General features: G+C 67.8%; 49 protein-coding genes. 30 read left to right on the forward strand and 19 right to left on the reverse strand.

Translation table 11 applies throughout. The features are described from left to right. The 4 genes from A5713_RS25100 to A5713_RS25115 all read left to right on the forward strand — a co-directional run. The coding region (locus A5713_RS25100; protein WP_156752024.1) for an SCO1664 family protein at window positions 1-508 on the forward strand (508 nt) is incomplete at its 5' end. Window positions 509-680: 172 nt separating this feature from the next. Next, entirely contained in the window at window positions 681-1,481 is an 801-nt protein-coding gene (locus tag A5713_RS25105) for a 3'(2'),5'-bisphosphate nucleotidase CysQ (protein ID WP_068099003.1), read from the forward strand. Between the two features lie 24 nt (window positions 1,482-1,505). Further along, window positions 1,506-2,741, forward strand: a complete 1,236-nt coding sequence (mshC, locus tag A5713_RS25110) for a cysteine--1-D-myo-inosityl 2-amino-2-deoxy-alpha-D-glucopyranoside ligase (RefSeq protein ID WP_068099004.1) — start codon at window positions 1,506-1,508, stop codon at window positions 2,739-2,741. A 34-nt stretch (window positions 2,742-2,775) separates the two neighbouring features. Further along, a complete protein-coding gene (locus tag A5713_RS25115; RefSeq protein ID WP_068099005.1) occupies window positions 2,776-3,657 on the forward strand; it encodes an SDR family oxidoreductase in 882 nt (293 codons plus the stop codon). On the opposite strand, the gene A5713_RS25120 is transcribed toward A5713_RS25115, so the two are convergent. After that, entirely contained in the window at window positions 3,654-4,544 is an 891-nt protein-coding gene (locus A5713_RS25120) for a PAC2 family protein (RefSeq protein ID WP_197509260.1), read from the reverse strand. The two genes, A5713_RS25115 and A5713_RS25120, sit on opposite strands and share 4 nt — an antisense overlap. Window positions 4,545-4,926: 382 nt before the next feature. Here A5713_RS25120 and metH point away from each other — a divergent pair, with 382 nt between their 5' ends. Beyond that, window positions 4,927-8,736, forward strand: a complete 3,810-nt coding sequence (gene metH, locus A5713_RS25125; RefSeq protein WP_068099008.1) for a methionine synthase — start codon at window positions 4,927-4,929, stop codon at window positions 8,734-8,736. A 99-nt stretch (window positions 8,737-8,835) separates the two neighbouring features. Here the strand turns inward: metH and A5713_RS25130 are convergent, their stop codons facing one another. From A5713_RS25130 to A5713_RS25175, 10 genes are read right to left on the reverse strand one after another with little or no spacing between them, the layout of a single operon-like run. Continuing rightward, a complete protein-coding gene (locus tag A5713_RS25130; protein WP_082973152.1) occupies window positions 8,836-9,597 on the reverse strand; it encodes a mannan-binding family protein in 762 nt (253 codons plus the stop codon). After that, window positions 9,594-10,289: a tetratricopeptide repeat protein gene (locus A5713_RS25135; protein WP_068099009.1), complete on the reverse strand. Its 696-nt coding sequence runs from the start codon at window positions 10,287-10,289 to the stop codon at window positions 9,594-9,596. The genes A5713_RS25130 and A5713_RS25135 overlap by 4 nt, the downstream gene beginning before the upstream one ends. Window positions 10,290-10,320: 31 nt before the next feature. Continuing rightward, window positions 10,321-11,580 (reverse strand): MlaD family protein, encoded by a 1,260-nt coding sequence (locus A5713_RS25140; protein WP_068099010.1) that lies wholly within the window; start codon window positions 11,578-11,580, stop codon window positions 10,321-10,323. Then, on the reverse strand, window positions 11,577-12,836 hold the full coding sequence (locus A5713_RS25145) for an MlaD family protein (protein WP_068099011.1): 1,260 nt from the start codon (window positions 12,834-12,836) through the stop codon (window positions 11,577-11,579). The genes A5713_RS25140 and A5713_RS25145 overlap by 4 nt, the downstream gene beginning before the upstream one ends. Next, on the reverse strand, window positions 12,833-13,948 hold the full coding sequence (locus A5713_RS25150; protein WP_068099012.1) for an MCE family protein: 1,116 nt from the start codon (window positions 13,946-13,948) through the stop codon (window positions 12,833-12,835). The genes A5713_RS25145 and A5713_RS25150 overlap by 4 nt, the downstream gene beginning before the upstream one ends. Beyond that, window positions 13,945-15,000 carry an MlaD family protein gene (locus tag A5713_RS25155; protein WP_068099013.1) on the reverse strand — a complete coding sequence of 352 codons (1,056 nt, stop codon included), beginning with the start codon at window positions 14,998-15,000 and terminating at the stop codon, window positions 13,945-13,947. Before A5713_RS25155 ends, A5713_RS25150 begins: the two co-directional genes overlap by 4 nt. After that, window positions 14,993-16,048, reverse strand: coding sequence for an MlaD family protein (locus tag A5713_RS25160; RefSeq protein ID WP_068099014.1), 1,056 nt, complete (start codon window positions 16,046-16,048; stop codon window positions 14,993-14,995). The genes A5713_RS25155 and A5713_RS25160 overlap by 8 nt, the downstream gene beginning before the upstream one ends. After that, on the reverse strand, window positions 16,045-17,625 hold the full coding sequence (locus tag A5713_RS25165; protein WP_068099015.1) for an MlaD family protein: 1,581 nt from the start codon (window positions 17,623-17,625) through the stop codon (window positions 16,045-16,047). The genes A5713_RS25160 and A5713_RS25165 overlap by 4 nt, the downstream gene beginning before the upstream one ends. An 11-nt stretch (window positions 17,626-17,636) precedes the next feature. Further along, window positions 17,637-18,500 carry an ABC transporter permease gene (locus A5713_RS25170; RefSeq protein ID WP_068099016.1) on the reverse strand — a complete coding sequence of 288 codons (864 nt, stop codon included), beginning with the start codon at window positions 18,498-18,500 and terminating at the stop codon, window positions 17,637-17,639. 1 nt (window position 18,501) lies between these two features. Further along, entirely contained in the window at window positions 18,502-19,341 is an 840-nt protein-coding gene (locus A5713_RS25175; RefSeq protein ID WP_068099017.1) for an ABC transporter permease, read from the reverse strand. 316 nt (window positions 19,342-19,657) lie between these two features. Here A5713_RS25175 and A5713_RS25180 point away from each other — a divergent pair, with 316 nt between their 5' ends. From A5713_RS25180 to A5713_RS25200, 5 genes are all read left to right on the forward strand, one after another. Continuing rightward, window positions 19,658-20,260 (forward strand): TetR family transcriptional regulator, encoded by a 603-nt coding sequence (locus tag A5713_RS25180; RefSeq protein ID WP_067918376.1) that lies wholly within the window; start codon window positions 19,658-19,660, stop codon window positions 20,258-20,260. 56 nt (window positions 20,261-20,316) lie between these two features. Beyond that, window positions 20,317-20,598: a phosphoribosyl-ATP diphosphatase gene (locus A5713_RS25185; RefSeq protein WP_068099018.1), complete on the forward strand. Its 282-nt coding sequence runs from the start codon at window positions 20,317-20,319 to the stop codon at window positions 20,596-20,598. 2 nt (window positions 20,599-20,600) lie between these two features. Next, entirely contained in the window at window positions 20,601-21,458 is an 858-nt protein-coding gene (gene hisG / locus A5713_RS25190) for an ATP phosphoribosyltransferase (protein ID WP_068099019.1), read from the forward strand. 115 nt (window positions 21,459-21,573) lie between these two features. Continuing rightward, window positions 21,574-22,083: a DUF4126 domain-containing protein gene (locus A5713_RS25195; RefSeq protein WP_068099020.1), complete on the forward strand. Its 510-nt coding sequence runs from the start codon at window positions 21,574-21,576 to the stop codon at window positions 22,081-22,083. Between the two features lie 24 nt (window positions 22,084-22,107). Next, entirely contained in the window at window positions 22,108-23,481 is a 1,374-nt protein-coding gene (locus tag A5713_RS25200) for an FAD-containing oxidoreductase (protein ID WP_068099021.1), read from the forward strand. Between the two features lie 20 nt (window positions 23,482-23,501). On the opposite strand, the gene A5713_RS25205 is transcribed toward A5713_RS25200, so the two are convergent. Continuing rightward, window positions 23,502-24,797: a DEAD/DEAH box helicase gene (locus tag A5713_RS25205; protein ID WP_068099022.1), complete on the reverse strand. Its 1,296-nt coding sequence runs from the start codon at window positions 24,795-24,797 to the stop codon at window positions 23,502-23,504. Between the two features lie 268 nt (window positions 24,798-25,065). Next, on the reverse strand, window positions 25,066-25,938 hold the full coding sequence (locus A5713_RS25210; RefSeq protein WP_068099038.1) for a RecB family exonuclease: 873 nt from the start codon (window positions 25,936-25,938) through the stop codon (window positions 25,066-25,068). A 73-nt stretch (window positions 25,939-26,011) separates the two neighbouring features. On the opposite strand from A5713_RS25210, the gene trmI reads away from it, so the two are divergent. Next, a complete protein-coding gene (gene trmI, locus A5713_RS25215) occupies window positions 26,012-26,854 on the forward strand; it encodes a tRNA (adenine(58)-N(1))-methyltransferase TrmI (protein ID WP_068099037.1) in 843 nt (280 codons plus the stop codon). Here trmI and A5713_RS25220 read toward each other — a convergent pair. Both A5713_RS25220 and A5713_RS25225 read right to left on the reverse strand, forming a co-directional pair. Continuing rightward, window positions 26,851-27,144, reverse strand: coding sequence for a DUF503 domain-containing protein (locus tag A5713_RS25220; RefSeq protein WP_067919995.1), 294 nt, complete (start codon window positions 27,142-27,144; stop codon window positions 26,851-26,853). The two genes, trmI and A5713_RS25220, sit on opposite strands and share 4 nt — an antisense overlap. A gap of 8 nt (window positions 27,145-27,152) precedes the next feature. Then, the gene (locus tag A5713_RS25225) at window positions 27,153-27,749 is read right to left on the reverse strand and encodes a hypothetical protein (protein WP_068099023.1); all 597 of its coding nucleotides are present in this window, start codon (window positions 27,747-27,749) and stop codon (window positions 27,153-27,155) included. A 322-nt stretch (window positions 27,750-28,071) separates the two neighbouring features. Here A5713_RS25225 and arc point away from each other — a divergent pair, with 322 nt between their 5' ends. Beyond that, entirely contained in the window at window positions 28,072-29,901 is a 1,830-nt protein-coding gene (gene arc / locus A5713_RS25230) for a proteasome ATPase (RefSeq protein WP_068099039.1), read from the forward strand. A 78-nt stretch (window positions 29,902-29,979) separates the two neighbouring features. On the opposite strand, the gene A5713_RS25235 is transcribed toward arc, so the two are convergent. Further along, on the reverse strand, window positions 29,980-30,621 hold the full coding sequence (locus A5713_RS25235) for a hypothetical protein (RefSeq protein ID WP_068099024.1): 642 nt from the start codon (window positions 30,619-30,621) through the stop codon (window positions 29,980-29,982). A gap of 9 nt (window positions 30,622-30,630) precedes the next feature. After that, a complete protein-coding gene (locus A5713_RS25240; RefSeq protein WP_068099025.1) occupies window positions 30,631-31,821 on the reverse strand; it encodes a hypothetical protein in 1,191 nt (396 codons plus the stop codon). Window positions 31,822-32,054: 233 nt separating this feature from the next. On the opposite strand from A5713_RS25240, the gene dop reads away from it, so the two are divergent. The 11 genes from dop to A5713_RS25295 all read left to right on the forward strand — a co-directional run bounded on the left by dop (window position 32,055) and on the right by A5713_RS25295 (window position 44,253). Next, on the forward strand, window positions 32,055-33,563 hold the full coding sequence (gene dop, locus A5713_RS25245) for a pup deamidase/depupylase (RefSeq protein ID WP_067919988.1): 1,509 nt from the start codon (window positions 32,055-32,057) through the stop codon (window positions 33,561-33,563). 120 nt (window positions 33,564-33,683) lie between these two features. Beyond that, window positions 33,684-33,878, forward strand: a complete 195-nt coding sequence (locus A5713_RS25250) for a ubiquitin-like protein Pup (RefSeq protein WP_007170369.1) — start codon at window positions 33,684-33,686, stop codon at window positions 33,876-33,878. Beyond that, window positions 33,875-34,753: a proteasome subunit beta gene (gene prcB, locus A5713_RS25255; protein WP_068099026.1), complete on the forward strand. Its 879-nt coding sequence runs from the start codon at window positions 33,875-33,877 to the stop codon at window positions 34,751-34,753. The genes A5713_RS25250 and prcB overlap by 4 nt, the downstream gene beginning before the upstream one ends. Further along, window positions 34,750-35,523, forward strand: coding sequence for a proteasome subunit alpha (gene prcA / locus A5713_RS25260; RefSeq protein ID WP_067919984.1), 774 nt, complete (start codon window positions 34,750-34,752; stop codon window positions 35,521-35,523). The genes prcB and prcA overlap by 4 nt, the downstream gene beginning before the upstream one ends. 184 nt (window positions 35,524-35,707) lie before the next feature. Beyond that, window positions 35,708-37,066, forward strand: a complete 1,359-nt coding sequence (pafA, locus tag A5713_RS25265; RefSeq protein ID WP_102417330.1) for a Pup--protein ligase — start codon at window positions 35,708-35,710, stop codon at window positions 37,064-37,066. Window positions 37,067-37,271: 205 nt separating this feature from the next. Continuing rightward, on the forward strand, window positions 37,272-38,273 hold the full coding sequence (locus A5713_RS25270) for a YafY family protein (protein ID WP_067919980.1): 1,002 nt from the start codon (window positions 37,272-37,274) through the stop codon (window positions 38,271-38,273). Beyond that, window positions 38,270-39,241, forward strand: a complete 972-nt coding sequence (locus A5713_RS25275) for a YafY family protein (protein ID WP_068099027.1) — start codon at window positions 38,270-38,272, stop codon at window positions 39,239-39,241. The genes A5713_RS25270 and A5713_RS25275 overlap by 4 nt, the downstream gene beginning before the upstream one ends. Window positions 39,242-39,313: 72 nt before the next feature. After that, a complete protein-coding gene (gene tatA / locus A5713_RS25280; RefSeq protein ID WP_068099028.1) occupies window positions 39,314-39,592 on the forward strand; it encodes a Sec-independent protein translocase subunit TatA in 279 nt (92 codons plus the stop codon). 45 nt (window positions 39,593-39,637) lie between these two features. Further along, window positions 39,638-40,606: a twin-arginine translocase subunit TatC gene (tatC, locus tag A5713_RS25285; RefSeq protein ID WP_156752025.1), complete on the forward strand. Its 969-nt coding sequence runs from the start codon at window positions 39,638-39,640 to the stop codon at window positions 40,604-40,606. A 19-nt stretch (window positions 40,607-40,625) separates the two neighbouring features. Next, window positions 40,626-43,415, forward strand: coding sequence for an RNA helicase (locus tag A5713_RS25290; protein ID WP_068099029.1), 2,790 nt, complete (start codon window positions 40,626-40,628; stop codon window positions 43,413-43,415). Window positions 43,416-43,494: 79 nt separating this feature from the next. Next, window positions 43,495-44,253 carry a DUF4333 domain-containing protein gene (locus A5713_RS25295; protein WP_068099030.1) on the forward strand — a complete coding sequence of 253 codons (759 nt, stop codon included), beginning with the start codon at window positions 43,495-43,497 and terminating at the stop codon, window positions 44,251-44,253. 4 nt (window positions 44,254-44,257) lie between these two features. Here A5713_RS25295 and A5713_RS25300 read toward each other — a convergent pair whose 3' ends face one another. Next, window positions 44,258-45,268, reverse strand: coding sequence for a 5'-3' exonuclease (locus A5713_RS25300; RefSeq protein ID WP_197516478.1), 1,011 nt, complete (start codon window positions 45,266-45,268; stop codon window positions 44,258-44,260). Window positions 45,269-45,318: 50 nt separating this feature from the next. Here A5713_RS25300 and A5713_RS25305 point away from each other — a divergent pair, with 50 nt between their 5' ends. From A5713_RS25305 to A5713_RS27950, 4 genes are all read left to right on the forward strand, one after another. Next, window positions 45,319-46,446, forward strand: a complete 1,128-nt coding sequence (locus A5713_RS25305; RefSeq protein ID WP_068099031.1) for a Xaa-Pro peptidase family protein — start codon at window positions 45,319-45,321, stop codon at window positions 46,444-46,446. Window positions 46,447-46,480: 34 nt separating this feature from the next. Continuing rightward, window positions 46,481-48,736 (forward strand): prolyl oligopeptidase family serine peptidase, encoded by a 2,256-nt coding sequence (locus A5713_RS25310; protein WP_068099032.1) that lies wholly within the window; start codon window positions 46,481-46,483, stop codon window positions 48,734-48,736. A gap of 90 nt (window positions 48,737-48,826) precedes the next feature. Next, window positions 48,827-51,844 carry an ADP-ribosyltransferase domain-containing protein gene (locus tag A5713_RS29380; protein WP_231980679.1) on the forward strand — a complete coding sequence of 1,006 codons (3,018 nt, stop codon included), beginning with the start codon at window positions 48,827-48,829 and terminating at the stop codon, window positions 51,842-51,844. A 382-nt stretch (window positions 51,845-52,226) separates the two neighbouring features. After that, window positions 52,227-52,490, forward strand: coding sequence for a hypothetical protein (locus A5713_RS27950; RefSeq protein ID WP_082973158.1), 264 nt, complete (start codon window positions 52,227-52,229; stop codon window positions 52,488-52,490). Window positions 52,491-52,808: 318 nt separating this feature from the next. On the opposite strand, the gene A5713_RS25325 is transcribed toward A5713_RS27950, so the two are convergent. Continuing rightward, a complete protein-coding gene (locus A5713_RS25325; RefSeq protein WP_068099033.1) occupies window positions 52,809-53,222 on the reverse strand; it encodes a F420-dependent biliverdin reductase in 414 nt (137 codons plus the stop codon). Between the two features lie 35 nt (window positions 53,223-53,257). Here A5713_RS25325 and A5713_RS25330 point away from each other — a divergent pair, with 35 nt between their 5' ends. From A5713_RS25330 to A5713_RS25340, 3 genes are all read left to right on the forward strand, one after another. Continuing rightward, the gene (locus A5713_RS25330) at window positions 53,258-54,007 is read left to right on the forward strand and encodes an SDR family NAD(P)-dependent oxidoreductase (protein WP_068099034.1); all 750 of its coding nucleotides are present in this window, start codon (window positions 53,258-53,260) and stop codon (window positions 54,005-54,007) included. Further along, window positions 54,004-55,176 carry a bifunctional cobalt-precorrin-7 (C(5))-methyltransferase/cobalt-precorrin-6B (C(15))-methyltransferase gene (locus A5713_RS25335; protein WP_068099035.1) on the forward strand — a complete coding sequence of 391 codons (1,173 nt, stop codon included), beginning with the start codon at window positions 54,004-54,006 and terminating at the stop codon, window positions 55,174-55,176. Before A5713_RS25330 ends, A5713_RS25335 begins: the two co-directional genes overlap by 4 nt. After that, window positions 55,173-55,717, forward strand: a 545-nt coding sequence (locus A5713_RS25340) for a cobalt-precorrin-4/precorrin-4 C(11)-methyltransferase (protein WP_068099036.1), incomplete at its 3' end; no start/stop codon positions are given. The genes A5713_RS25335 and A5713_RS25340, both read left to right, overlap by 4 nt.

Consider the following 55,717-nt stretch of genomic DNA (forward strand, 5'->3'; position numbering starts at 1 on the left):
GGGCGACGCCACCGGCTCCGAACCGAGCCCCGGCCCCGACCTGGTCGACCTGTTTCCCGCCGACAAACCGCAGCCGGGTTACCTGCCGGTGCTGCGCGCCTACGACTACGCCGGCGACGAGGTCGTCTTGATGCACGCCGACGACATCCGGCTGCGGCGCATGGCGGTGTTCGACGTGCTGGTCAACAACGCCGACCGCAAGGGGGGCCACGTTCTGCGCGACATTGAGGGCCACGTCTACGGCGTCGACCACGGGGTGTGCCTGCACGTCGAGAACAAGCTGCGGACGGTGCTGTGGGGCTGGGCCAACAAGCCGGTCGACAAGAAGATGCTGGAGGCGGTGGCCGGTCTCGTTGACGCGCTCGACGACTCGTTTTGCGACGAGTTGTCCGAGCTGATCACGCGGGCGGAGATCGCGGCGCTGCGCAGGCGCGCGCATGCGCTGCTCAACGATCCGGTGATGCCGGGACCGAACAGGCACCGGCCCATTCCCTGGCCGGCCTTTTAGTGCCCGGCCTTTTAGTGCCCGGCGTTCTAGTGCCCGGCGTTCTAGTGCCGGGAGTTCTCGCGCCCGGCGTTCTGAGGCGATGGCAAGCGCGGCGTAGCCGGGCGCTGCCGGTAGCCACCACGTGTTCTGCCACGTGTTTAAGCCCCGCACGGGCATCGGAGATACTGAGTCGGTGAGCCAGGGCCCGGACGAGCTGACCGATGCCGCACTGGCCGCCGAACGCGCCGCCGACGCGGGGGAGTTGCTGCTCAAGGTGCGCGACGAGATCGGCTTCGGTCATCCGTGGGAGCTGGGTGACGCCGGCGACACTCTGGCCAACGAGCTGATCCTACGGCGGCTGCGCGCCGAGCGTCCCGACGATGCGGTGCTCAGCGAGGAGGCCTACGACGACCTGGTCCGGCTCAAGCACGACCGGGTCTGGATCATCGATCCCCTGGACGGCACCCGCGAGTTCTCCACGCCGGGCCGCGACGACTGGGCGGTGCATATCGCGCTGTGGCAACGTCCCACCGGCGAGCCCACCAACGGCCGGCGGGAGATCACCGACGCGGCGGTGTCGTTGCCGGCCCGCGGGAACACGGTGTACCGCACCGACACCGTGACCGCCGACGCCGCGCGCGTCGGCATACCGCACACGTTCCGGATCGCCGTCAGCGCCACCCGGCCGCCCTTCGTGCTGCACCGGATGCGGCAGTCGCTCGCCATCCAGCCCGTGGCCATCGGTTCGGCAGGCGCCAAGGCGATGGCGATCATCGACGGCGACGTCGACGCCTACCTGCATGCGGGTGGCCAGTGGGAGTGGGACTCGGCGGCGCCGGCCGGGGTGGTGATGGCCGCGGGCATGCACGCGTCGCGGCTGGACGGCTCGCCCATGCGCTACAACCAGTTCGACCCCTACCTGCCCGACTTCGTGATGTGCCGCGCCGAGGTGGCGCCGATCCTGCTCGCGGCCATCCGCGACGCGTGGCGCTAACCGCGCGCGTTTAGAGTCGATGCCATGCAGTCGTGGGAGTTTCCACCGGTTCCGGTGTTACCGGGGCGTGGCCCCGAGCTTCGGCTGTATGACACCTCCGACCGGCAGGTGCGCCCGGTGGCGGCCGGATCGACCGCGACCATGTACGTCTGCGGCATCACGCCGTACGACTCCACCCACCTCGGCCACGCGGCCACCTACCTGACCTTCGACCTGGTCTACCGGCAGTGGCTGGACCTCGGCCACGACGTCCACTATGTGCAGAACGTCACCGACGTCGACGATCCGCTGTTCGAGCGCGCCGAGCGCGACGGCGTCGACTGGCGCGAACTCGGCGATCGCGAGGTTGCCCGCTTTCGCGCGGACATGGCGGCGCTGCGGGTCCTGCCGCCACGCGACTATGTCGCGGCCACCCAAGCGATCCCCGAGGTGATCGAGCTCGTCGAGAAGATGCTGGCCTCGGGCGCGGCGTACGTCGTCGACGGCGAGTACCCGGACGTGTACTACCGCGCGGACGCCACGCCTCAGTTCGGCTACGAGTCCGGCTACGACCGCGAAACCATGCTGCGACTGTTCGAGCAGCGCGGCGGCGATCCGCACCGGCCCGGCAAGACCGACGAGCTGGACGCGTTGCTGTGGCGGGCGGCGCGGCCGGGGGAGCCGAGCTGGCCGTCGCCGTTCGGGGCCGGGCGGCCCGGCTGGCACGTCGAGTGCGCCGCGATCGCGCTCAGCCGCATCGGCAGCGGACTGGACATCCAGGGTGGCGGCAGCGACCTGATCTTCCCGCATCACGAGTTCACCGCCGCCCACGCCGAATGCGTCCGGGGCGAGCGACGATTCGCCCGGCACTACGTGCACGCGGGCATGATCGGCTGGGACGGGCACAAGATGTCCAAGAGCCGGGGGAACCTGGTGCTGGTGTCGACGTTGCGGGCGCAGGGCGCCGAGCCGGCGGCGATCCGGCTGGGCCTCCTATCGGGGCACTACCGCGCGGACCGGTTCTGGAGCTCCGACGTGCTCGACGAGGCAAACTCCCGGCTGCGGCGTTGGCGCACGGCCACCGAGCTGCCCGCGGGCCCGGACGCCGCCGACGTCATCGCCCGCGTCCGCCAGTACCTGGCCGACGACCTGAACACTCCCAAAGCCCTTGCTGCGCTTGATGGTTGGGCCACCGATGCGCTTGAATACGGCGGTCATGACACCGAGGCGCCGAAGCTGGTGGCCACCGCGATCGATGCGCTGCTCGGGGTGGAGCTGTGAACACGCCAGCTGTGAAGGCGGTACGTTGACGGCCATGACGTCGCTGCAGGACAAAGTTGTTTTCATCACCGGCGGTGCCCGGGGAATCGGCGCCGAGGTCGCCCGTCGGCTGCGCAACAAGGGTGCCAAGCTCGTGCTGACCGACCTCAACGACGCCGAGCTGAGCGCGCTGGCCGCCGAACTCGGCGAGGAGCACGTGCTGACCGCCGTCGCCGACGTGCGCGACCTGCCGGCCATGGAGGCCGCCGCCGCTCGGGCCGTCGAACGCTTCGGCGGCATCGACGTGGTGGTGGCCAACGCCGGCATCGCCAGTTACGGGTCGGTGCTGCGAGTCGACCCGGAGGCGTTCAAGCGGGTGATGGACATCAACGTGCTCGGCGTCTTCCATACCGTGCGCGCCACGCTGCCCGCTGTGATCGAGAGCCGCGGCTACGTGCTGGTCGTCTCGTCGCTCGCCGCCTACGCCGCTTGTCCGGGCCTCGCGCCCTACAACGCGTCGAAGGCCGGCGTCGAGATCTTCGCTAACGCGTTGCGCCTGGAGGTCGCCCATCGCGGCGTCGACGTCGGCTCGTCGCACATGTCCTGGATCGACACCGCGCTGGTCCGCGACAGCGAGGCCGACCTTCCCGCCTTCGGCAAGCTGCTGGCCAGCTTCCCGTGGCCGTTGAACAAGACCACCACCGTCGCGAAATGCGCGGACGCGTTCGTCAAGGGCATCGAGGGCCGCCGGAAACGCGTTTACTGCCCGGGCTGGGTCGCCTTCTTCCGCTGGATCAAGCCGGTGCTGTCCACCCCGGCCGGGGAGCTACCGCTGCACAAACCCACGGCGAAGCTGCTGCCCCAACTGGACGCCCAAGTGGCTGCGCTCGGCCGGTCCACCAGCGCCTACAACCAGGGCTTGGGCAAGAAGGTTTAGCGCCCGAAGCCGGGCCGCCGGCGGCGCAGGTAGCGCTCGAATTCCGCCGCCAGCGCGTCGCCGTCGATCTTGCCCAGGGCATCGTTCATGTCGACCTCGGCGTCGCCGCGCTGTTCCAGCGACGACACGTATTCGGCCAGGTCCTCGTCCTCGGCGGCCATCTCGGTGATCGCCTGCTCCCACTCCTCGGCATCCGTCGGCAGGTCGCCCAGCGGAACCTCGATGTCGAGCACATCCTCGACGCGGCGCAGCAGCGCCACGGTCGCCTTCGGGTTCGGCGGCTGCGACACGTAGTGGGGCACCGCCGCCCAGAACGTCACCGCCGGGATCCCGGCGGCCACGCAGGCGTCCTGGAAGACCCCGGCGATGCCGGTCGGGCCCTCGTAGCGGCTTTCCTCGAGGCCGAAGCGTTTCGCCGACTCGGGGCTGTAGGCGGCACCGGAGACGGGAACCGGCCGGGTATGGGGCGTGTCGGCGAGCAGGGCGCCCAGGATGACCACGGTGTCCACATTGAGTTTGTCGGCGATGGCGACCAGCTCGGCGCAGAAGGTGCGCCAGCGCATGTTGGGTTCCACGCCGTGCATCAGCACCACGTCACGGTCGCTGCCCGGTGGCCGGCAGTGCGAGATCCGCATGGCCGGCCACACCAGCTCCCGGGTGACACCGTCGACCTGCCGGATGACCGGGCGATTCACCTGGTAGTCGTAGTACGCCTCGTCGTCGATCTCCAGGATCGGATCGGCTTCCCAGATGGCCTCGAGGTGCTCGAGCGCGTCGCTGGCCGCGTCGCCGGCGTCGTTCCAACCCTCGAACGCCGCCACGACGATGGTGTTGTGCAGTTCGGGCAGTGCGCCTTTTCCAAAGGGTGGGCCATCGGGCGGGGTCACAGAAATCAGCGTACGGCCTCAGACGCCGGAGTTCGGCCTTGCCTGGCGAGGACCTGTCAACCAGTGGGCGCATTCCATAGGACGACTATCCTTGTGGGGGACCGCCGACCTGACCCCGGACGACGTCGACAACCGGAACGGGCGCGGTCGGAACGAAATACTTCGGTTTCACACTGGTTAACCTTGGTAACTACCACGTCGCCGAGATGGTCGCCGAGATGATCGCGCCACCGATCGCGGCGATGAGTTGGGCGTCCAGACGTCGCTCGGGTGACGACGTAGACTTTTCTGGTCGAGAGGCGTTGCAACGGATACGGGTCCCCGCCGGTATCCGCCACGCTCGGCAGAGTCAAGGACGCCTTCCGTAACGGAAGGAACGTATGTGAACGCCCCCGTAAATGCCCCGGCGCCGAACACCTCTCAGTCAGAGACCTTCGCGCCGAACATCCGCCCGGACTGCACCGATGAGCTGAAGGCCGCTCTGCGCCGGCGGATCATGGTGATCGACGGCGCGATGGGCACGGCGATCCAGCGTGACCGGCCTGACGAGGCCGGCTACCGCGGGGATCGGTTCACGGAGTGGCCGACCGCTCTCCAGGGCAACAACGACCTGCTCAACCTGACTCAGCCGCAGATCATCGAGGGGATCCACCGCGAGTATCTCGAGGCGGGTGCCGACATCCTGGAGACCAACACGTTCAACGCGAACGCGATCTCGCTCGCCGATTACGAGATGCAGGAGCTGGCCTACGAGCTGAACTACGCCGGCGCCGCCCTGGCCCGCAAGGCCGCCGACGGGTACAGCACCCCGGACAAGCCCCGCTACGTCGCCGGCGCGATCGGGCCGACCACGCGGACCGCATCGATCTCGCCGGACGTCAACGATCCCGGGGCCCGCAACGTCTCCTACGACCAGTTGGTGGCCGCCTACCTCGAAGCCGCCAACGGCCTGGTCGACGGCGGGGTCGACCTCCTCATCATCGAGACCATCTTCGACTCGCTGAACGCCAAGGCGGCGGTGTTCGCCGTCGAGACGCTGTTCGAGGAGCGTGGACGGCGTTGGCCGTTGATCATCTCGGGCACCATCACCGACGCCTCCGGGCGGACGCTGTCCGGGCAGGTCACCGAGGCGTTCTGGAACTCGGTCAGGCACGCCAGGCCGATCGCGGTCGGCCTCAACTGCGCCCTGGGCGCGCCGGAGATGAGGCCCTACATCGCCGAGGTGTCGCGGATCGCGGACACCTTCGTCTCCTGCTACCCCAACGCCGGGCTGCCCAACGCCTTCGGCGAGTACGACGAGACCCCGGAGCGTCAGGCCGGCTACATCGCCGACTTCGCCGAGGCCGGCCTGGTCAACCTGGTCGGCGGGTGCTGCGGAACCGCGCCGCCGCACATCGCCGAGATCGCCAAGGTGGTCGAGGGCAAGCCGCCGCGTGAGGTGCCGGAGATCCCGGTGGCGACCCGGCTGTCGGGGCTCGAGCCGCTCAACATCACCGAGGACTCGCTGTTCGTCAACATCGGCGAGCGCACGAACATCACCGGCTCGGCCCGGTTCCGCAACCTGATCAAGGCCGAGGACTACGACAGCGCGCTGTCGGTGGCCCTGCAGCAGGTCGAGGTCGGCGCGCAGGTCATCGACATCAACATGGACGAGGGCATGATTGACGGCGTCGCCGCGATGGACCGGTTCACCAAGCTGATCGCGGCCGAGCCGGACATCAGCCGCGTGCCGGTGATGATCGACTCCTCCAAGTTCGAGGTCATCGAGGCGGGCCTGAAGAACACCCAGGGCAAGCCGATCGTCAACTCGATCTCCCTGAAGGAGGGCGAGGAGAAGTTCGTCCGCGAGGCACGGCTGTGCCGCAAGTACGGCGCCGCCGTCGTCGTGATGGCCTTCGACGAGCAGGGTCAGGCCGACAACCTGGAGCGCCGCAAACAGATCTGCGGTCGCGCCTACCGGATCCTGACCGAGGAGGTCGGCTTCCCGGCCGAGGACATCATCTTCGACCCCAACTGCTTCGCGCTGGCCACCGGCATCGAGGAGCACGCGACCTACGGGATCGACTTCATCGAGGCTTGCGCCTGGATCAAGGAGAACCTCCCAGGGGTGCACATCTCCGGTGGCATCTCGAACGTGTCATTCTCGTTCCGGGGCAACAATCCCGTCCGCGAGGCGATCCACGCGGTGTTCCTGTACCACGCCATCAAGGCCGGCCTGGACATGGGCATCGTCAACGCCGGCGCGCTGGTGCCCTACGACTCGATCGACCCCGAGCTGCGCGACCGCATCGAGGACGTCGTCCTGAACCGTCGCGAGGACGCGGCCGAACGCCTCCTGGAGATCGCCGAAAGGTTCAACAGCAAGGAAGACGCCGGCGACACGGCGGTGGCCGAGTGGCGGAGCCTCCCGGTCCGGGAGCGGATCACGCACGCCTTGGTCAAGGGGATCGACGCCCACGTCGACGCCGACACCGAGGAGTTGCGGGCCGAGATCGCCGCCGCGGGCGGCCGCCCGATCGAGGTGATCGAGGGCCCGCTGATGGACGGCATGAACGTCGTCGGTGACCTTTTCGGCTCGGGCAAGATGTTCCTGCCCCAGGTCGTGAAGTCGGCCCGGGTGATGAAGAAGGCCGTCGCATACCTGCTGCCGTTCATCGAGGAGGAGAAGGAGCAGAACGGCACCTCCCAAACTGGGGCAGCGGCGAAGGACACCAACGGCACGATCATCATGGCGACCGTCAAGGGCGACGTCCACGACATCGGCAAGAACATCGTCGGAGTTGTCCTGCAGTGCAACAACTTCGAAGTGATCGACCTCGGGGTGATGGTGCCCGCCCAGAAGATCCTGGACGCTGCCAGGGAGCACGACGCCGACATCATCGGCCTGTCCGGACTGATCACCCCGTCCCTGGACGAGATGGCCAACTTCGCCGTCGAGATGGAACGCGAGGGGCTTCAGATCCCGCTGCTGATCGGCGGCGCCACCACCTCGCGCGCCCACACGGCCGTGAAGATCTCGCCGCGCCGTAGCGGCCCGGTCGTGTGGGTCAAGGACGCCTCCCGCTCAGTGCCGGTCGCCGCCGCGCTGCTCGACGACAAGCAGCGTGGTCCCCTGCTGGAGGCCACCGAGGCCGACTACGCCTCCCTGCGCGAACGGCACGCCCAGAAGAACGAGCGGCCGATGCTGACGCTGGAGAAGGCCCGCGCGAACCGGACGCCGATCGAGTGGAACGGCTACACGCCGCCGGCGCCGGCCCAGGGCGTTGGTGTTGGGGAAGGCGTGCGGGAGTTCCTGGACTACGACCTCGCCGAGCTGCGCGAGTACATCGACTGGCAGCCGTTCTTCAACGCCTGGGAGATGAAGGGTCGCTTCCCGGACATCCTCAACAACCCCGCGTCGGGCGAGGCCGCGCGCAAGCTGTACGACGACGCGCAGCAGATGCTCGACACCCTGATCAAGGAGAAGTGGCTGACCGCCAACGGGGTGATCGGCTTCTTCCCGGCGAACGCGGTCGGCTCGGGGATTGAAGACATCGAGCTCTACACCGACGACACCCGTACCGAGGTGCTGACCACGTTGCACAACCTGCGCCAGCAGGGCGAGCACCGTGACGGCATCCCGAACCGGTCGTTGGGCGATTACATCGCGCCCAAGGCCACCGGTCTGGCCGACTACGTCGGCGCCTTCGCGGTCACCGCGGGGCTCGGCAGCCAGGAGAAGATCGCGGAGTTCAAGGCGGCCCTGGACGACTACAGCGCGATCCTGCTGGAGTCGATCGCCGACCGGCTGGCAGAGGCCTTCGCCGAACGGATGCACCAACGGGTCCGCAAGGAGTTCTGGGGATTCCAGCCCGACGAGCAGTTGGACAACGAGGCGCTCATCGATGAGAAGTACGTGGGAGTCCGCCCGGCCCCCGGCTACCCCGCCTGCCCGGATCACACCGAGAAGGTGACGCTCTGGAAGTTGATGGACGTCAAGGAGCGGACCGGCATCGAGTTGACCGAGTCGATGGCGATGTGGCCCGGCGCTGCCGTCAGCGGCTGGTATTTTTCGCACCCGCAGTCGCAGTACTTCGTGATCGGCCGGATGGCCCAGGACCAGGTCGCCGACTACGCGAGGCGCAAGGGCTGGACTCTGCAGGAAGCCGAGCGCTGGCTCGCCCCGAACCTCGGCTACAACCCCGAGGATTGATTGCCCACCCAGTGACCGCGAGCGACCGTGTTTGCACGACGACACGCCGTCCCGCGTGGCAGTTTGCGGTCGCTCGCGCGCCTGGTGCGGGGCTAGAGGCTAGATCCGCAGCACGGGCGCCAGGGCGGACAGCGGGATGTGCGCTTGCACCGTGCCGCCGTCCATGAACCATTGCATGACACCCGGCGTGAAGTTGAGCGGCTCGTCGTGGCCCACCGGGTAGTCGGGCATGTACAGGATCAGCTCGTCGGGCGTCACCGCCCACGCCTTGTACGCCCCGGAGTAGACCTTGTCCGGAGTCCAGCGGTCGACCGTGAAGGGGTAGGTCCCCGGGTCGTGTGGCGGTGGCGCTTGGTTGAGCGCCGTTTCGATGAACGGTTGCGCCAGTGGGGGAATGGCGGTCAGCGGGTTTGACGTCGTCAGGTCCGCCAGCTGCACCCGCCGGCCGCTGGCCATGTCGAAGGTGAAGGTCCGGTAGGCGTTGTTGGGCTTCGGTCCGTCGGCGTGGTAGTCCTCGTGGAACACCGCGCTGAGCAGGTTGCCGTGGCGGAACACCTCGAAGTTCTCCTCGCCGTAGCTGTCGGCGGCCATGGCGCCGTTGGCCGTTTTCCAATTGTTGACCAGGGTGCGCAGGTAGTCCCGGATCACCGGGCCCGTGGTCGGATTGTCGACCAGGTCGTCGGGCACGGCGACCTTGATGTCCCGGACGGCCTTGCGCTCCGACGTCACGGAGGTGTGGCAGTACTGGCCGTCCCAGTCGCCGCCGAGCTCGCCACAGAAGGACGGCGCGGACGCGTGCGCGGTGCCGGGAAGCGTTGCAGCGGCAATCATTACCGATGCCGCGAGCATTCGTCGCATCACAGTAGCTGGACCTTGCTTGCCCGCCAGCGACCGTCGACCTTCTCCATCGTCATCTTGATCCTGCTGCGGTCGATGCGCGGGTCGGGAGCGGCCGTGTTGGTGACGGTCTGGTCGATGAAGACCAGCACGACGACCTTGTTCGTGGATTCGGACTGGATCGCCGAGTCCACCACCACGCCGTGCGCGGTCGCCTTGTTGTCGATCAGCAGCTGGCGAAGCTTGACGCTGGACTGGGTGTACATGTCCTTGAACTCGCCCGTCGCGCCGTCGAGCACCTGCCTGAAGTTGTCGTCGACCTTGTTGGAGTCGATGCTCGTCAGCACCTGCGCATAGGCGATCGCCGCCTGTTGGGCCTGATCGCCGGCCAATCTGACCTGATGCTCCTGCCAGAGCCGCCAGCCGAGGAATCCCGAGACGGCAAGTGCTGCAACGAGAAGCGCCGGCAGCACGCTGCGGCGCAGATAGTGCTTCCAAGGTTGCCTGCGGCGCTCGGCCACAGGGGGCTTGCGTTTGAGCAGCGCACCCTCGTCTTCGTCGGTTGATTCGTCGGCGCGCACCTCGTCCACGTCTTCGATTGCGACGTCTTCGATTGCGACGTCTTCGATTGCGTTGTCCGGTGTTTCGGCGTCCGGCGCGGCTTCGGCATGCGCCTTGGCCTTCGGGTTCTTCTCGGTGGTCACGATCACGGTCATCTCCTAGGGTTCGGGTCGGCTGGTCTACGGCTCAGTGCGGCGGCTCGATCGGCAGTGCCGGGCCGCCGTAGGGGGTGGGAATGGTGTAGCGGCCCCGCGGGGTCGGATCGGTGCGCTGGCCCAGGTCCGCCCCCGGTGGCGGGCCGGCGGTGTCGTCGCCGCCCGGCCGCGGCGCGTTCTTGGCGCCGCGGATCGAGACGGCGGGGTCGTCGTCGCGGCAGTACGTGTACATGAACGGCTCGTAATAGTCGGCGGCGGACGAGGCGTGCGCGGGTGTCCCGTAGTCGCACACGTAGCGGGGGTAGAGGTCGGCCGTCGCCCAGACACCGCCGTCGTGAAAGGCGCTCGTCACCGCGTCCAGTACCGACCCGCGGTAGTCGGGGAACAGCGCGTTGAGCGCGGGGACCCGTAGATAGAGCAGCTGCGACATGGTGGCCATGCTGCCCAGCAACTGCACCATCGTGTCCGAATTGTCGGCGAACAGATTGTCGACTGCCGATAGTGTGCGCGGCGTCTGCCCGGTCAGACGGCGATAGCCGGCCTGCATCCTGGCCACACCGGTCAGCGTCTTGTTGAGTTCGGTTGCCGCAGAGCCCAACCCGGCGTTCTTGTCGCTTGCCAAGGTGAGCACCACCCGGCTGGTCTTGATGATGCTGGTGGTCTGCGGCAGCACCGAATCCAGCGTCGAGAGCAGGAACGTGCCGCCGTCGACGATCGCGGTCAGCTTCGCGGGCCCCTCCTTGCTCAGGCTCAATTCCTTCTTGATCAACTCGATCTTGTGGGGATCGACCTGCGCCAGCAGCCCGTCGGCGTCGCCGAGCAACTGCGCCAGGCTGACCGGGGCGGTCGTGCGGTCCGAGGTGATGAGGCTGCCGTCGTGCAGGTACGGCCCGGCGTCGGAGGCGGCCTCGAAATTGATGTACTGCTCACCCGCGGGCGACAGCGCCGACACGTGCACGACGCTGCTCGCCGGGATCCGCACCTTCGACGTGATGCTGGCGACGGCGTTCACCCCGGTGTCGGTGATCTGCAGCGACTCCACCCGGCCTATGCGCACTCCGCGCAGGGCGACATCCTGATTGGGCAGCAGGCCACCGGAATCCGGCAATTGCACGGTGACCCGGTAGGACGAGGCGAACGGCTTCACCCGCAACGCACCGACAAGCAAGTAGGCGGTTGCAACGACCAGGATGAGCGCCAGTCCGGCCACCGACAGCCAGACCTGTTGCCGGTGGCCGGTGCGGACCACGCGGACAACGAAATTCGCGACGTTGTCGATGACGCGGATCACGGTTGTGGCCCCGGTTGTGGTCCCGGTTGTGGCCCCGGTTGCGGTCCCGGCGCGGGCTCCGGCGGCGGACCCGGCGCGACATCGATCTGGCCCGGGATAGTCGGGTCCGGGATGACGGGAACCTGCGGTGAGTTCGGGCCCCGCCCGACCACGCGTTCCTGCAGCCGCCACAGCGTGTACTTGAGGGTGCCGACGAGCAGGTTGACGTTGTAGTGGTGGGGTCCGTGCAGCCCGATGTCGCCGGGGAACCCGATGTCGGGCAGCGATCCGAGCATGATCTTGTCCACACCCACGTTCACCGAGATCGAGTTCCCCGCAGTCGATTTGACCAACGCGGGGATCAGCCGGTTTATCGACAGCCAGCTGGTGTCCGGGCTCATCGCGACGTCGTTGGCGGCCCCGGCGACGGTGTTCAGATCGCGGATGATGCTGCGGCCGCTGGTGTCGGTCCCGCCGATCGACGGGAACCTGGCCAGCAACCTGGAGGTGTCGCCCACCTGCACCGCCAGGTCGGAGAGCTGGGTGGTGTTGTCGGCCAGGGCCGAGGTGGCGGGGCCGGCCGCGACCATCAGGTCGGTGATGGTCTGGTTCTTGGCGTCGAGTTGGTCGGCCAGCTGCGACAATTGGGTCAATGCGGCCGAGATCTGATCGGACCGGGAATCCAGCCTGCCGAGCAGCTCGTTGGACTTGCGGATCATGTCGCCGAACGCCTGGCCCTGGTCGCCGGTGGCCTTGCCGAAGCCGTTGATGATGTTGGTGAAATTGCGTACCGCCCCGCCGTTCACCAGAATCGCCGCCGAACTCAGCACCGACTCGACGGTTGCGGCGGCGGCCGTGGAATCCAGGCCGATGGTGTCGCCGTCCTTCAACAGGGGGCCGTCCGCTTCGCCTGGGGGTTCGCCTGGGGCCGGCGGCTTCAGCGCGACGAACACGTCGCCCAGCGGTGTCGCGGTGCGCAATTCGGCCGTGCTGCCCCGGGGCAGTTGCACCCCGTCCCGGATACGCAGCCGCGTCACCGCGGTGTAGTTGCGCGCGACCATCGATTCGAGCTGCCCGACGTCGGCGCCGCCGAGCTTCACCTTGGCGTTCATCGGCAGGTTGAGCGCGTTGGAGAAAACCGCGTTCAGCGAATAGCCTCCCGAACCCAGCCCCGGCGCCGGAAGGGGCAGGCTGGCAAGCCCGTTCGTGGCGCATCCCGCGGTCACCATCGCCGCGGCCATGGCCGCCAGCACGCCGCGCGCGCCCGCGCTCCTCATTTCTGCCCCATCGCGGCCATGCCGTCGAGCACATAGGTCAACCCGAAGTCGGGGCCGAAGTCCTGGATGGTCCCCGTGCTGCAGCCCAGCTGACGAAGCCCCATCAGGTTGCAGATCTCTTTGGTGTACTGGCTGTCGAAGAGCAACCGATCGGTGAGGAAGCGAGCCCGCACGCTGCCGTTCGCCCGATCGATCATGTTGTAGGCGTTGTCGGCCACCAGCGGCGCCAGGTCCAGGAGCTCGGCGAGGTCGCGCCGCTGGTCGGTCACCATCTTCAGGGTGGTGTTGCCGCTCAGCGCGGCCTGCTTGATGTTGTCGCGGTTGGCGTCGAGCAGGTCACCCGCCCGTTGGATCAGCTGGTCGAGTCTGCGTCCGGTGCTGCCGTTGCCGATGTCCTCGTCGGCCATTATCTGGCTGACCTGGTGGATGGTCGAGGCGAATTCGCGCAACTTGGCGTCATTGGCGGTGACGGCGTCGAACAGGGTGCTGATGTTTCTGACGATCGTGGTGATCTGCTCGCGGGTCGTCGCGCCGCGGTCACTGGACAGGCGCAGCGCCTTGGACAGCTCGCCCAGCGCCGCCTTGATCTTTTCGCCGTTACCGTTGACCACTTCGGCGCCGCCATTCAGCACGTCGGCGATCGGGCCGCCGCCGTGGCCGTCCCCCTCGAGCGACTTGGTCACCTTGTCCAAAACGTTGAGGACACTGCTGAATTCGACGGGCGTCTTGGTCCGCGGCAAGCCGATGGTGTCGTGGTTCTGCAGAGTCGGCCCACCGCGGTAGGGCGGCGTGAGTTCGATCTGCCGGTCGGTGAGGATGGAGGTCGACACCGTGACGGCCTGCACCGTGGCGGGAACCTTGACGTGGCGGTCGACGGTGAACTCGACTTCGACATAGCCGCCCTTGGCGTTGATCTTGGTGACCTTGCCGACCGGCATGCCCAGCACCGCCACCGCGTTGCCCTCGTAAAGGCCGGAGGCACTGTCGAATTGGGCGGTCACGGCGATCGTATCCTCATCGGAACTCAGGTACCACCAACCGATTCCGACCGCCGCGGCGAGAACCGCGACCGCGGCGACGAGGGCCAGCGCCTTGGCGCCGAGCCCCCTCACTTGCAGTCCTTGAAGTACTCGATCATGCCGAACTGCTTGGCACGGCCACTGATCGCGCACATCCACGAGTCGATCAACGGAACGTTGGGGGCGTTGAAGTTGATCGCGTTGCCGTCACCCGTGAGGTTGGCGGCCTCGCGGAAGAAGATCGGGCTGGTTTGCAGCATGCTGTGCAGCAGGTCGTCGTGTTGAGCCATCAAATTGGTGAAGTCGCGCATGTCCTTGATCAATGCGTCCAGCCCCGACCGGTCGTTGACCACGACCTGGCTCATCGTGTCGATCAGGCTCGAGAGCGATTGCATCATCGCGTGGAAAACGGCGCGCCGCGCGACGAATTGGCCCAGCAGGTCCTGGCCCTGGTCGACCAGGTTGCCGATGCCGGCCTGCTGGCGCCGCAGCGTGTTGGTCACCTGCTCGGTGCTGCGCAGCAGCTGTCCCAGTTGGTCGCGCCGCACGGCGATGATCGACGAGAGGGTGTTGATATTCGAAATGGCCTGGGGCACAACGGCGGGCAGGCCCTCGAGTTGCTTGCCGAGCACCGCGAGCGACTGGGCGAACCGGTCGGAGTCGACCTGCTCGAACGTGGTGGTGGCGTCCTGCAACGCGGCTTGCAGGTCGTAGGGCACCTCGGTGTGCGCCAGGTCGAAGGTGTTGTCGGGCAGGTGCGCAGGGCCGCTGGGTTCCAGCGCCAGGTAGCGCGAACCCAGGATGGTGGTGACCTTGATCTGGGCCCGGGAATCCTTGCCCAGCGCGATGTTGTCCCGGATCTTCAGGCCCGCCTCGACGTGGTCTCCGACGAGTTTCATGCTGGTGACGTTGCCCACCGGGATGCCCGCGACCACGATCGGGTTGCCCGCCCGCAGCGAGGCCGCCTGCAGGAATTCCGCGGTGTAGTGCCGGTATCCGGCGCCGAGCGCGTGCACGAGCAGCATGACCCCGATGAGGACCGCGACCACCGCGACGGCGATGAACCCGAGCCACGTCTTGTTGTAGCTCTCCAGCGGACGCTTTCTCATCCCCGAAAGTCGAAGCCGGACGGACGTTTCAGCCATCGGCCGTGCTCCTGCACCTCGGGGTGTGCCAGGCCTTGTTGCCCGGTGTGGCGGCGTTGACGATGATCGGTACGACGTCGTTGAGCCCGGGGAAGAACCCCATGAAGTTCACGTCGCACACGTAGGCGTTGCCGTAGGCGCCCTGGTTGCCGACCCGGGTCAGCCCTTTGAGCAGCAGCGGAATGTTGTCGCCGAAGAATGCCACCTGCGGTTCGACGTCCATGATGTGCTTGGTGACACCGGGCTGGCGGTCGATGAATTCGCGCAGTGCCGGGTACACGTCCGCCGCCGACGTCGAGAGCCGGCCGGTCACCCGCGCGAGCGAACCCACCGAGGCGACCAGGTCCGGGCGCCGCGCGTCGAGCTCGCCGACGATGCTGCGGGTCTGGGTGATGACTCCGTCGAGATCGTCGTTCTGCCGGGCCAGGTTGCCCATCACCTTGTCGAGGTTGGTGATCACATTGCCGAGCGCCTGATCCCTGCCCGCGAATGTCTCTGTGAGGGTGGAGGTCTGGCCGACCAGCGTGGCCAGTGACGACGTGTCGCCCTGCAGCGAGGCGATGATGCCCTTGGTGAGGTTGTCCGCGTCGTGGGGGTTCAGCAGGCTGAACAACGGTTCGTAGCCGTTGAGCAGCGTGGTCACGTCGAAGGAGGGTTCGGTGCGTTCCAGTGGGATGGTGCTGCCCGGCGGGAGCAGCTCCCGACCGCCCTGCTTGCCCAGAGACAGTCCGAGGTAACGCTGGCCGACGATGTTCTGGTAGGTGACCGACGCCTCGGTGTTCCCGAACAACCGCTGCTCTTGCTGCACCACGAACGAGACCTTCGCGAGGTTGCCCTCGAGCTCGATCTTTTCGACTCGACCCACCCGCACCCCGGCCATCCGGACGTCGTCGCCTTCGCGAAGCCCGTAGACGTCGCTGAACACGGCCGAATACCTGGCGGTGTTGCCGGCGACGTCGCGGCGCAGGCTCACATACACCAGCCACGTCAGCGTCAAGGAGACGACCATGAACAGCGTCAGGGCAACGAGTGGGCCGCGGAACCTCACTTCGCCTCCCCGGGGGGCTGAGCCGGTGGGCGCGCCAGTGACACCGTCGTGCCGCGGGCGACCGGACCCAGCAGCAGCTCGGTGGCTTCGGTCGCGGGCGCGCCGGTGATCACGCCCAACACGTTTCGTTCGTACTGGCTCCCAACGGGGCCCACGTTCCCCCCGAAAGAGGCCTGGGGGATCCATGGCGCCTTGGGGGCCACCGGCGCGACCCACGGTTCGTGTGGTTGCGGTGTCGCCGGCGCGCCGGGTGAGGGGTTGTCGGGGTTCGCGCTGCCGGGGACGGGCGGTGACGGCGTGATCCCGGCGGGCAGCGGGGGATTGGGGTCGGACAGGTTGGGGTTCGGGTTGATCAGCGGTGGCCCCACGGCCACCAGGTTGCCGTCCGGGCCGATCACGGTTCCCGGGGGCGGCGCGAGATCCTTGGGCGGCTGATAATTCTGCGGCAGCAGCACGTCGGGCAGATCGGGCCGCACCGGAATCAGCGGCGCGGTGAAGCAGCTGGGCCCCTTCAACTCCCCGTAATGAGGACAGTCGGCACGTGTGTAGGTGGAGCTGGGCGTGAAGGTCAGCATCGCGCGCATGTTGCCGAGATTGGTCCGGGGGTTCCAGACCTGCTCCATGAACTGGTTGGCCAGGTTGTCCAATTTGACGACGGCGGGCACGAAGTTGTTCGACTTCTGCGCCAGCACGCCGATGACCGGCGTGAAATCGGTGGTGATCTGGATGAGTTGGTCGATGTGATTGCCGAACGATTGCCGCGTCGTGCCGACCGTGTAGTCGGCGCCCGAGAGCAGCGAGGCCAGCTGGCCACGGGTCTCGGCGAAGGTTTGCATCGGCTCGACGGCCCGGTGCAGTGCGTCGAGAAGGTCGGGGGCCGTCTGCGCGAGACCACGCGTCGCATCCAGCAGCGCGGACACCGTCGAGGGGCCGGTGTCGGTGCTGACAATCGAATTGAGCTGGTCGAGAAGGCGATTCAGTTGTGCGCCGGCGTTGAGCAGGCTGACGCGGCGGTGGTCGGTGGCGGCACCGAGCGCGGCCAGGATCCCCACGGACCTGTCGTCGCGTCCGCGCCCCGCCGCGGCGAGCACGTCGCGCAACTTGCTGACGGTCGTCTGGAAGAGAACGGTCGGAAGCCGGTTGTCCTCCGGGATGTGCGCGCCGTCGCGGATCTTCTCGCCCGGGCCCTGCTGGTTTGGGGAGCCCACCAACTGCACCGACGACACGGCGAACACGTTGCTGGGCACCACGCGCGCGGTCACGGTGGCCGGAATCGATTCAGCGTATTCATGTTTCAAGTCGATGTGGACGTAGTTGGGTTTGCCGTGCGCCGCGGGGACCACGCCATCGACCATGCCGACGAGGACGCCGTGGTACTTGACGTCGGACTTCTGCGGAAGTCCGTCGCCGACGTTCACCAGATCCGCGACCACCCGCACGTAATCGTTGAGCCGGCCCGTCGATTTGACCAGCATCGCGGTGGTGACCAGGGCGCTGACCACCAGGACCGCGATGCCTATGCCGAACAGCTGCCGGTCGGACGGGCCGCGACCGTCCAGCTCAAAGGAATTGGGCATGTTCCACCGACCTAGCCGCCGAATCTCGCGCCCGAGTCCACGCCCCACAGCGCCATGGTGAGCAGCATGTTCACGATGATCACGACGGTGATGCTGGCCCGCATGCCGTGTCCCGCGGCGACGCCGACGCCCTCGGGGCCGCCGCCCGCGTAGTAGCCGTAGTAGCACTGGATCGTGGACGCGATCCAGACGAAGATGACGGCCTTGATCAACGAGTAGACGATGTCCTGCCCGGCCAGCATCAGCGTGAAGTAGTGAAGGTAGGAACCGGTCGAACCGCCACTGCTGATTCCCACCACCACTTGTGTGCTCAGGTAGCCGATCGCCAGGCAGGCGGCGTACAGCGGGACGATCGCCACCACCGAAGCGATCAACCGGGTGGTCACCAGGTAGGGGATCGGGCGGATCGCAATCGATTCCATGGCATCGATCTCCTCGGCGATGCGCATGGATCCCAGCTGGGCGGTGAAGCGGCAGCCACCTTGCATGGCGAAGGCCAGCGAGGCCATCAAGGGCGCCAGCTCGCGGGTATTGACCAACGAGGACACGAATCCGGTCGCGGGCCCGAGGCCGAGCAGATCCAGGAAGTTGTAGCCCTCGATGCCGACCAGCGCACCGACCGTCATGCCGAGCACCACGGCCACACCGGCGGTGCCGCCGCCCACCACGATCGAGCCGTTGCCCCAGGTGATGTTCGACAACAGCCGCAAGAACTCGCCGCGGTACTGGCGCAGCGCGAGCGGGACGGCGACCAGCGCGCGCACGAAGAAGACCAGCAGATGGCCGAGCCGGATGACCGGTACCTTCCCCCGCCGGTAGAGCCGGACGAGCGGGACCGAAATCGGTGCGAACGGCTGATACGCGGAGGCGGTCACGTCACAGCCCCGTCCTGGGCGACAACATGATGTAGAGCTGACTGATCGCGACGTTGACGATCATCAGCAGCAGGATCGCCTCGACCACCGCCGCGTTCACCGAGTTCGCCACGCCCGTCGGTCCGCCCTTGGTGGACAAGCCTTTCTGGCTCGACACGATGGCCACGATGGCGCCGAACACGATCGCCTTCACGAGCGCCAAGATCATGTCGCCGGTCGTCGCGAACGACGCGAACGTCGACACGAAGCTGCCCGGCGCGCCGTTCTGGAAGTACACGTTGAACATGTAGCTCGCGAAGAATCCGGCGAAGCACACGACGCCGGTGAGGGCCACGCCGATCATCACCGCCGCGGCGAGGCGGGGGACGACCAGACGGCGGATCACCGAGACGCCCATCACCTCCATCGCGTCGGTTTCCTCGCGCATCGTTCGCGAACCCAGGTCGGCGGTGATCGCCGAACCGACGGCCGACGCCATGAGCACCGCGGCCACCAGCGACGCGCCCTGTCGAATGACGGCGAGCCCGCTGGCGGCCCCGGCCAGCGACGTGGCCCCGACCTGGCCGGCCAGCAGCGCGAACTGGATGGAGAGGGTGACGCTGATCGGCAGGGACACCAGGATCGTCGGCAGCACGGCGGTGCCCGCCATGAACGCGCCCTGCCGGACGAACTCCTGCCACTGGAAACGCCCGGTCATCAGGTCGAAGAAGAAGTACTGAACGGTGCGCACACCCAAGATGAACTGTTCGCCGACCGTCGTCAGCGAGGCGATCGGGTGACGTCTGACGTACCCGACCGACCAGTCCCGAACGGCGGCGACGCCATCGACTTGTGTCGTCATAGTGGCGTGAGCTGGACGCCAGCCAGCAAACTCATGGCACGGGCCATGGCGTATCGGCTACCGTTTTCATCGGCCCTCTTCCCACCCCTTGAATCCCTGAGTGCCGAGCAGACGACTTCGGGCGCCTTTGACGCGGATTGACGCGCATCCTTATTAAAATAGTGTCAACAGGCCCCAAGAATCCGCAGTTCATCGGTGTGTGCTGCATCACATTAGCGTACTTGATAGGGACTTTCAATAGTGTAGAGTCACTCATCTGAGTTCGTCGTTGGACGGCACCGTAGGGTTTCAATGTCGGATTGACGAAGGTGATGGCATGCCGTCAGCAAACACTGGCTCGCTGCGGGATCGCCGCCGTGCCGCGTTGCTCTCCCAGATCCAGCAGACCGCGCACCGGCTTTTCGCCGAGCGCGGCTTCGAGGCGGTGACGACGGAGGACATCGCGGCGGCCGCCGGGATTTCCATCAGCACCTATTTCCGGTATGCGCCGACCAAGGAAGGCCTGCTGGTCGATCCGGTCCGGGAGGCGGCCGCCGAGATCGTCGGTTCCTACAGCGCGCGGCCCCCACACGAGTCGCCGGTCGAGGCGCTGATTCAGCTGTTCGTCACGCACGCCAGAGATGTCAGCGAGGTCGACGACCTCGATCCGTGGCGCCACGCCGTCGCGACGGCGCCCCACCTGTTGAGCAAGTCCGTGCTAGTCAGCGAGGCCGACCACCGCGGTCTGATCGAGCAGGTCGCACACCGGATGGATGTCGATGCGGCGGTCGACATCCGGCCCGCGCTGTTGGTCCACACGAGTTTGGCCACAGTCAAATTCGTTCTCGATGGGTGGCTGAGCGCGGATATCACCGCGAGCCCACCGTTTCACGTCCAACTGGAAGAGGCGTTGCGGATCACGCTCGCCGGATTCGACTGACCGGACGGCTGAAAACCGCGCTGGAGTGAAACCGCCGTGACTTTGCTCGCCACCGCGTGAAACAATCGCTGGCCGTGAAGACGTTCGAGGATCTGTTCGCCGAACTCGGTGAGCGTGCGCGCACGCGGCCGGCCGGCAGCGCGACGGTTGCGGCGCTGGACGGCGGCATACACGGGCTGGGCAAGAAGATCCTGGAGGAGGCCGGCGAGGTGTGGCTGGCCGCCGAGCACGAGCCCGACGAGGCGCTCGCCGAGGAGATCAGCCAGTTGCTCTACTGGATGCAGGTGCTGATGATCGCGCGTGGCCTGTCCCTCGACGACGTGTACCGGAAGCTGTGACCATGCTGCGCGTTGCGGTTCCCAACAAGGGCACGCTGAGCGAGCCGGCCAGCGAGATTCTCTCGGAGGCGGGCTACCGGCGCCGCACCGATTCCAAGGACCTCACCGTCATCGACCCGGTGAACCAGGTCGAGTTCTTCTTCCTGCGGCCCAAAGACATTGCGATCTATGTGGGTTCGGGGCAGCTGGACTTCGGCATCACCGGGCGGGATCTGGTCCGCGACTCGGACGCGCCCGTGCGCGAACGCCTGGCGCTGGGTTTCGGGTCGTCGAGTTTCCGGTATGCCGGACCGGCCGGGCGCGACTGGACGACGGCCGATCTGGCCGGCAAGCGGATCGCCACCGCTTACCCGAATCTGGTCCGAAAAGACTTGGCGGAACGGGGCATTGAGGCCACCGTCATCAGGCTCGACGGGGCGGTGGAGATTTCGGTGCAGCTAGGGGTGGCCGACGCCATCGCCGACGTGGTCGGCTCCGGCCGTACCCTGAGCCTGCACGACCTGGTGGCCTTCGGCGACCCGCTGTGCGACTCGGAGGCGGTGCTGATCGAACGCGCCGATCCGGACGGCCAGGACGGGACGCGGGCGGCGCGCGATCAACTGGTGGCGCGGATCCAGGGCGTGGTGTTCGGGCAGCAGTATCTGATGCTCGACTATGACTGCCCGCGGTCCGTGCTCGACAGGGCCACGTCGATCACGCCCGGGCTGGAGTCGCCGACCATCGCGCCGCTGGCCGACCCGGATTGGGTCGCCATCCGCGCGCTGGTGCCGCGTCGGGGTGTCAACGAGATCATGGATGAGCTGGCCGCCATCGGCGCCAAAGCGATTCTGGCGTCCGACATCAGGTTCTGCCGGTTCTGACCGCATGGGTGCGGTGCCTGCGGTTGTGTTAGCGTCCGCCTAGGGCTGCTTGCCCGTGTCACGCCCATGGGCCGTCATCCCTAACGTTGCCGGGTCGTTCCCCAGGAGGGTCTTCGTGACACATGCGCTTGTTCTGCTGCTGGCTTTGCTGATCGGTGTCGTCGCCGGGCTGCGCTCGCTGACGGCTCCCGCCGTGGTCGCCTGGGCCGCCTACCTGGGCTGGATCGACCTGCACGGCACGTGGGCCTCCTGGATGGCCAACATCATCACCGTCGTCGTGTTCAGCGTTCTGGCCGTCGGCGAACTGGTCAACGACAAGCTGCCCAAGACGCCGGCCCGCACGGCGCCACCGATCTTCGCCGCCCGGATCGTCATGGGTGGGTTGGCGGGCGCGGCCCTGGGCGCCTGGCCGCACTGGACCTTCTCCGCGCTGGGTGCGGGCGTGATCGGCGCGGTGCTCGGCACCCTCGGCGGCTACCAGGCACGCAAGCGGCTGGCCGCGGTGGCCGGCAAGGACCTGCCCATCGCGCTGCTGGAGGACGCGGTTGCGATCGTCGGCGGACTCGCCATCGCCGCGGTGACGGGGCACGTCCTGACCGAATACCTGCTGTCGGCCGTTAAGTGACGGCCCTTAAGTGACGGCCCTTAAGTGACAAAGCATTTCGACGCGATCATCGTCGGCGCCGGTCAGGCCGGCCCACCGCTGGCGGGGCGACTGACCGCTGCCGGGCAGCGGGTCGCGCTGGTGGAGCGCAAACTGATCGGCGGCACCTGCGTCAACACCGGATGCATCCCGACGAAGACGCTGGTGGCCAGCGCGCACGCCGCTCACCTGGCCCGCCGCGGGGCCGATTACGGCGTGGCGACCGGGCCGGTCAGCGTCGACATGGCGAAAGTCAAGGCGCGCAAAGACGAAATCATGCTGGGCGACCGCAAGGGTGTCGAGGACTGGCTGGCGGGCATGGACGGCTGCACCGTCTTTCGCGGGCACGCCCGGTTCGAGGATCCGCACACCCTCAGCGTGGACGGCGACCTGCTGCGCGCCGACCGCATCTTCCTCAACGTCGGTGGCCGCGCCGTGGTCCCCGACATTCCGGGGCTGTCCGACGTGGAGTTCCTCACCAACGTCTCGATTCTCGAATTGGACGCGCTGCCGGCCCATCTGGTCATCCTCGGCGGCAGCTACATCGCGCTGGAGTTCGCGCAGATGTACCGGCGCTTCGGGGCCCGGGTGACGGTGGTCGAGAGGGGTGCGCGCCTGGCGTCGCGGGAAGACGAGGACGTGTCCGCCACCGTCCGGGACATCCTGGAGGACGAGGGCATCGACGTCGTCGTCGGCGCCGATGACGTGCGAATCAATAAGACCGACAGCGGGTTCGAGCTCACGCCGCGCGCGGGCGCCGTCCCCATCGCCGGGAGTCACCTGCTACTGGCCGTGGGCCGGCGGCCCAACACCGACGACTTGGGGCTGGAAGCTGCCGGCGTGCAAACCGACGCCCGTGGCTACATCGTGGTCGACGACCAACTCAAGACGAACGTCGAGCACATTTGGGCGATGGGGGACTGCAACGGTAAGGGGGCCTTCACCCACACCTCCTACAACGATTTCGAGATCGTTGCCGCCAACCTGCTCGACGGTGACCCGCGGCGCGTGAGCGACCGCATCACCGCCTATGCGCTCTACATCGACCCTCCGCTGGGGCGCGCGGGGATGACCGTCGACCAAGTCCGCGCATCGGGCCGCAAGGCGCTGGTTGGTAAGCGGCCCATGACACGAGTCGGCCGGGCGGTGGAAAAGGGTGAGACGCAAGGCTTCATGAAGGTCGTGGTCGATGCCGACACGCGGGAGATCCTGGGAGCGGCCATCTTCGGCGTCGGTGGTGACGAGGCGATTCACGCCATCCTCGACGTCATGTCGGCGAAGGCACCCTACACGACGCTGGCGCGGACCATGCACATCCATCCCACCGTCAGCGAACTCGTTCCCACCATGCTGCAGGAGATGACACCGCTAGGGGACTAGTGGCGATCGCCACCGTCAATCTAGCGCGCGGTGGGTGCCGGCCGACGGGACCGGCGCCGCCTGGGACGAGTGCCCGACGCGCCGCGCGGGGCGGCGGGGGTGGGCGCCGACCGACGGACCTCCGTCGGAGCGGGCGCGACGGCCTGGCGGGGCGCGGGCTGGCCGGCCAGGGCGTGGATGACGGGGGAGGCTGCGGTGACTTGCTGGGGAACGGCGCGGATGGCCGCCTTGCGCATCATCGATTCGGTGTCCCGGCGTTGCTCGGGCAGCGCGATGGTGACCACGTCACCGGAGGCGCCGGCGCGGGCCGTGCGGCCGGATCGATGCAAATAGGCCTTGTGCTCCGCGGGCGGGTCGACGTGGACCACGAGCTCGACGTTGTCCACGTGCACGCCGCGCGCGGCGATGTCGGTCGCGACTAGCACTCGCGCTTGTCCAGCCGCGAACGCCGCCAGGTTCCGGTCGCGCACGTTCTGGGACAGGTTGCCGTGTAACTCCACCGACGCGATGCCGGATTGGGTGAGCTGGCGGGCCAGCTTCCGGGCCTGGTGCTTGGTTCGCATGAAGAGGATTCGCCGGGAGTCTCCCGCAGCCAGCCGGTGTACCAAATCCCTTTTCGCTTGCGGCCCGTCGACGCAGAAGAGGTGATGTGTCATCGCGGGAGTCAGGGACGTCGGCTCTGCGATCGATCGCGTCACCGGGTTGGTGAGAAATCGCTTGACCAGGGTGTCGACAGCGGCATCGAGAGTAGCCGAGAACAGCATCCGCTGTCCGCCCGCGGGCGTGGCCGCCAGGATGCGGGTAACGGTGGGCAGGAAGCCCAGATCGGCGAGGTGGTCCGCCTCATCGATGACCGTCACCTGTACCGCGCTCAGCTTGACGAGGCCTTGCTTCATCAGGTCTTCCAGGCGACCTGGGCAGGCGACGACGATGTCGACGCCCGACTTCAGCGCCGCGGCCTGCTTGTGCTGCGGCACCCCGCCGAAGATGGTGGCCACGCGTAGGCCCCGAGCCGCGGCGAGCGGCGCGATGGTCGCGGCGATCTGTGTCGCCAGTTCGCGAGTGGGCGCCAACACCAGCCCGGTCGGCATGCTCGGCCGGCGGTTGCCGGCATCGAGGCGGCTCACCAGCGGAATCGAGAAGGCGAGCGTCTTGCCGCTGCCGGTCTTGCCGCGGCCCAACACGTCACGGCCGGCAAGCGTGTCCGGCAGTGTTTCAATCTGGATCGGGAACGGTCGGTGGACGCCGCCCTTGGCGAGCGCGTCAACCAGCGGTGCGCTCACCCCGAGGTGAGCAAAAGTTGTGTCTTCAAGCATTTTTCAGTTTCCCTAAAGCGTCGGTGGTAGCGAGATTGCCCGTCTGGCAACATCGATCGCCGCGACTCGAGGCTGTGCGGTGCGCACCTGGTCATCTCGGACTCGGCGCCCCGCGGGGATCTGAGAAGAAATAACGAATCGATCACGACGTGCTGGCAAGCCATTCGGCGCCAACGTTGACAAAGCATATCGCACTCTCCGCCGAACCCACTCCGTCCGGGTGGTTATGCCGTAATGACCCTTGTCACATCGGTAAAACCGTCAGAGGTCACGCTGCCGGTTCGTTTGGATGCGAAATACCTTGCACCAGCGCGTAATCCGGCCAGCCGGGGTAGGCCGGCGGTGTACCACCGAACAGCGGGCAATGCTGCCGGTGGGGGCACCAGTCGCACAGCCGCGACTGGCTGGGGCGGAAATCGCCCGTCTGGCCCGCGGATTGGATGGCGCGCCAGATCGCCATCAGGGTTTTCTCGAAGCGCACTAACTCGTCGTGGTCCGGCGAGTAATCCAACACCTGCCCGTCGGCCAGATAGATCAGTCGCAGCCGGGTGGGCGGCACGCCGCGCGTGCGCAGCAGGGCCACCGCATAGAACTTCATCTGGAACATCGCCTTGAACTCCGCCAGGGCCCGCGCGGCCGGCGGCGCCTTGCCGGTCTTGTAGTCGACCACGCGCAGCTCCCCGGTAGCGGCGACGTCGATCCTGTCGATGAATCCGCGCAGCAGCGTGCCGTCGGCGAGCTCGACCTCCACGCGCTCCTCGCAGCATTGCGGATCGAAGCGGGTCGGGTCCTCGAGCCGGTAGTAGCCGGACAGCAGCGCGCGTGCCTCGGCCAGCAGCTGGCCCCGCTGCTCGGGATCGAACTCACCGGCCAGGTCGGGCGCCGAGGCGATCACGTGGTCCCAGGCCGGTTCGAGCAGCGACAGGGCGGTGTCGGGATCGCGCTGCGCGGCGGGCAGCCCATAGAGGTGCTGCAGGGCGGCATGCACCACCGAGCCGCGCAGCTGGGCGGCCGACGGCGCCTCGGGCAAGCGGTCGATCGCGCGAAACCGGTACAGCAACGGGCACTGCTTGAAGTCGGCCGCCCGCGACGGCGACAGCGCCGGTCTCGACCGCACGCTCTCCTGCAGTTGGTCGGTCATGCCCGCAGCGTAGAACCGGGTGCCGACAACCCCGGGCACCGCCCGCGGCGAGTCGGCTGGCACGCTAGACGGCGTGTCCGCAACCGGCCCGTTCACCGTCGGGGAACGCGTCCAGCTCACCGATGCGAAGGGCCGGCACTACACGATGTCGCTCACGCCCGGCGCGGAGTTTCACACCCATCGCGGCTCGATCGCCCACGATGCGCTGATCGGGCTCGAGCAGGGCAGTGTGGTCAAGTCCAGCAACGGCGCACCCTTTCTGGTGCTGCGCCCGCTGCTGGTGGACTACATCATGTCGATGCCCAGGGGCCCCCAGGTCATCTACCCCAAGGACGCCGCGCAGATCGTGCACGAAGGCGACATCTTCCCGGGCGCCCGCGTCCTCGAGGCCGGGGCGGGTTCGGGTGCGCTGACCTGCTCGCTGCTGCGCGCGGTGGGGCCCGGCGGGCGGGTGGTCTCCTACGAACAGCGCGCCGATCACGCCGAACACGCCCGCCGCAATGTGTCGGTGTTCTTCGACGGGGCGCCGGAGAACTGGGAGCTGATAGTCAGCGACGTCGCCGACTCGGACATGCCCCACGGCTCCTTCGACCGCGCCGTGCTCGACATGTTGGCCCCCTGGGAGGTGCTCGACGCGGTCTCGCGGCTGCTGATTCCCGGCGGGGTGCTGATGGTCTACGTCGCGACCGTGACCCAGCTGTCGCGGGTCGTGGAGGCGCTGCGGGCGCAGCAGTGCTGGACCGAGCCGCGGTCGTGGGAGACGCTGCAACGCGGCTGGAACGTGGTCGGCCTGGCAGTCCGGCCCCAGCATTCGATGCGCGGGCACACTGCGTTTCTGGTTTTTACGCGGCGGCTCGCGCCCGGCGTGGTCGCGCCGGCGCCGTTGGGGCGCAAGCGCGAGGGCCGCGACGGCTAGTCGTCGCTGCGCTGCAGCCCCCGCCGCACCGAGAGCAGCTCGAACTCCGGATGCGCGGCCACCAGCCGTTCGGCCGCGTCCAGAACGTCGACCGCATGGCTGCGGTCACCGGACACCGTGGCCACCCCGATTCCCGCCCGTCGATACAGCTCGGGTGAACCCGTCTCCGCCGCCGACACGCTGAACTTGCGTCGCAGTTCGGCGACCACTGGGCGGATCACCGACCGTTTCTGTTTGAGCGATCGGACGTCGCCCAGCAACACGTCGAATTCGAGCCAGCCGACCCACATGCCGCGGCTCAACCGGGCGGGCTCGGGGCCGGAACAGGGGCCGGCTCGGGAGCGGGCGCCGGAGCCGGGGGAGGGTTGGACGGCGGCGGCACCGCCGTCGAGTTGCCCAGTGTCAACAGCATCTCGGCGGTTCGCCGGGACAACTGCCAACCGCCTTGAAAGGGCGTGAATTCCATGGGGAAGTGGAAGCTGCCGTTAGCGGGCTGGGCCGTGTTGACGTCGATCGCCGCCACCACGTCCGCGGGGGTCTTGTCCGACCAGGCGATGTCGTGCGCGACGAAGGTCATGGGGAGGTAGCCGTTGTCGCGCAACGCGTTGGTGAACTTGTCCAGGCTGCCTGCGCTCTCGGGGGTCGCGCCTTCGACCAGACTCACCTTGTTGATGCCGGGTACGTTCGGGTCGGCGAGCCGGGCCAAGATGTCGGTAAGGGCTTCGGGCGGCGGCAGCGGGGTAGTCGGAGAGACGACAACGATGCTCGACGTGGCCGGTGCCGCAGCGGGCGCGGAGGAGGCGATTCTGGGTTGTTGATGCGACGAGCATCCCGAGATCCCGACCGCCACCACGACGGCGGCGGCACTCAAGGTCGCGCGCAGGTGCCGGTGCATCCAGTCGATCAGGCCGGTCGCGGGGTAGGGGCGCTCGCCGAAGCGGGTGCCCGCCGCGCGGTGGGGCCAACGGGTGCAACTGAACTCACACTCGCGGTCGCCACGCCGGCGCCGGTCGTGCCGACCAAGCCCGTGGCGAGGCTTTTTGCGGTCACTCTGCCACCTCCTAGGGCCCTTTCGATCAGCGAGATTAGTGGCCGAGATTACCAGCGTGACGAAAATCTTAACTTTTCGTGGGTATTTGACTCCGCACATCATTGGCCAATCGCCGGTAGCTTTGAAGTATCCACCGCGCCAATTAGGTGTGGGAAAGGAGCGCAACATGGGTGGCTCAGAGCGTTCTGAATCATTCGGTATCCCCCACGAGTCAGGCATGTCCAGCGGCGATGCTGCCGAGTTGGAAGAACTACGCCGCGAGGCAGCGTTGCTGCGCGAGCAACTCGAGCACGCAGCCGGGACGCAGGGCGGCACCCGGTCGGCACGTGATGTGCATCAGCTCGAAGCCCGGATCGACTCGCTGGCGGCCCGGAACTCGAAGTTGATGGAGACGCTCAAAGAAGCGCGCCAGCAACTACTTGCGCTGAGGGAGGAAGTCGATCGGCTGGGGCAGCCGCCGAGTGGCTACGGCGTGTTGCTGGGTACACACGAGGACGACACGGTCGACGTGTTCACCTCCGGTCGCAAGATGCGCTTGACCTGTTCACCGAACATCGACGTCTCCTTGCTGCGGAAGGGCCAGACGGTTCGTCTCAACGAGGCGCTGACCGTGGTCGAGGCCGGCACGTTCGAATCGGTCGGCGAGATCTCGACGTTGCGCGAGCTACTCGCCGACGGGCACCGGGCGCTGGTCGTCGGCCACGCCGACGAGGAACGCATCGTGTGGCTCGCCGAGCCGCTGGTCGCCGAGGACCTCCCGGAGGGGCACCCCGACGCGCTCAACGACGACAGCCGCCCGCGCAAGCTGCGGCCGGGCGACTCGTTGCTGGTCGACACCAAGGCGGGCTACGCGTTCGAACGCATTCCCAAGGCCGAGGTCGAAGACCTGGTCCTCGAAGAGGTGCCCGACGTCAGCTACTCCGACATCGGCGGCCTGACCCGGCAGATCGAGCAGATCCGCGACGCCGTGGAGCTGCCCTTCCTGCACAAGGAGCTGTACCGGGAGTACGCGTTGCGCCCGCCCAAGGGCGTGCTGCTGTACGGTCCGCCGGGCTGTGGGAAGACGTTGATCGCCAAGGCGGTGGCGAACTCGCTGGCCAAGAAGATGGCCGAGGTGCGTGGCGATGACGCGCGCGAGGCGAAGTCCTACTTCCTCAACATCAAGGGCCCCGAACTGCTGAACAAGTTCGTCGGCGAGACCGAGCGTCACATTCGGCTGATCTTCCAGCGCGCGCGGGAGAAGGCGTCCGAAGGTACGCCCGTGATCGTGTTCTTCGATGAGATGGACTCGATCTTCCGCACCCGCGGCACCGGCGTCTCGTCGGACGTCGAGACCACCGTCGTCCCGCAGCTGCTGAGCGAGATCGACGGGGTCGAGGGCCTCGAGAACGTCATCGTGATCGGCGCCTCCAACCGCGAGGACATGATCGACCCGGCGATCCTGCGGCCCGGCCGCCTGGACGTGAAGATCAAGATCGAGCGGCCCGATGCCGAAGCGGCGCAAGACATCTTCTCGAAGTACCTGGTCGAGACGCTGCCGCTGCACGCCGACGACCTCGCCGAGTTCGGCGGGGACCGCAGCGCCTGCATCAAGGCGATGATCGAGAAGGTCGTCGAGCGGATGTACGCCGAAATCGACGACAACCGGTTCCTGGAGGTCACCTACGCCAACGGTGACAAGGAAGTCATGTACTTCAAGGACTTCAACTCCGGGGCGATGATCCAGAACGTCGTGGACCGGGCGAAGAAGAACGCGATCAAGTCGGTGCTCGAGACCGGGCAGCCGGGTCTGCGCATCCAGCACCTGCTCGACTCGATCGTCGACGAGTTCGCCGAGAACGAGGACCTGCCCAACACCACCAACCCCGATGACTGGGCGCGGATTTCGGGTAAGAAGGGCGAGCGGATCGTCTACATCCGCACCCTGGTCACCGGCAAGAGCTCGAGCGCGTCGCGGGCCATCGACACGGAATCCAACCTCGGCCAGTACCTGTAAGGCCGTTCAGCCACGCCGGCACTCGAACCGGGCGCACCGCGCGCCACGGTTCGAGTGCCGGCCCTGTGCTGCCAGGGGTCACGCGCTCACCAGCGAGTAGCTGTTGGTCAGGTTGTCCTGCAGGACCTGGGCCGCCCTGCTCCTGGTGTCCACCCGCAGCTCCTCGGTGAGCACTCGCGGCTGGTAGGTCCACCCGGCGGGCAGGTCGAGACGGTCGGCGAGCCGTGGCAGGTCGTCCCGCGTCAGATTGGGGTCGGCGACCTGGCTCATGGTCTGCATCACCCAGCGCTGTCCCTGCGGATCGATGAGCTCGAAGATCTGTTCGCCGGCGTTGAAGACGAACACCGTGTGGCGGTTGACCTTGTTGGGGATGTATGGCGCCGGATTCATCGACGAGAGCAGAACCGTGGCCTGCTGGATCATCTCGATCCCGCCGAAGGTTTTCGTCACCTGCGGACCCTGGGTTTCTTTTTCGATGGCGTTCATCAGCCAGTACCGGGGACCGTTCAGCAAGGCTGCGGCCACACCGTTTTCGGCGGCGATGGCGTGTGGGTCGAGCGCGGACCACAGGTCGGCGGGGCAGTCGTTGAGCGGGAAGCTGTTGTAGACCGTTGCCTGCGGACCGGCTTCGCCGGCGGTTACCAGCAGCACTTCGCCGTAGCGTTTACCTGCCAGATCGAGCGCGTGTTTCCCGACGTGGTCGGATTGGGGGGCGGACACACGGTGAAGTTAGTCACTGCCGTCGGTGCCGTCAACAGCACGCGCGGGCGGCGCGGCGGCGCCACGGTAGCGGTTGCGCGCGATCAGCGTCGTGTGCAGGTCCTCGATCAGTGGGTCCAGGAAGGTGGAGCGGTACTCGACGTCGCCGGCTGCGCGGGCGCTGATGTACATGAAGGTCAGCGCGCCGAGGAACAGGCACATGTGCACCAGCGAATCCGCAACCGGCAGTGTGAATCCCAATACCGTCGCGGTGCTCTTGTAGGTGTGAGTCCATTCGTTGAGCAGTTCGGGGCTGAGCACGATCAGCCCCAGGATCAGGTAGATCGCGGCGGTGACCACCGCCACCACCAGGATCTGCGCCAGTTGGGAAGCGGCCAGAACGAAGACGACGTTGAGGCGTTCGGCTTTCCTCAGCGGTGCGCAGTCCGTGGCGTCCGGCATGGCCGCGAACGGCGTGCCGGCGAGGTGTTCGGTCTCTGCGGGCAGGGCCGCCGTCGACTTCAGCATCGGGCGGACCCGTTCCACCGTGGCGGAGACGACGAAGGCGGCCGCGATGGCGACGAGGAAGGCCATGGCCAGCCCCAGCCGGTTCCCGCTGATCGTCGCGGCCATCAACCAGACGTAGGTGTTGAAGAACACCAACGCGGTCAGCAGCACGACCGGCAGTGCCCGGACCGCCAGCGCGCCCACCATGGCGAAGTGCGACAGCATCATGCGCACCGCCCAGCCGACGACCGAGCCGACGCCGAGGCCGGTCAGGATCAGCACGAGGGCGATCACGGCGGCGTCCTGCTGCAGTTGCGCGGCGTCCGCGGTCGTCACCCCGACGCCGGCCGCGAACAGAACGGACGCGGTCGCGATCGCCGCGCGTGCCCGGCCGTTTCGCGACCGGGACACCAGCCAGCCCACGAGGGCCATCAGCGGGAGGACGAGGCCGACGATCACCAGCACGACCAGTTCGGAAGTCGTTGGGGTACCGCTGATCTCGACGTCGTGACCGCCGGTGATCAGGTACACCGGCAGGATGCAGGCCTGCAGCGTCGCATACGCCGCCAGCATGGGCGCCGAGCGCGGCCACAGCCGCCGCCACCGGGCACGCCTGGTCAAAACGGACGGCAAACCCCGCTCCAGGAACCAGCTTTCAGCCGCGCCGCTCGCCGAACCCCGGCGGCGCGGCGAGCGGCGCAGAGTTAGGTCCATGCCGGCTCACCCTACGGCGGGCAAGTCCCCTGCGCTGGGCGTTGAGCGACTGCAAACATCCGTCGGTTGCCCGCCCCGCCGCACGGGGCGCATCGTCGGCGGGTGGAGCTGGATTGCCCGCCTTCTCAACGCCCCGCCGCACGGGGCGCATCGTCGGCGGGCGGAGCTGGATTGCCCGCCTTCTCAACGCCCCGCCGCACGGGGCGCATCGTCGGCGGGCCTACGCTTAGGACATGCAACGGATTATCGGGACGGAGGTCGAGTACGGCATTTCATCGCCGTCGGACCCGACGGCCAACCCGATCCTCACCTCGACACAAGCGGTCCTGGCCTACGCCGCCGCGGCCGGGATCCAGCGCGCGAAGCGCACCCGCTGGGACTACGAGGTGGAATCACCGCTGCGGGACGCCCGCGGTTTTGATCTGAGTCGTTCGGCCGGCCCGCCACCGGTGGTCGACGCCGACGAGGTCGGCGCCGCCAACATGATCTTGACCAACGGGGCGCGGCTCTACGTCGACCATGCCCACCCCGAATACTCGGCGCCCGAGTGCACCGACCCGCTGGACGCCGTGATCTGGGACAAGGCCGGCGAGCGGGTCATGGAGGCCGCCGCCAGGCACGTCGCCAGCGTGCCCGGGGCCGCCAAGCTGCAGCTGTACAAGAACAACGTCGACGGCAAGGGCGCCTCGTACGGCGCGCACGAGAACTACTTGATGTCGCGGCAGACGCCGTTCTCGTCCATCATCGCCGGCCTGACCCCTTTCCTGGTGTCCCGGCAGGTGGTGACCGGCTCCGGGCGGGTCGGCATCGGGCCCTCCGGTGACGAGCCCGGCTTCCAGCTGTCCCAGCGCTCCGACTACATCGAGGTCGAGGTCGGCCTGGAGACCACGCTCAAGCGCGGCATCATCAACACCCGCGACGAACCGCACGCCGACGCCGACCGGTACCGCCGACTGCACGTCATCATCGGCGACGCCAACCTCGCCGAGACGTCGACCTACCTGAAACTGGGCACCACGGCGCTGGTGCTCGACCTGATCGAAGTCGGCCCCGAACACGGGATCGACCTGAGCGACCTCGTCCTGGCCCGCCCGGTGCATGCGGTCCACGCGATCAGCCGCGACCCTTCGCTGCGGGTCGCCGTGGCCCTGGCCGACGGCCGGGAACTGACCGGCCTTGCCTTGCAACGGATTTACCTCGACCGGGTGGCGAAGCTGGTCGACAGCCGCGACCCCGATCCCCGCGCGGCCGACATCGTCCAGACCTGGGCGCACGTGCTCGACCAACTCGAGCGCGACCCGATGGAATGCGCCGAGGTGCTCGACTGGCCCGCCAAGCTGCGCCTGCTCGAGGGTTTCCGGCAGCGGGAGAACCTGAGCTGGTCGGCGCCGCGGCTGCACCTCGTCGACCTGCAGTATTCCGATGTTCGGCTGGACAAGGGCCTGTACAACCGGCTCGTCGCCCGGGGTTCGATGAAGCGTCTGGTCACCGAACACCAGGTGCTCGAGGCGGTGGACAACCCGCCGACCGACACGCGCGCGTACTTCCGCGGCGAGTGCCTGCGCAGGTTCGGCGCCGACATCGCCGCGGCCAGCTGGGACTCCGTGATCTTCGACCTGGGCGGCGACTCGCTGGTACGCATTCCGACGCTGGAGCCGCTGCGCGGCAGCAAGGCGCACGTCGGAGCGCTGCTGGACTCGGTGGACAGCGCCGCCGAACTGGTGGAACAACTCACCAGCTAAGCCGGTTAGACCGGGGAACGTCGGGGTTGACCGGTAGGGTAGAGAAATACCAGCGGGCAGCGCGGCTCTGAGGAACCCAGCAAGCCGCTGAACAAGTTCAGATGAAGCAGGAGGCCGGCGATGGCTCAAGAGCAGACCAAGCGTGGCGGTGGTGGTGGCGACGACGACGACTTCGCCGACAGCACGGCCGCGGGCCAAGAGCGCCGCGAGAAGCTCGCCGAGGACACCGACGATCTGCTCGACGAGATCGACGACGTCCTCGAAGAGAACGCCGAAGATTTCGTCCGGGCATACGTCCAAAAGGGCGGACAGTGAGCTGGCCCTTCTCCGATCGCCTGTCCACTAACTCTGCACTCCCGGCAATTTCCGCCGTAGACCTGTCATCCTTTGCTGACTTTTTGCGCCGCCAGGCGCCGGAACTGCTGCCGGCCGGCCTCAGCGGCGGTGCGCACGCCGATGGGGCGGGTTCCCAGCTGCCGCATGGCACCACCATCGTCGCCCTGAAATACCCCGGTGGCGTGGTCATCGCCGGGGACCGGCGCTCCACCCAGGGCAACATGATCGCCGGGCGCGACGTGAAAAAGGTGTACGTCACCGACGACTACACCGCCACGGGCATCGCGGGCACCGCGGCCATCGCCGTCGAGTTCGCCCGCCTCTACGCGGTGGAACTCGAGCACTACGAGAAGCTCGAGGGTGTGCCGCTCACGTTTGCCGGAAAGGTGAACCGGCTCGCGATCATGGTGCGCGGCAACCTGGCCGCAGCGATGCAGGGGCTGGTGGCCCTGCCGCTGCTGGCGGGCTATGACATCGACGCGGCCGATCCCGAGGGCGCCGGCCGGATCGTGTCGTTCGACGCCGCCGGCGGCTGGAACCTGGAAGAAGAGGGCTATCAGTCGGTGGGTTCGGGGTCCATCTTCGCCAAGTCGTCCATGAAGAAGTTGTACTCGAGGGTCGTCGATGCCGATTCCGCGGTGCGGGTGGCGGTGGAGGCGCTTTACGACGCCGCCGACGACGACTCAGCCACGGGCGGGCCCGACCTGGTTCGCGGTATCTACCCGACGGCGGTCACCATCGGCGCCGAGGGTGCGGCCGAGGTGCCCGAGAGCCGGATCGCCGAATTGGCCCGCGAGGTCATCCAAAGTCGCTCGCGCGCAGACACTTTCGGCCCCGACGGCGGTGAGAAGTGAGCTTCCCGTATTTCATATCGCCCGAGCAGGCGATGCGCGAGCGCAGCGAGCTCGCCCGCAAAGGCATCGCCCGTGGCAAGAGCGTGGTGGCGCTGGTCTACGCCGGTGGTGTGCTCTTCGTGGCGGAGAACCCGTCGCGGTCGTTGCAGAAGATCAGCGAGCTGTATGACCGCGTGGGCTTCGCGGCCGCCGGCAAGTTCAACGAGTTCGACAATCTGCGCCGCGGCGGGATCCAGTTCGCCGACACCCGGGGCTACGCCTACGACCGCCGCGACGTCACGGGCCGCCAGCTGGCCAACGTCTACGCGCAGACCCTGGGCACCATCTTCACCGAGCAGGCCAAGCCCTACGAGGTCGAATTGTGCGTCGCCGAGGTAGCGCACTACGGCGAGTCGAAACCGCCTGAGCTGTACCGGATCACCTACGACGGGTCCATCGCCGACGAGCCGCATTTCGTGGTGATGGGCGGTACCACCGAGCCGATCACCACCGCGCTCAAGGAGTCCTACGCCGAGAACGCCGACCTGCGCGACGCGACGCAGATCGCCGTGAAGGCGTTGCGGGCCGGCAGTGGGGACGGATCCAGCGGGGATCAGCCCTCCCCGGACGTGGGCAGCCTGGAGGTCGCGATCCTCGACGTCAGCCGGCCGCGACGGGCGTTCCGGCGGATCAACCGGGCCACCCTGGAAAGCTTGCTGCACGAGGGCGATTCGATACAGCCGGAAACCAACGGCGAAGCGCCCGACTCCAACGGCGACTCCGCGGGCTGAATCGGGCCGATTCGGCACGCCCCGTTGTGTTCGCTGAGGGCGAAACGCTCGGCTTGACACGACGACGCCGGCGTTGCTGGCAACCCCGGCGTGGCCGCCGAGGGCGGGACGTCGTGAAACTCGTCGGGACCCGTAGGCGCGGCTTCCGCACCGTCTCGGTCCGACAACCAGTACCCTCGATTACGTGCAGCGGCGAATCATGGGCATCGAGACCGAGTTCGGTGTCACCTGCACTTTCCACGGACACCGTCGCCTATCCCCGGATGAGGTAGCCCGCTATCTCTTTCGGCGCGTCGTGTCCTGGGGGCGCAGCTCCAACGTTTTCCTGCGCAACGGCGCCCGCCTGTATCTCGACGTGGGCAGTCATCCCGAGTATGCGACGGCCGAGTGCGACAGCCTGGTGCAGCTGGTCACGCATGACCGGGCCGGTGAATGGGTGCTCGAGGACCTGCTGATCGACGCCGAGCAGCGGCTCGCCGACGAGGGCATCGGTGGCGACATCTACCTGTTCAAGAACAACACCGATTCGGCTGGCAACTCCTACGGCTGCCACGAGAATTACCTGATTGTGCGGGCCGGTGAGTTCTCCCGGATCTCCGACGTGCTGCTGCCGTTCCTGGTCACCCGCCAGCTGATCTGCGGGGCCGGGAAGGTGCTACAGACCCCCAAGGCGGCGACGTTCTGCCTGTCCCAACGCGCCGAGCACATCTGGGAGGGCGTCTCGTCGGCGACCACCCGTAGCCGGCCGATCATCAACACCCGCGACGAGCCGCACGCCGACGCCGAGAAGTACCGGCGGTTGCACGTGATCGTCGGCGACTCGAACATGTGCGAGACCACCACCATGCTCAAGGTGGGGACGGCCGCACTGGTGCTGGAGATGATCGAAGCAGGCGTCCCCTTCCGTGACTTCTCGCTGGACAACCCCATCCGCGCCATCCGCGAGGTCAGCCACGACATCACCGGACGGCGGCCGGTCCGGCTGGCCGGCGGGCGTCAGGCCAGCGCGCTCGACATCCAGCGCGAGTACTACAGCCGCGCCGTCGAACACCTGCAGACTCGGGAGCCCAACGCCCAGATCGAGCAGGTCGTCGACCTGTGGGGCCGCCAGCTCGACGCCGTCGAAAGCCAGGACTTCGCCAAGGTCGACACCGAGATCGACTGGGTGATCAAGCGCAGGCTGTTCCAGCGCTACCAGGACCGCTACAACATGGAGCTGTCCGATCCGAAGATCGCCCAGCTGGACCTGGCCTACCACGACATCAAGCGGGGGCGGGGCGTGTTCGACCTGCTGCAGCGCAAGGGGCTTGCGGCGCGGGTCACCACCGACGAGGAGATCGCCGAGGCAGTCGATCACCCGCCGCAGACCACCCGCGCCCGGCTGCGCGGCGAGTTCATCAGCGCCGCCCAGGCCGCGGGCCGTGACTTCACCGTCGACTGGGTCCACCTCAAGCTCAACGACCAGGCCCAGCGCACCGTCCTGTGCAAGGACCCCTTCCGTGCGGTCGACGAGCGGGTCAAGCGGCTGATCGCCAGCATGTAGCCTTGTCGCTCCCCGCTGGCCCCATCCGTCACATCAGCCCCGCCCTGGCGGGCCATGCTCGCCGCGCGAATGTGATAGCGCCGGTGCTATCACGTTTGCCAGGGCGGCAATGCTTGCTCAGTGGTGACTGATGGGGCGAATGTGAGTCCTGCGACTCGCTAACCGGTGCAGGCGCCGGCGGGGCACCGGTTATAACCTGGTGCGAATGGCAACCTCGAAAGTCGAGCGGTTGGTCAACCTCGTCATCGCCCTGCTGTCCACCCGCGGGTATATCAGCGCGGAGAAGATCAGGTCCAGCGTCGCCGGTTACGCGGAAAGCCCCAGCGCCGAGGCGTTCTCCCGCATGTTCGAGCGCGACAAGAACGAGCTGCGTGATCTGGGCATCCCGCTCGAGGTCGGCAGGGCGTCGGCCGCGGAGCCCACCGAGGGCTACCGAATCAACCGCGACGCCTACTCGCTGCCGCCCGTCGAGCTCACCGCCGACGAGGCGGCCGCGGTCGCCGTCGCGACACAACTGTGGGAATCGCCAGAGCTGGTCACCGCCACCCAGGGAGCTCTGCTCAAGCTGCGCGCCGCCGGGGTGGACGTCGACCCCATGGAGATGGGGGCGCCGGTGGCCATCGCCTCGCCTGCCGGCGTGCCGGGTTTGCGCGGGTCGGAAGACGTGCTCGGAATCCTGTTGTCGGCCATCGATTCCCGGCAGGCGGTGCAGTTCCCGCACCGGCCGTCGCGCGCCGAGCCGTACAGCATGCGCACCGTCGAGCCGTGGGGCGTCGTCACCCAGAAGGGACGCTGGTATCTGGTGGGACACGATCGCGACCGCGACGCCACCCGCACGTTCCGGCTCTCGCGGATCGGCTCCGAGGTCAGGCCGATCGGTCCGCCCGGGGCGGTCGTCGTGCCCGAGGGTGTGGACCTGCGCCAGATCGTGGCCCGCACGATCGCCGAGACCCCGACCGGCGGGCAGGCGCGCGTGTGGGTCGCCGACGGGCGGGCCACCGCGCTGCGGCGCGCCGGGAGGACCACCGGCGCGCGGGAACTGGCCGGCCGCGACGGCGAGGTGATCGAAATCGACATCGGGTCCAGCGACCGGCTGGCGCGCGACATCGCCGGCTACGGGCCCGACGCCGTCGTGCTCGAACCGCAGTCACTGCGCGAGGACGTGCTGGCCCGGCTGCGCGCTCATCTGGAGGTGTCACCCGGATGACACCCGTGTCCACGCGCCTCATCCGGCTGCTCAACATGGTGCCGTACTTCCAGGCCAACCCGCGGGTCACGCGCGCCAAGGCCGCTGCCGACCTCGGCGTCACCGCCAAGCAACTGGAAGAGGACCTCAACCAGTTGTGGATGTGCGGCCTGCCCGGCTATTACCCGGGCGACCTGATCGACTTCCAGTTCTCCGGCGACACCATCGAGGTGACGTTCTCGGCGGGGATCGACCGGCCGCTCAAGCTCACGTCGCCGGAGGCTACCGGCCTGCTGGTGGCCCTGCGGGCGCTCGCCGACATTCCCGGTGTGGTCGATCCCGAAGCGGCGCGCAGTGCGATCGCCAAGATTGAGGACGCGGCCGGCGCCGTCGGCCATGACGCCACCGGATCGGCGGCGGCGGTCAATCAACAAGCACCCGCGGAGAGTCGCGCCGCGGCCGCGGTGCGTACTGCCGTGCAGGCCGGACACGCGCTCGCCCTCGACTACTACTCCGCCTCGCATGACACCCTGACGAGCCGGATCGTCGACCCCATCCGGGTGCTGCTGATCGGCGGACACAGCTACCTGGAGGCTTGGTCGCGCGAGGCCGACGCGGTTCGGCTGTTCCGGTTCGACCGGATCGTCGACGCCACCGAGTTGGAGGAGCCGGCGGCCGCGCCCGAACTGGCCGTCCAGGCGCCGCCGGACACGTCGCTGTTCGACGGCGATCCCTCCCTGCCGTCGGCCACGCTCCGGGTCGCGCCCTCGGCGTCGTGGATGTTCGAGTACTACCCGATGCGAGAGGTGCGGGAGCTGGCGGACGGATCCTGTGAGGCGGTGATGACCTATGCCTCGGAGGACTGGATGACGCGTCTGGTGCTGGGTTTCGGGTCAGCCGTGCGGGTGCTTGAACCGGAGTCGCTCGCACGACGTGTACGGGGTGCCGCGGCGGCGGCGTGCGAGTCCTATCAGGCGCTTGCCCCCTGAGGCCACGGCGCGGGCGGCCCGGTCCATGGCCGCACTGCGGTAGCATCGGGTAGACGTCTGGAGGTAATCAAAGTGGGCAGTCTTAGTCCGTGGCACTGGGCGATCCTCGCGGTGGTGGTGATCCTGCTTTTTGGTGCCAAGAAGCTCCCCGATGCAGCACGTTCGTTGGGCAAGTCGATGCGCATCTTCAAGTCTGAGCTGCGTGAAATGCAGAGCGAGAACAAAACGGAGCCGTCCGCGTTGGACACGAACAACGCCCCCTCCGCGGCCAACCCCACTCCCGTGCAGTCGCAGCGGGTCGACGCTCCGGCGGCCCCCGAGCAGGGGCACTCTGAAGCACGCCCGGCTTAGCCCGCCATCATCGTCGCGGTGCCCGAACGCCACTGAACGAGCGTCGTGAAAGGTTTCAAGGTTTCAGCGCGCACTGCCGGCGTGCTGAGGCGCCTCAACCCGCGTAACAGGCGCAGCCGCACCAACCCCGACGCGACGATGTCGCTCGTCGACCACCTGACCGAGCTGCGCACCCGATTGCTGCTGTCGTTGGCCGCCATCCTGATCACCACGATTTTCGGGTTCGTCTGGTACTCGCATTCGATCTTCGGGCTGGAAAGCCTGGGCGAGTGGCTGCGCCACCCCTACTGTTCGCTGCCGCAATCCGCACGCGCCAGCATCAGCGCCGACGGTCAATGCCGGCTGCTGGCCACGGCGCCGTTCGACCAGTTCATGCTGCGGCTCAAGGTCGGGCTGACCGCCGGGGTCGTGCTGGCGTGTCCGGTGTGGTTCTACGAGCTGTGGGCCTTCATCACGCCGGGCCTGTACCAGAAGGAGCGCCGCTTCGCGGTCGGATTCGTGGTCCCCGCGGCGGTGCTGTTCGTCGCCGGTGCGGTGCTGGCCTATTTCGTGCTGTCCAAGGCATTGAGCTTCCTGCTGACGGTCGGCAGCGACGTGCAGGTGACCGCGCTGTCCGGCGACCGCTACTTCGGTTTCCTGATCAACCTGTTGGTGGTCTTCGGGGTCAGCTTCGAATTCCCGTTGCTGATCGTCATGCTCAACATGACCGGTGTGCTGCCGTATGAGCGGCTCAAGTCCTGGCGGCGTGGCCTGATCTTCGCGATGTTCGTGTTCGCCGCCGTTTTCACGCCCGGTTCCGACCCGTTTTCGATGACCGCCCTGGGCGTGGCGCTGTCGGTGTTGCTCGAGTTCGCCATCCAGATCGCCCGCCTGCACGACCGGCGGAAGGCCAAGCGCGAAGCCCAGACCGTGATCCCCGACGACGAGGCGTCGGTCATCGAGCCGCCGACGCCCGTCGAGCGGCCGGTTCCGGAGCCGTCGTACACCGCCGGCCAGCATGACGATGTCACCTGAACCGTCAGCCCAGCAGGACGTGGCGGACCTCGTCGAACTGACCCGGTTCACGGCGGAGCTGCCTTTCGCGCTGGACGGCTTCCAGCGGCGGGCGTGCGCGGCGCTGGAACGAGGGCACGGCGTGCTGGTGTGCGCGCCGACCGGCGCCGGCAAGACAGTGGTGGGCGAATTCGCCGTGCACCTGGCGCTGGCCGCGGGCGGGAAGTGCTTCTACACCACGCCGCTCAAGGCGCTGAGCAACCAGAAGCACACCGACCTGACCGCACGCTACGGTCGTGACCGGATCGGCCTGTTGACCGGCGACATGTCGGTGAACGCCGACGCGCCCGTGGTGGTGATGACCACCGAGGTGCTGCGCAACATGCTCTACGCCGATTCGCCTGCGCTGCAAGGGCTTTCCTACGTGGTGATGGACGAGGTGCATTTCCTGGCCGACCGGATGCGCGGCCCGGTGTGGGAGGAAGTGATCCTGCACCTGCCCGACGACGTGCGGGTGGTCAGCCTGTCGGCGACGGTGAGCAATGCCGAGGAATTCGGGGGCTGGATCCAGACCGTGCGGGGCGATACGACCGTGGTGGTCGACGAGCACCGGCCCGTACCGCTGTGGCAGCACGTGCTGGTGGGGAAGCGGCTCTTCGACCTGTTCGACTACCGGAACGCGGAAGCCGGCGAGCAGCCGGGCGCCGGACGTGAGGCGCGGGTCAATCCCGAGCTGGCGCGCCATATCGCGCACCGCCGGGAGGCGGACCGGATGTCGGACTGGCGTGGTCCCCGCCGGGAGGCGGGAAGGCGTGGCGGCGGCCGCGGCGCCCCAGACCGGCCGCGTTTCTACCGGCCGCCCGGTCGGGCCGATGTGATCGCGACCCTGGACTCCGAGGGGCTGCTACCGGCGATCACGTTCGTGTTCTCCCGCGCCGGCTGCGACGCGGCCGTCCAGCAGTGCCTGCGCTCGCCGCTGCGCCTGACCACCGAGGAGGAACGGGCCCAGATCGCCGAGGTGATCGAGCACCGGTGCGGCGATCTCGCCGACGCCGACCTGGCGGTGCTCGGCTACTACGAGTGGCGGGAGGGATTGCTACGCGGGCTGGCGGCCCACCACGCCGGAATGTTGCCGGTGTTCCGGCACACCGTCGAGGAACTGTTCACGGCAGGGCTGGTGAAGGCCGTGTTCGCCACCGAGACCCTGGCGCTCGGCATCAACATGCCCGCCCGGACGGTGGTGCTCGAACGGCTGGTGAAGTTCAACGGCGAGCAACACATGCCGCTGACGCCGGGGGAGTACACGCAGCTGACCGGGCGCGCCGGGCGGCGCGGCATCGACGTCGAAGGCCACGCGGTGGTGCTGTGGAACCCCACCGACGAGAACACCGAGCCGGCCGCGGTCGCGGGCCTGGCCTCCACCCGCACCTTCCCGCTGCGCAGCTCGTTCGCTCCGTCCTACAACATGACGATCAACCTGGTCCAGCAGATGGGCCCCGAGCAGGCGCATCGGCTGCTGGAGCAGTCGTTCGCCCAATATCAGGCCGACCGCTCGGTCGTCGGCCTGGTCCGCGGCATCGAGCGCGGCACCGCGATGCTCGCCGAGATCGCCGGCGAGCTGGGCGGCCCACAGGCGCCCGTTCTCGACTACGCCCGCCTGCGGGCGCGCATCTCCGAGCTGGAGCGCGCCCAGTCCCGTGCATCGCGGCTGCACCGACGCCAGGCGGCCAGCGATGCGCTGGCCGCGCTGCGGCGCGGCGACATCATCAACATCACCCAAGGCCGGCGCGGCGGGCTGGCGGTGGTACTGGAATCGGCCCGCGACGGCGAGGACCCCCGACCACTGGTGCTCACCGAAAACCGCTGGGCGGGACGGATTTCGACGGCCGACTACCCGGGAGCGTCGGCTCCGGTCGGCTCGATGCCCTTGCCCAAGCGGGTCGAGCACCGCCAGCCGCGGGTCCGGCGTGATTTGGCGTCGGCGCTGCGGTCGGCGGCCGCCGGGCTGGCGCTTCCGTCCCGGCGCCGCGGCGGCCGCGGCGACCACGACGGCGCGTTTCAGGACCCGGAGCTGGCGTCGTTGCGCGACGAACTGCGCCGGCACCCGTCGCACAACAGCCCCGGCCTCGAGACCCAGGTCCGGCAGGCCGAGCGCTACTTGCGCATCGAACGCGACAACGCGCAACTGGAGAAAAAGGTTGCCGCAGCGACGAATTCGCTGGCGCGCACGTTCGACCGCATCGTCGGCCTGCTCACCGAGCGCGGCTTCATCCAAGGCCCGGACACCGATCCCCACGTCACCGATGACGGCCGGCTGCTGGCGCGCATCTACAGCGAGAGCGACCTCCTGGTTGCCGAATGCCTGCGCACCGGCGCGTGGGCCGACCTGAAGCCGCCCGAGCTGGCGGCGGTGGTGTCGGCGGTGCTGTACGAAACCAGGGGCGGTGAGGGCCCGCGGGCGGCGTTCGCCGCCGAAGCCCCGACTCAGCGGGTGAGGCAAGCGCTGCAGCAAACGTCGCGGCTGTCGTATGCGCTGCGCTCTGACGAGCAGACGCACCGGATCACGCTCAGCCGGGAACCCGACGACGGGTTCGTCAACGTCATCTATCGGTGGGCCAAGACCGGGGACCTGGCGGCGGCGCTGGCGGCCGTCGACCCGGTCGGCACCGGCTCGCCCCTGTTGGCAGGGGATTTCGTGCGCTGGTGTCGCCAGGTGCTCGACCTGTTGGACCAGGTCCGCAACGCCGCCCCGGACGCCGAGTTGCGGGCCACCGCCAAGCGCGCCATCAATGACGTTCGGCGCGGCGTCGTCGCTGTTGACGCCGGGTAGGCTGAGCCGGAGCTACCGTAGATCCGGAAACGACAACGCCGATAGTTCATGCCAAGACATAAGGGGCTGAGGAGAGACGATGAGCGGACCGCAGGGACCGGAGCAGCAGTGGCAACCGCCGGGCCAGGGTAGCGATCAGTCCTCCGAGCCGACCCAGGCCGGTTCGCCCTGGCAGCAGCAGCCGGGCCAGGAGGCGACGTGGCAGGCCCCGGCGTATACGCCGCCCGCCGACTACCCGCAGTACCAACAGCCGACCGAGCAGGCGTACCCGCAGCAATACCCGCAGCAGCCCGGCTACGGTCAGCCCGGGCAGTACGCGCAGGCGGGCCAGTACGGGCAGCCGGGTCAATACGGTCAGCCGGGCCAGTACGGTCAGCCCGGGCAGTACGCGCAGCCCGGCCAGTATGGGCAGCCAGGCCAGTACGGTCAGCCGGGCCAGTATGGGCAGCCGGGCCAGTACCCGCAGCAGTACCCGCCCTACGACCAGCAGCCGGCCAAGAAGCGGTCGACGGGGGTGATCCTGGGCGTGGGCGGCGTGATCGCCTTCCTGCTCATCGCGGTTGTCCTGGTGCTGGGCTTTTGGCAGCCCGGTTTCTTCGTGACGACCAAGCTGGACGTGAACAAGGCGCAGGCCGGTGTGCAGCAGGTGCTGTCGGACGAGACCAACGGCTACGGCGCCAAGAACGTCCAAAACGTCAAGTGCAACCACGGCCAGAATCCGACCGTCAAGAAGGGCGCGACGTTCGACTGCGACGTCAGCATCGACGGCGCCCCCAAGCACGTGACGGTGACCTTCCAGGACAACAAGGGCACCTACGAGGTGGGCAGGCCGCAGTAGTCGGTTACTCCGGCAGCGCGTCGAGCGCCCTTTGCAGCCGGGCGATCGAGGACCCGACGCCCAGTGATGTCGCCAGCTTGGCGGTGCGCTGCGGGTCGTCGGCCGCCAGCGGTAGCGCGTCGGTTGCGGTCGAGAGGCTGACGGGCGCGTCGGTGGCCACCCGTACCACCTGTCCGGCGGCCTCGATGTAGTCGTTGGCGCCCAGCAGTTTCGAGCGCACACCCTTGGCCATCTTCGATTTCGGGTCGCGGGCGGCCGCCAGGATCTGTTCGAGCGACTCGTGCTGCGCCAGCAGGGTCGCCGCGGTCTTTTCGCCGACGCCCGGCACGCCGGGCAGGCCGTCGGACGGGTCGCCGCGCATCAGTGCGAACTCGGCGTAGGCGGGCCCCGCACGGTGCTGCGGCACGCCGTAGTGGTCGGCGACTTCCGCGGGCCCGAACAGGGTGGCTTTGGTCAGCCCGCGGCCGAGGTACAACACCCGGACCGGGACCGGGTCGTCGGACACCACCTGCAGCAGGTCGCGGTCGCCGCTGACCACGACCACCGGGTCACGACGTTCGCGGGCGGCCAGCGTGCCCAGCACATCGTCGGCCTCGAACCCTTCGGCGCCCGCGGTCGGAATGCCGAAGGCGTCCAGCAACTCCATGATCATGTCGATCTGCGGCGTGAGGTCGTCGGGGACCTCTTCGATGTCCGGTTCGCCGGCCGGCTCTGCCTCCGCGACGCGATGCGCCTTGTAGGACGGGACCAGGTCCACCCGGAACTGCGGCCGCCAATCCAGGTCCAGGCACACCACCAGCCGGGTGGGGCGTTGCTGGTTGATCACCACGGCCATCGAATCGATGAATCCCCGCACGGCGTTGACGGGCCGGCCGTCGGGCGCGGTGATCGAGGAGGGCACCCCGAAATACGACCGGAACCACATGCTGGCCCCGTCGAGCAGCACTAGCGGCGATCGCGAGCGCGGCGAAGCCGGGCGCTGCGGGTCGCCGCTGGTACCTGAGGGTCTGGTCATGCCGGTATGGTCTCACGCCGCCGAGCGTCGACCGGGTTAGCCTGGCTGCCATGGACTCTCATCGGTTCGCCACCGGGGTGTATGCCCGCCGCCTGAAAGCGGCGGCCGACGCGACCGCGGAGGCGGGGTTGTCCGGCCTGGTCATCACCCCGGGCTACGACCTGCGTTACCTCGTCGGGTCGCGCGCCCAGACCCTCGAGCGGTTCACCGCGCTGGTGTTGCCGGCCTCCGGTGACCCCACGGTGGTGGTGCCGCGGCTGGAGCTGGCCTCGCTCAAGGGGTCGGCCATTGCGGAACTGGGTCTGGCGGTGCGGGATTGGGTCGACGGGGACGACCCGTACCAATTGGTGGGCGCCGCGTTGGGCGGGGTTCCCGCCGCGACCGCCGTCACCGACTCCATGCCGGCGCTGCACCTGCTGCCGCTGGCGGGTGCGCTCGGCGTGCTGCCCGTGCTGGCGACGAACGTGATGCGCACGCTCCGCATGGTCAAGGAGGAATGCGAGACAGACGCGCTGCGCAAAGCCGGCGCGGCCATCGATCGGGTGCACGCCCGGGTGCCGGAGTTCTTGGTCCCGGGCCGGACGGAGGCCGACGTGGCCGCCGACATTGCGGAAGCGATTGTGGCCGAAGGCCATTCGGAGGTGGCGTTCATCATCGTCGGTTCCGGGCCGCACAGCGCCGACCCGCACCATGGTTACTCGGATCGCGAACTGCAAGTCGGCGACATCGTCGTCGTCGACATCGGGGGCGCCTACGAGCCCGGATATAACTCCGACTCGACCCGCACCTACAGCATTGGCGAGCCGGATCCCGAAGTTGCACGGCAATATTCGATCCTGCAGCGGGCGCAGCGCGCGGCCGTCGACGCCGTGCGTCCGGGCGTGACGGCCGAGCAGGTCGACGCGGCCGCGCGCGACGTGCTGGCCGACGCCGGGCTAGCGGAGGCTTTCGTGCACCGCACCGGTCACGGCATCGGGTTGTCCGTCCATGAGGAGCCCTACATCGTCACGGGCAACAACCTGCCGCTGGCCGCGGGCATGGCGTTCTCCGTCGAGCCGGGCATCTACTTCCCGGGCCGCTGGGGCGCCCGCATCGAGGACATCGTCGTGGTGACCGAAGGCGGGGCGCTGGCCGTCAACAACCAGCCGCACGACCTGATCGTGGTGCCCGTGGCATAGCATCCGGCGCTTATCGGGGCGTACGTTGGCCTTGATGTCACTTCTGGATTTGACTCTCCTTCCGATCCGCATCGCACGTCACATCGCCGATACGCTGGTGCATCCCGCCCCGACGGCACCCGCGCCGCCGGCTGAACTCGTCGTCGTCGACGGAATGCCCGAGGGGGTGCCCCCGGCGGCGCTGCGCCGCGAGCCACAGCTCCCGGTGCCGTCGGGCTGGCCATTCGGCGGGGAGTTTCCGCGCACCTGCGGCGCGGGCCGCGTGGCCGGTGGGGCCCTGTTTTGGACCGACTTTCTGTACGACGACCACGGCGCGACGGGCCTGCCGATCGGCGACCTGAAAGTGCAGGCGCCGCCGCGCGGAACCTACATCTATCCCGACGGCCCCGCCGCCCGCAACGGCGCCGACATCTTCCGGGTCGCGATCGGGCTCACCGCAACCCACACGTGGTGGCGGGTCGACTGGAACACATTGCTGGACGCGTCGGTGCCCATCGCCCTGTTCGCTCTCGACACCGACCCGGCCCGGACCGCGCCGGACCAGTGGCCCGCCGGGGCCGGGGTGCGCTCGGCCGGAATCGACATGGCCTTGCGGATTTCGGGCAGCGGCGCCGCGCTGATCGACCTGACCACCCAGTCGACGACGCCGGTGCAGCACAGCGTCGACATGGGATCGCGAACGTTTCTGGCGCAGGTGCCGCGGACTCTGTTGGAGCCGAGCGGCACCTGGACGGTGCGGCTCGGCGCGGGGCTGGCCAACGCGGCCGGCGACGGGTTCGCCGACGTGCCCGCCGAGCGCGGCGCGCTGCCCGGTCAACCCAACGTGTACAACGTCGCATTCCGCACCAACGAGCAGGAGCCGCCGCACCTGAACTTCTGGTCGGACGCGGCGCAGGCCGAGGCGTTGACGGGTGGCGACGTGTCGAGGTTCGCCGTGAGCGTGGAGTGGGCGCGGCTGGCGGCCGGCGAGACCGCTTCCGAGCCGGTGATCACCGGGCCGTCCACGCGCTGGTATGTGTCCTCGATCGAGCTGGGCCAGGGTGTGGCCGCCGACGACATCTTGAGCACCAAGCCGCAGTTCCTCGGCCGGGTGCAGCCGTATTCGGTGTGCCTGCCATCGAGTTTCAAGCTGGGCCGGGCGCTGCCGCTGACCCTGCTGCTGCATTCGCTTGCGTTGGGGCAGAGCCAGTTTGCGGCGATCGACCCCCGCCTGCTGCACCAGGTGTGCGAGGTGCGCGGCTCGGTGGTGATCACGCCGCTGGCCCGAGGGCCGTCGACGTGGTACTTCGATACCGGGGAGTTGGACGTCTGGGAAGTGTGGGCGCGCGTCGCCGAGCAGCTGGGCACCGATCCCAACCGCACCGTGATCTCCGGTTACTCGATGGGCGGCTATGCGGCCTACAAGCTGGGATTGACTTATCCGCAAGTGTTTTCGCAGGCCGTCGTGCTGGCCGGCCCGCCGACGTGCGGGGTGCGGCTGCTTCCCGACGTCGACATCCCGGCCGACCTGGACCCGGAGTCGCCCTGTGCCCGGGAGGGCGATACGTGGAAGCTGCTGGTGAACGCCCGCTGGCTGCCCTACGTGATCGCGCACGGACTGGTCGACGAGCTGGTGCCGTTCCCGTCGGCCGCCGAGCAGGTGCTCGAACTCGACCGGCTGGGCTACCGGCACCGCTTCACGGTGTATCCGTTCGAGGATCACATCGCCTGGGTGCTGCAGGACAAGTTCGAAGACCCGATCGCCCACATGGAAACCGGTGTGCGCCAGGCAGATCCGGGGCATATCACGTTCGCGTGGCACCCGCAACTGGTGCGCGACGACTTGGGTATCGGCCCGCATCGGGTGTGGTGGCTGTCCGGCCTGACCGCGGATCCCGCGGTGACCGCGCGGCGGGGGGCGATCGCCGAGGTCGACGCGCGGTCGTACGCGCGCCCGGATCCGACGCACACCGTTCGGCATCACCGCGGGTTCCTCCTGAACTTCGACCCCACCCCCGGCGTCTACAGCGAACTGGACTGGCGGGTGGGTCCGCCCGTGGGTCCGCTGCCGTATCTGACACTGCGGCTCACCGGCGTCGCCGCGATCACGGTGGATGTCCAGCGGGCCGGATTGGCACCGCTGCCGGCGTCGACCATCACGGTGGCCACGGACACCGCCGCGCGGATCACGCTGAGTGCGCTGCCCGCCGGGGTCGGCGTCCAGCTCGACGGCCATCCGGCCGAACCGACTTTGGCGGTGCCGGTGGGACGGCACCGCATCACCTTGGCCGCCCAGGCTGTTGATGAATGAGTTGTGGCTGCTCTACGGCAGCGGCTAGCTTGGGCAAAGCCTTCATTGGGTGAATAGCTTCGGCGCGCGGTCTCGACGAGAATTTCGCGCGTGGCTCCCTTGTCGGTCGACCCCGAGGCGATGTACGCCGCCGGCAGCGCGGTGGCAGCCGCGGGTGAGGGGTTGGCAGCGAATCTGGCGGTGCTGACAGCCGGCTTTTCGGCGCACACCGGTGTCGACCGGGCCGGCGAGGTGTTCGGCTTGGCGTATCAGGAGAAGGCCGAGTCGGTGCTGAAGGCGGCCGCTGCTGCTGTCAACGCCTGCCGGAAGAGCGGTGCCATCATCCAGCAAGGTGCGTCGAACTACTCCAACGTCGAGGCGGCTTCGACGCTGGGCGGCGGGCGAGGAGCCTTGAACCCACCGTCCCCGCCGGCCGAGCTTGCCGCGCCGGCGCCGCCTGGGACGTGGGGGCCCGGCCAGCCGCCCCCACCGCTGTGGTCGTTCGTGCAAGCGTTTGTCCTCGAGGCGTGGCCCGATGGCGATGTGGCGGGTCTGCGTGCGGCGGCATCTCGTTGGCGTGCCTTCGGTGCGGCGGCCAAAGCTGTGCAGGGAACTCTCAACGCGTCGAAGACGCTGTTCGACAGCCAACACATTCCTGAAGGCGAGAAGATCGACAGCGCTTTGAACGAAATCGGCTCGTCGACAACGGTTATCGGCGAGCTGTGCGGCACGTTGGCCAGCACCATCGACGCATTCGCCAACAGGGTGGACCACGCCCAAACCGCGATCCGGGATCTGTTGCGTCGGATGGAGTCCCTGGGCGACCTCGGTCACGACGTCATGCTCATCATCGACGGTGACGCGTGGGATGAGATCAAACAGATCGTCAGCGACATCAACGCCGTGCTGCAGCATCTTGGGCAGGAAGCCAGGGCCTGCGAGCAGGCGATCAGGCTCGTCATGCAAGCAGCCGATCGCGAGGTCGTCACCTGCGAGAAGTACGCGCGCCGCGGGCTCGTCACATTCCTGGGCGACGACGTCGGCAACGCCGTCGCGACCCTAACCGACACCTGGATCAACGCCCATGAGGGTGTCCTCAAAGGTGCGGTCGGCATCGGGCTGGGCCTCGTCGACCTCAGCCCGCATTGGATCGTCGCCGATCCCCAGGGTGCGGCCGCCACCTGGACGGGCTTGGTGAAGAACACCTGGAAAGAAAGCTTGATCAACGCCGCGGTCAATCCCAAAGAATTCGCGGAGGCGAGGCTGCAGGAGCTGAAGGGCCTTGTGCATGCCGAGGATTGGAGTACCGCTCGCCCGGGATTAGGCGCCGGTGAAGTTGCACTCGACGGCGCCACCCTGTTCGCCCCGGGCCTTGGTGAGGCGGGTGCGGCGGCCGACAGTGCGGGCGCCGCTGCGCGCGGCGCAGAGGAAGAGGCGGAGGCCGCGGGTGGCGCTGCTGGGCGTGCCGGTGGGGAAGGCGCCGCGGGAGCGCGCGGTGCGCTGACCGACATCACCAAGGCCGGCGGCGACGTGACCAAGAACCTGAAAGACGTTGCGGGTGACTTGCCGGAAATCAAACTGCCCGCCGGCGGCACTCCTGTCGGTCTACCGTCCGGCAAGTCGCTCGAGGCGCCCGTCGAGGCGACACCACACCCGCCCGATGCCGCACCGGGTGCGCCGCACGATCCAACGGGCGCGCTGGGACCGACATCCCCGGAGACTCCCTCAGCCGGCGCCGAGCGCGGTCCACACGATCCGGCAGGGGCTCCGCCAGCAGCACCAGCGCCGGCGGGTACTGGTGGTCCCCATGAGCTGGTATCGCCCGCCGAGACTCCGGCTGCGTCACGTTCGCATGAACCTGTGTCCGCGCCTGCAGAGCCGTCGCACGCTCCGGCGCCAGTGAGCGGTCCACGTGATCCGGTGTCCGCTCAAGGAGAGGCTCGCGTCTCTCCGGTGGGCGCCGGAATACATGAACATCTCTCCGCCCCGTCAGAACGTCCGCACGAGCCTGCGCCCGTCGGGCGTCCGCATGAGGGGGCTGCGGCGCCGGTCGAGGGGCAACATGAGCGCCCGCCCGCGGCAAATCCCCGCGAACCGGGTTCCGTGCCGGGGGCCGGTCCGCGTGACCCTGCGTCGGTGCCTGCGGAGGGCTTGCATGAAACCGGAGCGAAATCTGCGGAGGCCCCACACGAGGCGCCCTGGGTGCGAGCAGAGCGCCCGCATGAGCCGATGACAATTCCCCCCAGTCCGCCCAGCGGCGCACCTCTTACCTCTGCGCCCGCCGCAATGGGGGAGCGTGCGCCGGCCGCAATTCCACAGCTGGCCGAGCATTCTCCCAGTCGCGCGCCGGCTCCACCTGGCGGACCGCCCGCTGAGCCACCGCCTGCTGCCCCGGTAACGAAGGCGGCCTCCCATTCACCACTGCCCGCCCGTCGTCCCCTCGAAGCGCAAACTCCGGGTCGCGGCCCGCATATGCCTGATGACGGTGGCCCCGCCATCGGTGGGCCGAAGCCACCGTTCGATGGTTTGTCAAAGCCTGGCGACACCAGCCTGCTTGGCTACCCCCCGTCAAAACTGCCACCCCACGACAGCGCGCCTCCTGCATCCGGCGAGAAGGCTGGTTGGCACGATGGTGCTGTTGATGGCGGCCATGATCAGAGCCTGCCAGTTCCGATGAACGCAGATGATCTGTCCGCACTTGCTGACTACACTGGCATGGGCTACAGAGACCTAAACGAGGCGTTAAGGAGCGAAGCTTTGGACGCGTCTCAATCCGCTCGAGTTGAAGCACTGAAGAATGCATTGAACAAACTTCCTCCGTATGAAGGGTCTGTGGTCCGTGGCACAAATCTGCCGCCCGAGGTACTTGCTCAGTATCGACCAGGAGAATACGTCGTTGAAAAAGCATTCTTAAGCACTACGAAGAATCCAATAGTAGCACAGTCGTCCGCCTTCGCTGGAAATGTTGAGTTCAGAATTGTATCTTTTAGCGGTCGCGACGTTTCAGCGGTTTCGATGTTTCCTGCGGAGCAGGAGATCCTATTTCCGGCGCATACAAGGTTTCTGGTGTTAAGGAAAGCAATAGATCCACGAACGGGTCGGACAATTATCGACATGGTGGAGGATTAACCTGATGAAGCTGACCAATCCTCAAAGGAGGTGCATGTGAGGGAGATCGCGGGGAAGATATTCTTAACACGAGAAGAGGCCGGCGCGCCTCCGCCTTCGGCGGAAAAGCTTGCGCGTGCCCGGCAACTCCTCGATGAATTCCAGGAGCAAGTAGATGCGGTAGCCGATGAAGACCGGCCTACCGAAATCTCACCAAAATTTTGGGACGACGTCTCAGGCACCGAGTATGACCCGCGAAGGCAAGGTGGCTAGACGTCGACGCGTAATGACCGGTGCGCAGGAAGTCTTCGATTGACTACTTTATACATCCGGTCCAATCCGGTCAGGGCGTTGTTTGGAGCTCTCTGACAACGAAGCTATTTGCCGCATGAGTGATGGAATTGTGAATTTTGAGGACATATTCGTCTCGTCAGATGATAGATACGCCATAGGCGTGGAAAAAGCCTCCGGCCGCTACTATATATCAATGCCCGTGAGCAACGGCATTGTCGACTATGAAGAGTATTACGAACTTACGCCTGATCAGTACCGTCACTTTCTTGACGGCCGGGGAGCTGCAATCGAGTTCATAGACGCATGCCGTAGGAGGGAGCGCGACCATCTCCTCCTCCAGCCGCCCGGCAGTAACCGAGGAACACCTGTCTAAAGACGCACTACACAGTGGATCGGCGCGCCACGAGGCGCAGTAGAAAGGCGGATGCGGTGTAATGAGCAGAAAAATCGCCGGGAAGATCTTCTCTACGCCAGAAGAGGCGGGTGTGACCCCGCCGACAGAAGCGGAGTTGGCGAAGGCGTGTAGGGCTTTCGACGAATTTGAGCAGAAAGTAAAAGCAGTCGCTCCGGAAGACCGAGCAAAAGCTGTGTCACCCAAGTTTTGGGATGACATCTCGGGCACTGAATTGGACCCTCGCAGGAGAGCCCGCTAAGCGGACGGTGCGGTCGTCTGTCAGCGAACGCGACGGGCCTACGTCCCGCCCCGATCCAGCAATCCAGAAGACCCCAGCACCCGCTCCACGCGCACCTCGATGACCACCCGCCGCGGATTCGGGCGCGGAGTCCGGTAGCGCTGCGCGTAGCGCAGTTCGGCGTCGCGGACGGCGTCGCCGTCGCTGTTCACCTTCGACCGGCCCTCCAGCGACAACCACCGCGCGCCGTCGACCTGACTGAGCACCGCGACCCCGCCGCGGTCGGCGTTCACCGCTTTCTGCGATCCGCCGGTGGTGATGACCCGCGCGATGTGCGTCTTGGGGTCGAAGGTGAAACCCACCGCCACGACATGCGGTGAATTGTCGGCTCGCAGTGTGGTCAGCATGGCCAGATGTCGTTCGGACAGGAACGCCAGCGCATCGTCGGTGAGCCGGGTAGTGGTATTCGCCATCACCGCTCACGCTAGCGCAGGTCATAATCGCAGCCGTGGACGACACGGGCGCAGGTCCAGTACTGATCCTGGGCGGCCGCAGCGAGATCGGCATCGAGCTGGCGCGGCTCCTGGCGCCTGGGGCGACGGTGGTGCTGGCCGCGCGCGGGGCCGATCGACTCGACGAGCAGGTCGCCGCCCTCAGAGGCGCCGGCGCCACAGCGGTGCACACGGTCGAGTTCGACGCCGACGACCTCGCATCGCACGGTCCGCTGGTCGACTCGGTCGTCGCGGACCACGGACCCATCGCTACGGCGGTGCTGGCCTTCGGAATTCTCGGCGACCAATCCCGCGCCGAAACCGACGCCGCACACGCGGTCGCCATCGTGCACACAGACTACGTCGCCCAGGTCAGCATGCTTACCCATCTGGCGACCGCGATGCGCAAAGCGCACAGCGGCCAACTGGTGGTGTTCTCCTCGATCGCCGGCGCGCGCGTGCGTCGCGCCAATTACGTCTACGGCTCGGCGAAGGCCGGCCTGGACGGCTTCGCGAGCGGGCTGGCCGATGCCCTGCACGGCACCGGCGTGAAACTGCTGATCGCCCGACCGGGTTTCGTGATCGGACGGATGACGCAAGGTATGGATCCCGCGCCGCTGTCCAGCACGCCCGCCCAGGTGGCCGCGGCCACCGCGCGTGCGATGGCCAAGGGTCGACGCACCGTGTGGATCCCGTGGGCGCTGGGGTCAGCGGCCGCCGTGATGCGGCTGCTGCCGCAGTTTGTCTGGCGCAGGATGCCGCGATGATCATCGTGGTCGGCATCGGGGCCGACGGCATGGCTGGGCTCGCGGAAACCTCCCGCAATGAATTACGGCGGGCCACAACCATTTACGGCTCGCAACGGCAACTCGACCTGCTCGACGAGACCGTGACCGCGCCGCGCCGGCAGTGGCCCTCGCCGATGCTGCCCGCCCTGCAAACCCTGCGAGATCGCCACGCCGAAGACATCCACGTGGTGGCCAGCGGCGACCCGCTCATGCACGGCATCGGGGGCACGCTGATCCGGCTCTACGGCCCCGAACACGTCCGGGTGCTTCCGCACGTGTCCTCGGTGACGCTGGCGTGTGCGCGGATGGGCTGGAACGCCCACGACACCGAGGTGATCAGCCTGGTCACCGCGCCGCCGCACACCGCGGTGCGCCGCGGCGGCCAGGCGATCGTGCTGTCGAAGAGCGCGGCCACGCCCCACGAACTCGCCGCACTGCTCGAAGCCCACGGCCGCGGCGATTCCGAATTGAGCGTCCTCGAAAACCTCGGTGGCCCAACCGAACGGCGTCGCGACGCCACCGTGCGTCAATGGGCTGCGGACGCGCCCCATGACGTCGACGACCTCAACGTCGTCGCCATCCGCTACCTGCCCGACGAACGGCTCTCGCCGCTGCCCGACGACGCGTTCCGCCATGACGGGCAGATCACCAAGCACGGCATCCGCGCGGTCACGCTGGCGGCGCTGGCGCCGCGCCCGGGCGAGCGACTGTGGGACGTCGGCGCGGGCTCGGGCAGCATCAGCGTCCAGTGGTGTCTGAGCGGCAACGGTTGCAGCGCCGACGCATTCGAACGCGACGAACGACGCCGCCGCAACATCGCCTTCAACGCCGCGGCCTGCGGCGTCGCCATCGACGTCCACGGCGACGCCCCGAAAGCCTTCGGCGGGCTCGACACGCCATCGGCGATCTTCATCGGCGGCGGCCTCACCCAACCCGGGCTCCTCGACGCCTGCCTCGCCAGCCTGCCGACCGGCGGCCGCCTCGTCGCCAACGCCGTCACCGCGGAATCCGAAGCGCTGCTGGCACAGTCGCATTCGCGCCTCGGCGGCCACCTGAGACGCTTCCAGCACTACCACGGCGAGCCGCTCGGCGGCTTCACCGGATGGCGCCCACAGATGCCGGTCACCCAGTGGTCGGTGACCAAGTGACGGTCTATTTCATCGGCGCGGGCCCGGGCGCCGCCGACCTGATCACCGTCCGTGGTCAGCGGCTCCTCGAAACGTGCCCAGTGTGCCTGTACGCGGGATCGATCATGCCCGACGACCTCCTGGCGCTGTGCCCGCCCGGGGCGAAAGTCATTGACACCGGCCCGCTGACGCTCGAGCAGATCATCACCGAACTCGCGGACGCCGACGCCGCCGGCCACGACGTCGCGCGCCTGCATTCCGGAGACCCGTCGCTCTACAGCGCACTGGCCGAACAATGTCGGCGGCTCGACATGCTGGGCATCCACTACGAAATCGTGCCCGGCGTACCGTCTTTCGCCGCGGCGGCGGCCGCGCTCAAGCGTGAGCTCACGGTCCCCGGAGTCGCGCAGACGGTGACGCTGACCCGGGTCGCGACCCTGTCGACGGCCATGCCGCCCGGGGAAGACCTGGCCACCCTCGCCCGATCCGGGGCCACGCTGGTCCTGCACCTGGCCGCGGCGCAGATCGATGCCATTGTGCCGCAACTCCTCGACGGCGGATA

Source organism: Mycobacterium sp. E2497 (genome assembly GCF_001668695.1).
GTDB lineage: Bacteria > Actinomycetota > Actinomycetes > Mycobacteriales > Mycobacteriaceae > Mycobacterium.

Coding starts and splice junctions, on each gene's coding strand:
- mshC (WP_068099004.1), top strand. CDS start 1,506: ATGCAGTCGTGGGAGTTTCCACCGGTTCCGGTGTTACCGGGGCGTGGC.
- A5713_RS25115 (WP_068099005.1), top strand. CDS start 2,776: ATGACGTCGCTGCAGGACAAAGTTGTTTTCATCACCGGCGGTGCCCGG.
- A5713_RS25135 (WP_068099009.1), bottom strand. CDS start 10,289: ATGACCGTGATCGTGACCACCGAGAAGAACCCGAAGGCCAAGGCGCAT.
- A5713_RS25145 (WP_068099011.1), bottom strand. CDS start 12,836: ATGAGGAGCGCGGGCGCGCGCGGCGTGCTGGCGGCCATGGCCGCGGCG.
- A5713_RS25155 (WP_068099013.1), bottom strand. CDS start 15,000: ATGGCTGAAACGTCCGTCCGGCTTCGACTTTCGGGGATGAGAAAGCGT.
- A5713_RS25165 (WP_068099015.1), bottom strand. CDS start 17,625: ATGCCCAATTCCTTTGAGCTGGACGGTCGCGGCCCGTCCGACCGGCAG.
- A5713_RS25175 (WP_068099017.1), bottom strand. CDS start 19,341: ATGACGACACAAGTCGATGGCGTCGCCGCCGTTCGGGACTGGTCGGTC.
- A5713_RS25180 (WP_067918376.1), top strand. CDS start 19,658: ATGCCGTCAGCAAACACTGGCTCGCTGCGGGATCGCCGCCGTGCCGCG.
- hisG (WP_068099019.1), top strand. CDS start 20,601: ATGCTGCGCGTTGCGGTTCCCAACAAGGGCACGCTGAGCGAGCCGGCC.
- A5713_RS25205 (WP_068099022.1), bottom strand. CDS start 24,797: ATGCTTGAAGACACAACTTTTGCTCACCTCGGGGTGAGCGCACCGCTG.
- A5713_RS25210 (WP_068099038.1), bottom strand. CDS start 25,938: ATGACCGACCAACTGCAGGAGAGCGTGCGGTCGAGACCGGCGCTGTCG.
- A5713_RS25220 (WP_067919995.1), bottom strand. CDS start 27,144: ATGTGGGTCGGCTGGCTCGAATTCGACGTGTTGCTGGGCGACGTCCGA.
- A5713_RS25225 (WP_068099023.1), bottom strand. CDS start 27,749: ATGCACCGGCACCTGCGCGCGACCTTGAGTGCCGCCGCCGTCGTGGTG.
- arc (WP_068099039.1), top strand. CDS start 28,072: ATGGGTGGCTCAGAGCGTTCTGAATCATTCGGTATCCCCCACGAGTCA.
- A5713_RS25240 (WP_068099025.1), bottom strand. CDS start 31,821: ATGGACCTAACTCTGCGCCGCTCGCCGCGCCGCCGGGGTTCGGCGAGC.
- dop (WP_067919988.1), top strand. CDS start 32,055: ATGCAACGGATTATCGGGACGGAGGTCGAGTACGGCATTTCATCGCCG.
- A5713_RS25250 (WP_007170369.1), top strand. CDS start 33,684: ATGGCTCAAGAGCAGACCAAGCGTGGCGGTGGTGGTGGCGACGACGAC.
- A5713_RS25270 (WP_067919980.1), top strand. CDS start 37,272: ATGGCAACCTCGAAAGTCGAGCGGTTGGTCAACCTCGTCATCGCCCTG.
- A5713_RS25275 (WP_068099027.1), top strand. CDS start 38,270: ATGACACCCGTGTCCACGCGCCTCATCCGGCTGCTCAACATGGTGCCG.
- A5713_RS25295 (WP_068099030.1), top strand. CDS start 43,495: ATGAGCGGACCGCAGGGACCGGAGCAGCAGTGGCAACCGCCGGGCCAG.
- A5713_RS25300 (WP_197516478.1), bottom strand. CDS start 45,268: ATGACCAGACCCTCAGGTACCAGCGGCGACCCGCAGCGCCCGGCTTCG.
- A5713_RS25305 (WP_068099031.1), top strand. CDS start 45,319: ATGGACTCTCATCGGTTCGCCACCGGGGTGTATGCCCGCCGCCTGAAA.
- A5713_RS25310 (WP_068099032.1), top strand. CDS start 46,481: ATGTCACTTCTGGATTTGACTCTCCTTCCGATCCGCATCGCACGTCAC.
- A5713_RS25325 (WP_068099033.1), bottom strand. CDS start 53,222: ATGGCGAATACCACTACCCGGCTCACCGACGATGCGCTGGCGTTCCTG.
- A5713_RS25335 (WP_068099035.1), top strand. CDS start 54,004: ATGATCATCGTGGTCGGCATCGGGGCCGACGGCATGGCTGGGCTCGCG.